Here is a 55,388-nt window from a genome sequence, read left to right as displayed (position 1 = left end):
ACGTGCATGGCTGGGACGACCCGCGCATGTCCACGCTGTCGGGCTTCCGCCGCCGTGGCTACACCCCTGCGTCGATCCGCAACTTCTGCGAGATGGTCGGCACCAACCGTTCCGACGGCGTGGTCGACTACGGCATGCTCGAATTCAGCATCCGCCAGGACCTCGACGCCAACGCCCCGCGCGCCATGTGCGTGCTGCGTCCGTTGAAAGTCGTGATCACCAACTACCCGGAAGGCCAGGTCGACAACCTCGAGTTGCCGCGCCATCCGCAGAAAGAAGAACTCGGCGTGCGCAAGCTGCCGTTTGCCCGCGAAATCTACATCGACCGCGATGACTTCATGGAAGAGCCGCCAAAAGGCTACAAGCGCCTGGAACCGGCCGGCGAAGTGCGCCTGCGTGGCAGCTACGTGATCCGCGCTGACGAAGCGATCAAGGACGCCGACGGCAACATCGTCGAACTGCGTTGCTCGTACGACCCGGACACCCTGGGCAAGAACCCGGAAGGCCGCAAAGTCAAAGGCGTGATCCACTGGGTACCGGCTGCGGCCAGCATCGAGTGCGAAGTGCGTCTGTACGATCGCCTGTTCCGTTCGCCGAACCCTGAGAAGGCCGAAGACAGCGCCAGCTTCCTCGACAACATCAACCCTGACTCCCTGCAAGTACTCACTGGTTGTCGTGCCGAACCCTCGTTGGGCGAAGCACAGCCGGAAGACCGTTTCCAGTTCGAGCGCGAAGGTTACTTCTGCGCAGATATCAAGGACTCGAAACCCGGTCGCCCGGTATTCAACCGTACCGTGACCTTGCGTGATTCGTGGGGCCAGTGATTCTCTAAGGAAGCCGTTGTGCTAACGATCTACAACACACTCAGCAAGACCAAAGAAGTCTTCAAGCCGCTGGATGGCAACAAGGTGCGCATGTACGTGTGCGGCATGACCGTGTACGACTACTGCCACATCGGCCACGGCCGCAGCATGGTTGCCTTCGACCTGGTGACCCGCTGGTTGCGTTTCAGCGGCTATGACTTGACGTACGTGCGCAACATTACCGACATCGACGACAAGATCATCAACCGCGCCAACGAAAACGGCGAGTCGTTCGACGCGCTGACCGAGCGCATGATCGCCGCCATGCACGAGGACGAGGCGCGCCTCAACATCCTCAAGCCGGACATGGAACCGCGTGCCACGGACCACATCCCGGGCATGCACGCCATGATCCAGACCCTGATCGACAAGGGTTACGCCTACGCCCCGGGCAATGGCGACGTGTACTACCGCGTCGCCAAGTTCATGGGCTACGGCAAGCTGTCGCGCAAGAAAATCGAAGACCTGCGCATCGGCGCACGTATCGAAGTGGACGAAGCCAAGCAGGACCCGCTGGACTTCGTGCTGTGGAAAGGCACCAAGCCCGGCGAGCCGAGCTGGGAGTCGCCATGGGGCGCGGGCCGTCCGGGCTGGCATATCGAATGCTCGGTGATGTCCACCTGCTGCCTAGGCGAAACCTTCGACATTCATGGCGGCGGCAGCGACCTGGAGTTCCCGCACCACGAAAACGAAATCGCCCAGAGCGAAGCGGCCACCGGCAAGACCTACGCCAACGCCTGGATGCACTGCGGCATGATCCGCATCAATGGCGAGAAGATGTCCAAGTCCTTGAACAACTTCTTCACCATTCGCGACGTGCTGGAAAAGTACCATCCTGAGGTTGTGCGTTACCTGCTGGTGTCCAGCCACTACCGCAGCGCCATCAACTACTCGGAAGACAACCTCAAGGACGCCAAGGGCGCCCTGGAGCGTTTCTACCACGCGTTGAAAGGCCTGCCGAGCGTAGCGCCGGCCGGCGGCGAAGCCTTCGTGGCCCGCTTCACCGAAGTCATGAACGACGACTTCGGCACCCCGGAAGCCTGCGCGGTGCTGTTCGAGATGGTGCGCGAGATCAACCGCCTGCGCGAGAGCGATCTCGACGCCGCGGCTGGCCTGGCGGCTCGCCTGAAAGAATTGGCCAGCGTGCTCGGGGTTCTGCAAATGAAGCCTGAAGACTTCCTGCAAGCCGGCGCTGAAGGGCGTGTGGATGCGGCTGAAGTGGATGCGCTGATCCAGGCGCGTCTGACTGCACGCGCCAACAAGGACTGGGCGGAATCCGACCGTATCCGCGACCAACTCACCGCCATGGGTGTGGTGTTGGAAGACGGGAAGGGTGGTACCACCTGGCGCTTGGCTGATCAGGCTTGATCGGTAAACGCTGAACAAAAAAACGCCCCGACTGGTTCGGGGCGTTTTTTTTGCACATCATTTTAACGGCTTGCTAGATCCACTGTAGGAGCCGGCTTGCCGGCGATGGCATCTGCTCGGTGTACCTGATCCACAGACCGAGGTGTCTGCATCGCCGGCAAGCCGGCTCCTACAGGGAATGCGGTCGGCAAACTTCACCGGTCGGCTCTAAGGCCGCCGCGTCTGCTTTTGATTTTGATCTGAGGCGCCCCGTTAACCACGCTGGCCGAACGCAGGCTTGAATCCGTGGGTAACCCGGCAGGACGCCGGGTTAGCCGTCTTGGGCCAAGGATGGCCCATGACGGCGGCCCACGGATTCAAGCCTGGGTTCGGGCACACCGAGCCCAGGCGAGGTGCCGAGTGGTGGGGCAAGAGCCTTTTGCTTACTTTTGGGCTGTTCAAAAGTGAGCCGCCGTAAGGGCGGAACCCATAGCAGCCGTTACCGCAGAAATGGATATGTACTCAGCATCTTGGTCGGCCCAGAGTACGCTATCGCCGGCAAGCCAGCTCCTACAGGTGTGTGGTTTCAGGTTTTTGCAAGGGCATAGCGGCTCTGCACAAAGCCGTTTGCCGATACGTCCGTGCCAAGATGGCGAAGCGCGTGCTCGCTGCCGATCACGCCGAACAACGCAATGCCTTGCCCCAGCAACACCGGGATTCGCGTGATGATCAACTCGTCGATCAGGCCCGCCTCAAGAAACGCCTGGACCGTCTGCCCGCCGTCGATATACAGATGCTTCATGCCACGCTCGGCCAACTGCTTGACCAGTGTGCCCACATCCGCCGCCAGCACTTCCACCTTGCCCTGTAGATGCGCGGGAATCTCCAGCACCTGGCGAGATAGCGCGATGACCGGCAAACCCTCGTAGGGCCACTCGGGAAAGGACAGGACTTTCTCCAAAGTCTTGCGACCCATGACCAAGGCATCGACGGTGGCGATGAAGTGTTCATACGTCACGCCATTCAAGGTGGCGATTTCATATTCCGGGCGGTGAAGCCACTCGATGTCGCCGTCAGGTCGTGCAATGAAACCGTCAACGCTGGCTGCGATAAAAACCGAACACTTGATTTCCATGTGGGATATGTCTCCTTTTTCCTATTTGCTTTGACGCGTGCCGAATCGTGGCTTTAGATAAGTCTACGATCAAATCCACGACGAAAAGGGCCGTGACTAAAATGGATTGTATTTTCTGCAGCATCGTTAAAAAAACCGCCCCAGCCCACATCCTGTGGGAAGACGACCAGCACATGGCCTTCCTCTCAATTTTCCCCAACACCCCGGGTTTCAGCGTGGTAATCCCCAAGCAGCATTACGGTAGCTATGCGTTTGCGCAGTCGGATGAAGTGTTGGCCGCGCTGGCAGTCGCGGCGAAGAGGACGGCATTGCAGATCGACCGCGCGTTTCCCGATGTGGCACGCACCGGGATGATGCTTGAAGGCTACGGTGTGGATCACCTGCATGCGAAGTTATTTCCCATGCATGGAACGGGCTCGGACAGTGCGTTCAAGCCGTTGAGTTCGAAGGTGGAGAAGTTCTTTGAGGCGTATGAAGGCTATATCTCATCCCATGATCATGTGCGGGCGGACGATACCGAGTTGGCAGAGTTGGCGGCCAGAATCCGATCCTTCGCCTAGCGCCAAACCCAATGTGAGAGCAAGCCAGCTCCCACGGTTTTTACCGAGCCTATGTCACGCAGGTGCGAAGCCCTTTAAATCCCAATCCTAACTTTTCGGTAAGCCCATTACCTTTCTGTGCGTTCTTGTGGCGTGTCTGGCGCGCTCCTATCCTGCGGTCTTTATCTACCCAGGAGTACACCCCATGAGTTTTGATCTCGGCTTGAAAGGCCTTCGTGCCTTGGTTACCGGTGGAACGAAAGGCATCGGTGCGGCAGTAGTCGCGGCATTGCGCGAGCAAGGCGTCGAGGTCATTTCGATTGCACGCTCGGCCAACGATTCACCGCCTGAAGGCGTGCATTTCATTGCAGCCGACCTCGGCACGGCTGCCGGGTGTGCCCGCGCTACTGATGCGGTGAAAACGCAGTTTGGTGGCGTCGATATCATCGTCAATGTGCTCGGCGGTTCCAGTGCGCCGGGCGGCGGCTTTGCCGTGTTGGACGATGAGCAGTGGTCGAATGCACTGAACCAGAACCTGATGGCAGCGGTGCGGGTGGATCGGGCCTTGTTGCCGGGGATGGTCGAGCGAGGGGCCGGGGTGATTATTCATGTCACGTCGATTCAGCGGGAATTGCCGTTGCCGGAATCGACCACGGCGTATGCCGCTGCCAAGGCGGCATTGGCGACGTACAGCAAGAGCCTGTCGAAAGAGGTCACGCCCAAGGGGGTGCGGGTGGTGCGTGTGTCGCCGGGTTGGGTGGAGACGGACGCGGCAGTCGCCTTGGCAGAACGCCTGGCGGATCAGGCGGGTACAGATTACGAAGGTGGCAAGCAGATCATTATGCAGGCGCTGGGTGGCATTCCCTTGGGGCGACCGGCCAAACCACAAGAAGTCGCCGACTTGATCGCCTTCCTGGTGTCACCGCGCGCCGCTTCGATCAGTGGCACCGAGTATGTGATTGACGGCGGTACGGTGCCCACCGTTTAAACGATAGGTTTTGCGTCCTGCCACTTGAGCAGGCCATCCAGCACCGGGCATAGGCGCTGGCCCCACTCGGTCATGCGGTATTCGACTTTCGGCGGCACCACCGGGTAGACCGTGCGGTGCACCAGGCCATCGGCTTCGAGCTGGCGCAGTTGTTGGGCGAGCATCTTTTGCGAGATATCCGGGATCAGGCGTTCAAGGTCGGAATAGCGCTGTACCTGGCCGCCGAACAGGTGGAACAAAATGATCAGCTTCCAACGGCCACCGAGCCAGTTGAGGGTGGTCTCGACGTCGGCGGCAGCGGTGGCGGGTGTGTAGATTTTGCTCATCGCAGTACGTCCTCGCTGTATCTCCAATTCAAATGTGGGCGCGGACGTGCTCGCGAAAGCGAAAGCGGAGTGTCAGTCACTGTATGTGTTTCTGATACACCGTATTCGCGAGGAACCCCGCTCCCACATTTTTTACAGTGTTTGCCTGAGGGATTAGCGACGGCTGCTGACCTCAGCCGGCACATCATCACCCGCCATACGCTTACGAAACAACGCTGTACGCGCCAACAACAACGTGGTCACCGGCACCGTGATCGACAACAAGATCGGGATCAACCAGCCGTGCAACACCGGCCCGGACTTGAGCACCGAAAAATAGATGATCGACGCCAACGCCACGCACCAGGCGCCCAGCGTAGAGGCCAGGGCAGGCGGGTGCATGCGCTGAAAAAAGTCTTTCATGCGCAGCAACCCGACCGCGCCAATCAGCGCAAATACGCTGCTGAGCACCAGCAGCACCGCCACGATCACTTCCACCCATAACGGCATCATTCAATCACCTCCCCACGCAGCAGGAATTTCGCCAGGGCAAACGAGCCGACGAAGCCGAACAGCGCAATCAGCAGCGCCGCTTCAAAGTAGGTGTCACTGGCGTACCGAATACCCAGCACCAGCATCATCAGCATTGCCAGGATGTACAGGTAGTCCAGCGCCAGTACCCGGTCCTGGGCCGACGGGCCTTTGAACAGGCGGATCAGCGTCAGCACCATCGCCAGCGAGAACAGGAACAGGCTGAACAGGATCGCATTGGAGAGCAGGGCGCTCATTCGAAGATCTCCATCAGGGGCCGCTCGTAAGTGGACTTGAAGTGCTCGATAAAGGGCGCTTCTTCCTCAAGATCAAACACGTGCAAGAGCAGGATGCTGCGGTCCAGCGCCAGTTCCGACCAGATGGTGCCGGGCACCACGGTGGTGATCATCGACAGTGCAGCCAGGCCGTTGGGGTCGCGCAGGTCCAGGGGAATCTTGATAAAGCGCGAGCGCGGCGGGCGGGAGCCGCACATCAGCACGCCCCAGGCCACTTGCAGGTTGGAGACGATCACATCGCGACCCACCAGGAAGAACAGGCGAATGATCACCCCGGGACGGCGAATGCGGATCGGCAACGGCCGCAACGGCGCCATCATCAGCGGCGCGAGAAAGCCCAGCACCGCGCCCAGCAACAGGTTGCCGGGGCTCACGGACAGGTTGAGCACCAGCCACAACAACCACAACGCCAACGAGAGCCACGGGGCAGGGAACAGGCGCTTCATGGTTGCACCTCCAGCGCGGCGGCCTTGGCTTCAGGGCTCGGCACCGGGCGCGTCGCCATCACTGCCATCACGTAGTGTTCCGGGTTGTTCAGGCTGACGGCGGTGTCCTGGGTGTAGCGCATCAGCGGCTCGGCCTTGAAGGTCAGCAGGATGCTCAGGCCCAGTAGGAAGAAGATCGGCACGCACTCGTAGCGCCGCAGCAGCGGCGAAGGGCGCTCTTCCGGGGTCCAGAAACGCTGGATGCCCAGGCGCGCGAAGGCGATCAGCGAGGCCAGGCCGGAGAGGATCAGCAGCGCCACCAGGCCCCACGCCGCAGGGCGGATCGGTGCATCGATGCTGACGCCCAAGCCCAGCGGGTTGACCAGTGCACTCAGCAGGCTGAGCTTGCCGATGAACCCGGACAGCGGCGGCATGCCGATGATCAGCAGGGCGCAGGCGATAAAACTCAAGCCCAGGAACGCCATGGTCCAGGGAATCACCTGGCCGACTACCGCTTGCTGTTCATCGTCGAGGTTCACCCCTGGACGCGGGTGCAGGGACTCCATGGCCTTGGGCAGCGCATCGATTTCTTCATCCAGCGGCAGGTCGTTGGCCGAGCGCGAACGCTCGATCAACTCGGCCAGCAGGAACAGCGCGCTCAACGCCAGTGTCGAGCTGACCAGATAAAACAGCGCACCAGCGGTCAAGCTTGGCTGAGCAAAGCCGACGGCCGACAACAAGATCCCCGCCGACACCAGAATGCTCAAGCTGGCCATGCGCTCCAGCCGCTGCGCTGCCACCATCGCCAGGCCGGCGCAGATGATGGTCGCCATGCCGCCGTACACCAGCCAGTCGCCGCCAAACAGTGCCGAGGCACCGGCCTGGCCGGAGAACAGCAGGGTCCACAGGCGCAGCACGGTGTACACGCCGACCTTGGTCATGATCGCGAACATCGCCGCCACGGGCGCACTTGCCGAAGAATAGGCGGGTGCCAGCCAGAAGTTCAGCGGCCACATGCCGGCTTTGGCCAGGAAAGCTGTCGCCAGGATCGCAGCGCCCGCGTGCAACAGGCCACGATCCGCCTCTGGCACCAGCGGGATTTTCAGCGCCAGGTCAGCGAAGTTCAGCGTACCGGTCACGCCGTAGATCATCGCCGCGCCAATCAAAAACAACGACGACGCCAGCAAGTTGATCGAAATGTAATGCAGCCCCGCCGACACCCGCGCCCGGCCCGAGCCGTGCAGCATCAAGCCGTAGGACGCCGCCAGCAGCACCTCGAAGAACACGAACAGGTTGAACAGGTCGGCGGTGAGGAAGGCGCCGTACAAGCCCATCATCTGCACCTGGAACAACGCGTGGAAGCTGGTGCCCGCGCGGTCCCAGCGGGCCATGGCGAACAGCAGCGCGCTCACGCCGATGATGCCGGTGAGCACCAGCATCAGCGCCGACAGTTGGTCCACCACCAGCACGATGCCGAACGGCACCTGCCAGTTGCCCGGCAGGTACACGCCAATCGAGCCGGGGCCGCCTTTTTGCGTCCAGTACAGCAGCAGGATCGCGATGCCCAGCCCGATAATGCTGGAGACCAGGTTGATCTGTGCTTTCAGTGGGCGGCGTTTTTCGCCGAGCATCAGCATCAGCGCGGCGGTCATCAGCGGCAGCAGGATCGGCGCGACGATCAGTTGATTCATCCACGTCATTCCTTGGGCTCCCGGCCGTCCACATGGTCCGTGCCGGTCAAGCCCCGGGAGGCAAGTAGCACCACCAGGAACAAGGCGGTCATGGCAAAGCTGATCACGATGGCCGTGAGCACCAGCGCCTGGGGCAGAGGGTCGGTGTAGTTGAGCAGGTCTTGCGGCACGCCGTCCTTGATGATCGGCTCCTTGCCGATGAACAGGCTGCCCATGCTGAAGATGAACAGGTTGACCCCATACGACAACAGGCACAGGCCCATGACCACCTGGAAGGTCCGTGGTCGCAGGATCAACCACACGCCGGAGGCCGCCAGGACCCCAATGGCAATTGCGATGACTTCTTCCATCAGGCGGCTCCTTCTGTGGCGGCCACGGCTTTGGCCTGGTTGCTCGGTTTGTGCGCGCGCACCGACTGGTGGCCGAGGGCGGTGAGCATCAACAGCGTCGAGCCAACCACCATCGCGTACACGCCGACGTCGAAGAACAGCGCGCTGGCGATATGGATATCACCCAGCAGCGGCAGGCTGAAATGCCAGGTGTGGGTAGTGAGGAACGGGTAACCGGCCAACAGCGCGCCGAGCCCGGTGAGGGTTGCAGACAGCAGGCCGAAGCCCATCCAGCGCATCGGCCGCAGGCTCATCTGCGCCTCGACCCACTGCGTGCCGGCGACCATGTATTGCAGGATGAACGCTACCGACATCACCAGGCCTGCGACAAACCCGCCGCCCGGCTGGTTGTGGCCGCGCATGAACAGGTAGAACGACACCACCAGCGCAATCGGCAGCAGCAGGCGCACCAGCACCGCCGGCACCATCATGAAGCCCAGGGCGGTGTCGCTGGCCTGGCGCGGGTTAACCAGGTCGGTGGCCACGTCCGGCGCCAGCTGACGCTGTTGTGGCGGCAACTCCATGCTCTCTTTGGATGGACGGAATCGTCGTAGCAGCGCATAGACCGTCAGTGCCACAGCGCCAAGTACGGTGATTTCGCCGAGGGTGTCGAAGCCCCGGAAGTCCACCAGCATCACGTTCACCACATTGCTGCCGCCGCCTTCGGGCAGCGCGCGGCTGAGGTAGAACGAGGAGATGTCGTTGGGGGTCTGGCGCGTCAGCATCGCGTAGGACAGCAACGCCATGCCGCCACCGACCACGGTGGACAGCAGGAAGTCGCGCAGACGACGGATGCGCGCCTTGCGCAAGGAACTGGGCAGTGGCGACACTTCTTCGATCCGCCGTGGCAGCCAGCGCAGGCCCAGCAGGATCAGCACAGTGGTCACCACTTCCACCACCAACTGGGTCAGCGCCAGGTCCGGCGCCGAGAACCATACGAAGGTCACGCAGGTCATCAGGCCGCACACGCTGACCATGGTCAGGGCTGCCAGCCGGTGGTACTTGGCTTGCCAGGCGGCGCCGAGGGCACAGGCAATTGCCAACAGCCACAAGGTGACGAACACGATGGAACCCGGGATTTTCGGGCGATCGCCCCAGCTGAGGCCGCTGTTAAGCATCGGGATCATGCCGCCGACCACCGCCACCAGCACCAGCAGGAACAGCTGGGTCTGCAGGCGCTTGGTGCTGATGCGTTTCTCGATCTTGCGCACCCCGCGCATCATCACCACCAGGCAACGCTCGAACATGCGCTTGCCGTTGAAGTAGCTGATGATCGGCGGGTATTTGAAGCGGCCGCGCTTGAGTTGCTTGCGCAGCACCAGGTACAGCACCACGCCGCAACTCATGGCCACCAGGCTCATGATCATCGGCGCGTTCCAGCCGTGCCAGATCGCCAGGCTGTACTCCGGCAGCACGCCGCCGACCACCGGCAAGGCGGCCGCCGCGAGGATCGATCCCACCACCTGGGCCGGGAAGATCCCCACCAGCAGGCAGGTGAACACCAGCAGTTCAACCGGCGCACGCATCCAGCGTGGCGGTTCGTGAGGCGTGTGGGGCAGGTTGGTGGCGGTGGGGCCGAAGAACACATCGACGGTAAAGCGCAGGGCGTAGACGACGCTGAACGTGCCCGCGATGGTGGCGATCACCGGCAGGGCGAACTCCACCCAGGCGGTCGAGGAGATAAAGACGGTCTCGGCAAAGAACATCTCCTTGGACAGGAAGCCGTTGAGCAACGGCACCCCGGCCATGGACGCACTGGCAACCATCGCCAGCGTGGCGGTGAACGGGATCAGGCGCACCAGGCCGCTGAGCTTGCGAATGTCGCGGGTGCCGCTTTCATGGTCGATGATCCCCGCCGCCATGAACAACGAGGCCTTGAAGGTGGCATGGTTGAGGATGTGGAACACGGCGGCGACGGCGGCCAGCGGGCTGTTGAGGCCCAGCAGCAAGGTAATCAGGCCGAGGTGGCTGATGGTGGAATAGGCCAGCAGGCCCTTGAGGTCGTTCTGGAAGATGGCGCAGTAAGCGCCGAGGAGCAGGGTGAGCGCGCCGGCACCGCCGACGATGTAGAACCATTCTTCGCTGCCGGACAGCGACGGCCACAGGCGGGCCAGCAGGAACACGCCGGCCTTCACCATCGTCGCCGAATGCAGGTACGCCGATACGGGCGTGGGCGCTGCCATCGCGTGGGGCAGCCAGAAATGGAAGGGGAACTGCGCGCTTTTGCTCAAGGCGCCGATCAACACCAGGGCCAGCATCACCGGGTACAGCGAATGCGCGCGAATCTGATCGCCCGCCGCCAGCACCTGGTCCAGGTCATAGCTGCCGACGATATGCCCCAGCAGCATCACGCCCGCCAACAGGCACAAGCCGCCCGCGCCGGTGACCATCAATGCCATGTAGGCGCCACGCCGTGCATCGGCGCGGTGGTGCCAGTAGCCGATCAGCAGGAACGAGAACAGGCTGGTCAGTTCCCAGAAGAACACGATCTGGATCAGGTTGCCGGAGATCACCAGGCCAAGCATGGCGCCCATGAACGCCAGGAAAAACGCAAAGAAACGCGGCACCGGGTCGTCCGGCGACATGTAGTAGCGCGCATACAGCGACACCAGCGTGCCGATGCCCAGCACCAGCATCGAGAACAGCCAGGCAAACCCGTCCATGCGCAACACGAAGTTCAGCCCGAGGCTGGGCAACCACATGAATTCTTCGCGGATCACGCCACCGTGGGCGATCTGGGGGTAGAGCAGGGCGACTTGAAGGGTGCCGACCAGGGCCACTAGGCCGGCCAACAGGGATTCGGTGTTACGTGCATTGTGCGGCAGCATGGCCGCCAGACAGCTGCCAATGAATGGCAGAAGCAGTAGAACTATCAGGGACATAGGCTTCTAATCTGCGGGAGTTTGGGATGCATCATACGTGCCGCTTTCACGATCACCAAACGGCAACATGTGGCAGGATCCTACAAGGTAGGCCGAAAATGCCTACTTGGCACTGTGCACCGTAGTCAATCATTGGAATCCGATCCCTGTGGGAGCCGGGCTTGCCCGCTATGACGGCCATCCAGCCAACCCGGTTCTATCAGGTATAAATCAGTCAAATGTGGGAGCTGGCTTGCCTGCGATAGCGGTATGTCTGTGTACATATCCGTTCCTGCGGTAACGGCCACTTATGGTTCCGCTCTTACAGCGGGTCACTTTTGGAAGAGCGCCAAAAGTAACCAAAAACGCTTCGCCCCACCCCTCGGCACCTCGCCTAGGCTCGGTGTGCCCTCTCTCCGGCTTGAATCCGTGGGCCGCCGTCATGGGCCATCCCTGGCCCAGGACGGCTAACCCGGCGTCCTGCCGGGTTACCCACGGATTCAAGCCTGCGTTCGGCCAGCGTGGTTGACGGGGCGCCTTGGATCAAGATCAAGGTCAAAAGCAAAGCAGATCAAAAGCCGGGTGTTCGGTGGGCCTTAACCGATGCGTTCCTGCTCCAACGCATCCTCTCGCTCTGCCGCCCTCTGCCCCTTGGTCTTCATCTCGCTCACAATCACCGCCGCCACAATCAACGCCGCACCCAGCATTGCTATCGGCGGGAAGCGCTCACCGGCAATTCGCCCAACCACGCCTGCCCACACGGGCTCACCGGCATAGATCAACGTGGCTCGGGTCGGTGAAACGCTTTGCTGCGCCCAGTTCATCGCGACCTGGATCACCGCACTGGTCAGGCCCAGGCCCACGGCACTGAACAGCAGCAACCACGAGAACCCCGGCAACGCCTCGCCCATCGGCACCACCATCATGAATGACAGCACCGACGCGGTGGCGAGTTGCACCACGGTCACCCGGCGCACGTCAACCTGGCCGGCAAAGGCGCCGATCAGGATGATTTCAGCGGCAATCGCCACCGCGCCGATCAGCGTGGCGATTTCGCCGGGGCTGAAATTCAGCGAAGCGCCCGCAGGCCCGGTCAGCAGCATCAGCCCGGTAAACGCCAGCATGATGCCAATGCTCGGCATCAAGCCCGGGCGACGGCCCAGCACCACCCATTGCAGCAGCGGTACAAACGGGACATATAAAGCGGTGATAAACGCCGACTGGCTGCTGAGGATCGTCTGCAAACCGATGGTTTGCAGCCCGTAGCCAAACATGATCGCCACGCCGATAAACACCCCGGCCTTCAACTCGAACACGGTCAGGTCACGCAACGTGCGTAGGGAAAAGAAGCCCACCACAATCGCCGCCGCCGCAAATCGCAGGCCCACGAAAAACATCGGGCCGCTGACGGTCATTGCATGCTGCACCAGCAAAAACGTGCCGCCCCAGATCATGGTGATCACCACCAGGATGCATTCGGCTTTACTGAAACGGTTGAAACGAGGTGAGGCGTTCGGCGTGGTCATGGCGGCTCGGTCTTGCAAGGGAAAGGCACGGACCGCACAATGCGCCGCACGCTGGGCAGTATACTGCGCACACCCACCCATTGAGCAATATAGTGCACAAAGAAAATCCACAACGGGCCTCGGTCCTACAGCACGTCAGCCAGAACGTTCGTCGCCTGCGCCACGCCGCCGACCTGAGCCAGACCGCGCTTTCGGAAAAGTCCGGGGTCAGCCGGCGCATGCTGGTGGCCATCGAGGCGGGGGAGAAGAACGTCAGCCTGTCCACCCTCGACCGCGTGGCCGAAGCGTTGGACGTGGCGTTCAGCGACCTGATCCAGGCGCCGGACGCCCCCGACCACAGCCGCATCAACGAACTGGCCTGGGCCGGTGAAATCCCCGGGAGCAAGGCGGTGTTGCTGGCCAAAGCCACGGCGCGGCGCGAGGTCGAGTTGTGGGAGATGCAATTGGAACCCGGCGATCGCTACAGCCCCGACCCCGACCCGGAGGGCTGGAGCGTGCAATTGTTTGTGTTCGAAGGTTGCCTCACCTTGTTGGTGGGCGATGAAGACAAATGCGTTGCCGCCGGTGAGTTCTACATGTTCGCCAGCCGTCACGTGCATGGCTATCGCAACGACGGCGACGTGCCCGTGCGTTTCGTGCGCAATGTGGTGATCTAACTGTTCACCCGGCAACAGTGGATGGACACTTTGCTGGTTTGAAACGCCATACAAACACCCGATTAGTCAGCAACTGACTGATTTTATTAGTTTATAAATTCAGGCACGACTCCTGCAATCCTCCAGGTCATCCCATCGGAGCCTGGAGTCGGCCCATGTCAGCCCACCCTCAACACCCTGCCCATATCATCCGCTCGGACGCGGAGGCCATCGAGGTCGCCACCCGCCTGGCCGCGCGTTTCGCCGTCGACGCCAGCGCGCGCGACCGCGAACGCCGCCTGCCGGTGGCCGAGCTTGACGAGTTCTCTGCCAGCGGCTTGTGGGGCATCACCATTCCCAAGGCCTATGGCGGCGCCGAGGTGTCCTATGTGACGGTGGCCGAGGTGATCAAGTTGATCTCCGCTGCCGACCCGTCCTTGGGGCAGATTCCGCAGAACCACCTGGGTGTGGTCGATATCCTGCTGCAAACCGCCACGGAGGAACAAAAGCAGTATTACTTCGGCAAAGTCCTGCAAGGCTATCGCTTCGGCAACGCCTTTTCCGAGGCCAAGAGCAAAAACGCCGGCACCTTCGACACGCAAATTCGCTTCCACGGCGACACCGCGCAAATCAACGGCGAGAAGTTCTACTGCACCGGCGCGCTGTTCGCTCATATCGTGCCCACGGTCGGCAACAACGAAAAGGATCAGGCCTTTATCGCGTTCATCGAGCGTGATGCCCAAGGCTTGAACGTGATCGACAGCTGGGACGGTTTCGGCCAGCGCACCACCGCCAGCGGCGGTGTCACCCTCGACGGCGTGACCGTGCCGCACAGCGCGGTGATCCCGGCTCACCTGGCCTTCGATCAGCCAACGGCCAACGGCCCGATTTCACAGATCATCCAGGCGGCGGTGGATACTGGCATCGCCGTCGGTGCCCTTGAACAGGCGAAGATCTATGCCCGCCAGGCGCGGCCCTGGATCGACAGCCAGCAGGATCACGGCTGGCAAGACCCGTTCACCATCGCCGCCATCGGCGATCTGCAATGGCGCGTACACGGCACCGAAGCCATCCTCGCCAAAGCGGGCCTGGCCGTAGACCGGGCCCTCGCTGAACCCAGTGAAGACAGCGTGGCCCAGGCCTCGTTGGTGGTCGCCCAGGCCAAGGTGCTGTCGGCCGAAACCGCCTTGCTCGCCAGCAGCAAACTCTTCGAACTGGCCGGTACCCGCTCGGTCACCGGCAAGCACAACCTTGACCGTTTCTGGCGCAACGCCCGCACCCACACCCTGCACGACCCGGCGCGCTGGAAATATCACCTGATCGGCAATTTCGTGCTCAACGGCGTGAAGCCTGCGCGCCACGCCTGGAACTGAGGACTCCCTATGACCGCATTGAACCTTGCGCGCCAGTTGCTGGACAGCACCCGCCGCCACGTTGAAAAAAGCGACGACCCCTACGTGATCAGCCGTTTCGGCGACTTGCAGATCCGCGTCGACGTGGCCGCCGCGCTGCTGGACCGCGCCGAAACCCACCCCAGTCCCGTCGCGGCCACCGAAGCGCAGATCGCTGCCGCCGAAGCACTGATTGCCGCCAGCAACGCCGAATTCGAACTGACCGGCCAACGCACCGCGCTGCCGTCGAGCCTTGATGATCCCTTGCGTGCTAAATACCGGATCGTCGGCAACTACCACCTCAACGGAGTGCTTTGATGGCCCGTGAAATCCGCTTGAATGCCTTCGACATGAACTGCGTCGGCCACCAATCCCCCGGCCTGTGGGCGCACCCCCGTGACCGCTCGTGGCAGTACAAGGACCTGGAATACTGGACCGACCTGGCCAAGATCCTCGAGCGTGGCAAGTTCGATGGCCTGTTCATCGCCGACGTGCTCGGCATCTACGACGTGTACAACGGCAATGGCGACGCGGCGATTCGGCAGGCGGCGCAGGTGCCGGTCAATGACCCGCTGTCCCTGATCGCGCCGATGGCGCTGGTCACCGAGCACTTGGGGTTCGGCCTGACCGCTTCGCTGTCGTTCGAACACCCGTACCCGTTTGCACGTCGCCTCTCGACCCTGGATCACCTGACCAAGGGTCGCGTCGGCTGGAACATCGTCACCTCCTACCTGGAAAGCGGCGCCAAGAACCTCGGCCAGAAAGCCCAGACCGAACACGACGCGCGCTACGACTACGCCGAGGAATACCTGGAGGTTTGCTACAAGCTCTGGGAAGGCAGTTGGGAGGAGGGCGCGGTGTTGCGTGACCGCGAACGGCGGATCTTCAGCGACCCGAGCAAGATCCACGAAATCCGCCACGTCGGTAAACACTTCCAGGTGCCCGGCATTCACCTGTGCGAGCCGTCGCCCCAACGCACACCGGTGCTCTACCAGGCGGGCGCGTCCAGCCGTGGCAAGCAGTTCGCCGCCGAGCAGGCCGAATGCGTATTCGTTGCCGCGCCGTCCAAGGTGCTGCTGAAAAAGACCGTCGCCGACATCCGCCGTCGGGCGGCCGAGGCCGGGCGTGATCCGAAGAAAATCCTGATCTTCAACCTGCAGACCGTAATCGTCGGCGAGACCGACGCCAAGGCCAAGGCCAAGTTCGAGGAATACAAATCCTACGTCAGCTATGAAGGTGCCATGGCGCTGATCTCTGGCTGGACCGGCATCGACTTCAGCCAGTTCAAGCCCGACGAGCCGCTCAAGCACGTGCACACCAACGCCATTCAATCGGCGGTGGAAGCCTTCTCCACGGCGGACCCGAACAAGGTCTGGACGCCGAACGAACTGGCCGATTGGGTAGGCATTGGCGGCTTTGGCCCGTTGTTTGTCGGTGGCCCGGAAACCGTGGCGGACCTGTTGCAGGAGTGGGTGGAAGACACCGACGTGGACGGCTTCAACCTGGCCTACGCGCTGACCCACGAAACCTTCATCGACGCTGTGGACCTGCTCGTGCCGGAGCTGCAGAAACGCGGGGTGTACAAGACCGAGTATGCCCAGGGCACCTTGCGCGAAAAGCTGTTTGGCGACGGTGCACGGTTGGGCGCGAACCATCCGGGCGCCAGCTACCGCAACCTATCGAACCTACACAAAACCAATGTGGGAGCGGGCTTGCTCGCGAATGCGGACTGACATTCACCCTTTGTGTCGACTGACCCAACGCTTTCGCGAGTAAGCCCGCTCCCACATTTTGATCTTCATTGTTTGATCGATCCCGGCCAGCGGACCACCGCACGCACATGACCCTAATAGGAGAACCTCCCTATGAGCGTGCACGAACTCAAACGCCCGCTGGCTGTGGAATGGCCCGCTGAACTGCTCGGCCACCTGCCCAAGGCCCTGGAACAACTGCATCACTGGGCGCAGATCACACCGTTGCACACGGCCCTGCGCCACAAGCGCCAGGGCCAGTGGTATGCCTGGCGCTGGATCGACGCTTTGCGCGATGTAGAGCGCCTGGCCGATGGCCTGCGTCAACAGGGCTTCAGCGACCAGTCGCGCCTGGCCTTGAGCGGTGCGTTCGAACCCAATCTGTTGCTGCTGGCCCTGGCCGCGCAATCCATCGGCGGGCAGGTGTTGACCCTGGCCGACAACCTCGACCCTGAGGCGCTGCAACAGCACCTGTGGCGCATCCGTCCCACCCATTCCTTCACCCAGGACCGCCAGCAAGTGCGGCATTGGCAGTCCGCCAACCTGCTGGCGTTCGCCCAGCTGCTCGGCCCGGTGGACCCTGCGCAACACCTCGCACGCTGGTGGCAACCCACCGGTGAAACCGCGTTGTGGAGTGAAGAGGGCACCCATTGGCAGGGCGGCCTGGCGGTGTTGCTGGAGCAATGGCTCAACAGCGGTCACGGCCTGGCGTTTCCGGAAAGCCTGGCCTCGGCGCAGCGCGATCGCCGCGAAGTCGCCCCCACCGGCTTGCTGTTGTCGGCCGAACGCCTGCAACACCTGGCCGATGAAATCGAACACCGCCTGGCCCCCCACGGCACCTGGCGCCGACGGTTGTGCGACTGGGCCATTGCCCACCCTCAGAGCGGCCTGCGCCGGTTGCTGAAAAACCGCGTGCGCAAGCTGCTCGGTTTCCAGCGCCTGGCCTATATCTGGCAACCCCTCAAAACCACCCCCGAGCCCGCTTGGCTGGCCGAATTCAAACGGGACATCGCATGAGCCACGCCATCCTCCAGGTGCGGGATATCTCGCTGTCGTTCAAAGGGGTCAAGGCCATCAATGCCTTGTCCTTCGAGGTCGCACGCGGGGAAATCTGCGCGCTGATCGGGCCCAACGGCGCGGGCAAAAGCTCGCTGCTCAATGTGCTCAACGGCGTGTACCGCTTTGACACCGGCCAGATCGTGTTCGAAGACCAGCACTTCCACCGCATCGACCCACTGGGCGCCGCGCGCCGGGGCATCGGCCGCACGTTCCAGAACAACGCGCTGTTCAAGAAGATGAGCGTGATCGACAACATCCTCACCGGCCTGTCGCGACACATGCGCAGCCGTTTTATCGAACAGGCCCTGGGCCTGCCACGCGCACGTCGTGAGACCGAAGCCTTCCGCCTGCGCGCCCAGGGCATCCTCGAATTCCTTGAGCTGCAAGCCCACCGCGATGTGCTGGTGGGCAACCTCTCTTACGGCCTGCAAAAACGTGTGGAGTTGGGCCGGGCGCTGATCGCCGGGCCCAGCCTGTTGCTGCTGGATGAGCCGATGGCTGGGATGAATGCCGAAGAGAAACAGGAAATGGCGCGCTTCGTCGCCGACGTGAACCGCGACCTCGGCACCACCGTGGTGTTGATCGAACACGACATGGGCGTGGTGATGGGCCTGTCCGACCACGTGGTGGTACTCGACTACGGACGCAAGGTCGGCGACGGTACGCCCGCCGACGTCCAGGCCAACCCCGACGTGATCGCGGCTTATCTGGGGACGGTGCACGCATGACCTTCTTCTTTGAAACCCTGCTCGGCGGCCTGCTCGCCGGCACCATGTACTCCCTGGTCGCCATCGGTTTTGTACTGATCTACAAGGCCAGCGGCGTGTTCAATTTTGCCCAGGGCTCGATGCTGCTGTTTGCGGCCCTGACGTTCGTGAGCCTGCACGATCAGGGTGTGCCGTTTGCCTTGGCATTGCTGCTGACCGTGATCGTGATGATCGTCGGCGCCTTGCTGATCGAGCGCCTGGTGTTGCGGCCGCTGGTGAACCGTTCGCAGATCACCCTGTTCATGGCCACGCTGGGCCTCTCGTTCATCATCGAAGGCCTGGCCCAAGGCTTGATGGGCTCGCAGGTACGCGCCCTGGACCTGGGTATTGACGACGTGCCGCTGTTTGTCGGCCCGCTGATGCTCAGCCAGTTCGACCTGATCGCCGCCGCAGCGGCGGTGATACTGGTGACGGTACTGGCGCTGCTGTTCAACAAGACCCGCATCGGCGTGTCGCTGCGCGCCGTGGCGGATGACACCACGGCGGCGTTGTCCATCGGTATCAACCTCAACCGCATCTGGCAGATCGTCTGGGCGGTGGCTGGCATCGTCGGGCTGGTGGCCGGGCTGCTGTGGGGCGCGCGCCAGGGCGTGCAGTTTTCGTTGTCGCTGGTGGTGCTCAAGGCCTTGCCGGTGCTGATCATTGGCGGCTTCACCTCGATTGGCGGGGCGATTGTCGGCGGGTTGATCGTGGGCGCGGCAGAGAACCTGGCCGAGGTGTACATCGGCCCGTTGATCGGCGGCGGCATCACGCCGTGGTTCGCCTACGTGCTGGCCCTGGCTTTCCTGTACATCCGTCCTGCTGGCCTGTTCGGCGAGCGCGCCATCGAGCGAGTCTGAAACCATGTCGATTCCTGTTGTTCAAGAAACCGCGCCATTGCTGCTGATCCAGCGGCGCGTGCCCTGGAGCCTGCTGGGCCTGTTGGCGCTGGCCTTTGGCGTGGTGCCGCTGTGGGGCAATGACTACTGGCTCAATGCGATCCTGATCCCGTTCCTGGTGTTGTCCCTGGCCGGGTTGGGCCTGAACCTGCTGACCGGCTACACCGGGCAAACCTCGGTGGGCGCTGCCGGTTTCATGGCCGTCGGCGCGTTTGCCACCTATGGGTTCTTGCTGCGCCTGCCGGAACTGGGCTTGCCGGTGGCGCTGCTCGGTGGTGGGGTCATCAGTGCGCTGGTCGGGCTGTTGTTCGGCTTGCCCAGCTCGCGGATCAAGGGCTTCTACCTGATGGTCACCACCCTGGCCGCGCAGTTTTTCCTGGAGTGGCTGTTCGTCAAGTTCCCCTGGTTCTACAACTACGGCTCGTCGGGCACCATTTCTGCGCCGAAACTCTCCTTGTTCGGCCAAGACCTCAACACACCGCTGGGCCGCTACCTGCTGACCCTGGTGACGGTGCTGGTGCTGACCTGGACCGCCCTCAACCTGGTGCGCAGCCAGGTGGGGCGCAACTGGATGGCGATCCGCGACATGGACACCGCCGCTGCCGTGGTCGGCATTCCGGTCGCGCGCTACAAGCGCCTGGCGTTTGCCGTCAGTTCGTTCTACCTCGGCATCGCCGGCGCGCTGTGGGCCTTCGCCTACCTGGGCACGGCCAGCGCCAGCAGCTTCGATATCAACCGGTCGTTCCAGATCCTGTTCATCATCATTATCGGCGGCATGGGCAGCATCGCCGGCAACTTTGTCGGCGCGGCCTTCATCAGCCTGTTGCCGATCTTTCTCAGCCATGCCGGGCAGGCGCTGTTCGGTGGGGCGGTGGACGCAGGGCAATTGCAGAACCTGCAGAAAATCATCTTTGGCGTGTTGATCATCGTGTTCCTCATCAAGGAACCCGAGGGCTTGATTCGCCTGTTGCACAACCTTCGCGACCGGCTACGTCAGTGGCCCCTACGTTTTTGACTCATAAGAGAACTCTCATGCGTGCATCCTTGAAACGATCCCTGGTCGGCGCTGCATTCGCGCTGGCTGCTTTGGCGGGTGCTGTCCCTCAGGCAATCGCCTCGCCGGACCAGCAATTCATTCCCCTGGCCACCTACCGCGTCGGCGCCTACGCCTCCAGCGGCGTGCAGGTGTGGGCCGGCATGATCGACTACCTGCGCTACATCAACGAGGTCGAAGGCGGCATCAACGGCGTGAAACTGGTGTGGCAGGAATGCGAGACCGAGTGGACGGCAGAGAAGGGCATCGAGTGCTATGAGCGCTTCAAGAATGGCCTGGATGGTGCGCCGGTCGCGGTGTACCAGCCCAACGGCGCGCCGGCGGCCTATGCCTTGAGCGAGCGGGCCGAAGTGGACAAGATCCCGCTGATCACCCTCGGCTATGGCCGCACCGAAGCCACCGACGGCACCGTATTCCCCTATAACTTCCCGGTGATGCTGACCTTCTACAGCGAGGCCTCCACCCTGGTGAACTACATCGCCCAGCGCGAGGGCGGTTTCGACAAGCTCAAGGGCAAGAAGATCGCCACGGTCTACCACGACTCGGCCTACGGTCGCGAAACCCTCGGCCCGCTGAAATTGCTGGCCGAGAAATACGGCTTCGAGAACATTCAGATTCCGGTGGCCGACCCGGGCAACGAGCAGTCCGCACAATGGCGCCAGGTACGCCAGGCCAACCCGGACTGGGTGTTCCTGCGTACCTGGGGCGTATCCACCCCGGTGGCGGTGAAGACCGCGGCACGCTTTGGCTTCCCGGTGGACCACATCATCGGCGATATCTGGGCCAGTTCCAGCGAAGACGTGTTGCCCGCCGGCGCCGCCGCCAAAGGCTACCTGGCGCTCACGCCATACCCGGCCGGTGCCGACTTCGAGATCCACAAGCGCCTCAAGCAATACATCCTCGACAAGGGCCACAGCGACCTCAAGGACCTGAAAAACTTCGGCAGCGTCTACTACAACTCCGGCCTGGTGAATGCCGCCGTGGCGGTGGAAGCGATCCGCACCGCCCAAGCCAAGTTCGGCAAGCGCCCGCTCAATGGCGAAGAAGGCCGTTGGGGCCTGGAGCATCTGAACATCGACGACGCACGCCTCAAGGCCATGGGCTACTTCGGCCTGATGCAGAACCTCAAGCTGTCGTGCCGTGACCACGAAGGTGGCGGTTCGGCGCGGGTGCAGCAGTGGGACGGTGCCAACTGGACGCTGATCAGCGACTGGATCGCCGCCGACCGCGCGTTGCTGCGCCCACTGATCGATGAAAAGTCCGCCGCGTTCGCCAAGGAAAAAGGCCTGACGCCGCGCACCTGCACCGGGGATGAATAAACCATGAGCCTGCCCGCCATTGAGCCTGGGAGCCCGTCGCTGCTGACGGTCAACGATATCGAAGTGATCTACGACGGCGCGATCCTCGCCGTGGCCGGGGTGTCGCTGCAGGTGCCCAAGGGTGCGATTGTCGCGTTGCTGGGGGCCAATGGCGCGGGCAAGAGCACCACGCTCAAGGCGATCTCGGGGCTGGTGCGCGCTGAGCGCGCCGAAGTCAGCCGAGGTTCTATCGAATACGCTGGCGCCGACCTGGCCGGCGTCGACCCCAGCCAGCGCGTGCGCCAGGGCATGGTCCACGTGTTGGAAGGCCGTCATGTCTTCGGCCAACTCACCGTGGAAGACAACCTGCGCAGCGGCGGCTTTGTGCGGCGCCTGAGCCGCAAGGCCATGGAACAGGACCTTGAGCGCATTTACGCCTGGTTTCCTCGGCTCAAGACCAAGCGCCACACCCGGGCCGGGCTGACCTCCGGAGGCGAGCAACAGATGGTCGCCATTGGCCGTGCGCTGATGACGCGCCCGACGTTGGTGCTGCTCGACGAGCCGTCCATGGGGTTGGCGCCTATGATCGTGCAGGAGATTTTCGAGATCATCGCGCAGCTCAATCGCGAGCAGCAGGTGAGTTTTTTGATCGCCGAACAGAACATCAACGTCGCGCTCACCTATGCGACCCATGGCTACGTGCTGGATACTGGGCGGGTGGCCTTGAGTGGCAGCGCGGCCGAACTGCTGGCGCGGGGCGATGTGCATGATATTTATCTGGGTAAACAGTAAGGGCGAATTTGCATGACTGAATCCATCCGCAACGCTGATGTCCTGATCATCGGCGGCGGGCTGAGCGGCACGATGCTGGCGGTGCAACTGCTGCGCTTGCCTGGCCAACGCCAGATCCTGGTGATCGAGCCGCGCGCCGAACTTGGCCGTGGCGAGGCCTACAGCGCTGTCGAGCTGGGCCACACCCTCAACGGCAATGCGGCGCGCATGAGTGTCGATCCGGACAATGCCGATGACCTGACCCAATGGCTCACCGACTACATCGGCGCCGGTGGCTGGCCGGAGTCGGACCAGCAGCACGTGCCCATCAGCGAACTGTTCCCGCCACGCGGGATTTTCGGCTTGTACGCGCAGCAACGCCTGAGCGAGGCCAAGGCGCTGTCGGCGTCGACGGTCGAGCATGTGCGCGCAGAAGTGGTCGACCTGCAAGTGGATCAAGCCTCTACGTTGCTGACCCTGGACAACGGCCAGCAATTGCGCGGCAACTATGCCGTGTTGGCCACCGGAATGTTCCCGGCGGCGCGCACGCCACAAACCGAATCCAGCGGCTTGAACGCGGCGTCGGTCGACCCGTGGGACGTCCAGGCCATGCGCCAGATCGACCCACAGGCGCCCGTGTTGATCATCGGTTCGGGGCTGACCATGGTGGATGCCGTGGTCTCGCTGGAACAGGCCGGGCACCGTGGGCCGATCGAGGTGTTCTCGCGTCATGGGCTGTTGCCCCACGTGCGCCGGCAACCGCCGAGCTGGGTGGATTTTCTCGCCGAGGATCACGGCTTGCGCAGCCCGCTGCAATTGTTGCGCGAAGTGCGCCGCCAGTGCCGCATCGCGATCGCCCAGGGCATCGATTGGCAAGCGCCGTTGGACACAGTACGGGCGCATATCGGTCGCTTGTGGAGCCAGGCCAGCGAACGGGAAAAACGCCAGTTCGTGCGCCATGTGCGGCCGTGGTGGGAGAGCCATCACCACCGCTCGCCGCCGCTGAGCGCGCAGCTGGTGGCGCGCTTGCATGGGGAAGGGCGCCTGCGCATTCAGGCAGCGTCTTACAAGGGGCTGGAACCATCGGCCAGCGGCGTGACCATTCGCCTGCGCCGTCGCGGCGAGCAGGCGGTGACCCAGGTGTCGGGCGCGGCGTTGATCAACTCCAGCGGCATCGAATACGACTGGCGCCGCGTGGCCCGGCCGTTGCCGCAGCAGTTGCTCAAGCGCGGGTTGATCAAGCCCGGGCCATTGGCGTTGGGGATCGCGGCGGACCCATCAGGTGCTGTGGTGGATGCGCAGGGGCAGGTCAGCTCGCGCTTGTTCGCCATGGGCCCACCGCTGCGCGGGATGTGGTGGGAAAGCACAGCGGTCACTGATGTGGCGCTGCAAGCCAAAGCCCTGGCCGCCCGGCTGACACACATCTAAATGTGGGAGCGGGCTTGCTCGCGAATACAGTGTGTCAGTGATGGATGTGTTGACTGACACACCGCATTTGCAGGCAAGCCAGCTCCCACAGGGGATCGGCGTTTCAGCTTCCGATCTTCACGAAGCCGGGTTTTAGGCCGAACACTTCGACGCCTTGTGGTGTGGACTGCCCGGTTGTCACCTTCACCCGCTCAACCGGCTTATCCATCGCCTCCCGATACTCCACTTCACCCCCGTTGATCGCTTGCGCCGGCACCACCATCGCCTGCTCATTGTTGTAGGTGACGATGGTCAACCGCGCACTCATCCCCAGCCGTACCCGCTGCAACTGCTGTGGCGTGAGCTTGGGAATCGACAGGGTCACCGGAAATTGCGCGCTGCCCTGGCTGTCGCCGGCAATCGCCAGGCCACTGACCACGCTGACGGAGCCGGTCAGCCGTTCACCGTCGAACCCGTCGCCCATCACCTCCACCGCCTGGCCCTGGTGCAACTGGTTGATGTCCAGCTCCGAGACTTTGGCGACGATCTTGAGCCGTTCGATATTGGCCAGGCCGAACAGCACCTGGCCCTGGCTTACCTTGCTGCCGGCCTGCACGGGTGCATTGTTGTTGCCGCCGCCTTGGGACGAACTGCTATTACCGGGAGCCGGTACCACGATCCCGGAAAACGGCGCCTTGACCTCGCGGCCATCGAGCAGTTTGTGCAGGGCGTCGTATTTCACCGTGGCGTTGGTCAGCTCCATGTCAGCGATCTGACGGTATTCGCCTTTGCCCTGGTCCAGCGCCTGTTGCAGTTCACTGCGTGCCGAGGCCAGGTCCAGTTGCTGCTGTTGGGTTTGTTGCCGCAGGTCATCCAGCTCATTGCGCGGGATGATGCCGCGCTTGAACAGGTTCTCGCTTTCGGTGAGCCTGCGCTGGTTATTGTCGGCTGTCATTTGCGCCGTGCGCAGGGTGCGGCGCGCGCGGCTGACGATTGTGCCGCTGTCCCAATCCTGCATTTCCTGCACGGTACGCCGGGCCTTGAGTTGGGCGGACAAGGCATCGCGCAGTTGCACTTCGAGGGTCGACGGATCCATGCGCAACAACACCTGGCCGGCCTCCACACGCTGGCCCTGTTCCACCAGGTTGACCTGTACATTGCCGTCGAACGGCGCCGTGAGGGTGATGGTCGTGTCGGGTTCGATCTTGCCCACCAGGCCGATCTGATGCACCAACGGATCCGGCTTCACCGCCAGCCATTGCTCGGTCGTGCCGGCCGGGTTGGCGGCAGGGCTGCGCAGGCTCAGCACGGCGATGCCCGCACCCGCCAGCAGCACGATCGACACAGCAGCCAGCAGGCGTTTGTTTTTAGTAGTCATTGAGGGCGATTTCCCAACTTTCCAGCGTCATGCCCAGGGTCAAGTCGAGCTGGGTCTGGGCGTTCAGATAAGCGATCAGCGCATTGAGCTGCGCGTTTTCGGCGTTGCGCAAATCGGTCTCGTAGCTCAGCACCTGGAAGTTGGTGGAGCGCCCGGCGCTGAGTTTTTCCCGTTCGATCTGGATCTTGCGCCGCGACAACTCCACCGCACGCTGGGAGATTTCATATTGGCGCCAGCGGGTGCCAAGGTCGCGCACCACGTCGTTGACGCTGCGTTCCAGTTCCTGGCGTGCGTCGGTGATGCGGATCTCCTGGTCCTCCACATTGACCCGCGCACGCACTTCGGCCTGGCGCGTGCTGATGTCGCCGATGGGGATCTGCACCTGCACCCCGGCGTAGCTGTCCCAGGTGCGGTTGTTGGTGTTGCCGGCGTCGTTATTGTAGGCGTCGCGTACCTGGTTGGCGCCGGCCACCAGGTCCACTTGCCAGCGTCCGGAGTCCTTGGCGATCACCAGGTTGAGGTCGGCCTGCTGGCTGCCGAGCAGGGCGGCGAGGTACTCCGGCTGTTGGGTCTGCGCCAGGTTGAAGGCCTGGCGTTTATCGATGACCATCGGCTTGGCCTCCAGGGCTTCGCTGGCGCGGATCGGTGTCGACAGGTCCAGTGCCAGCAAGCGCAGCAGCGCCAGGCGGCTGGTGTCGAGCTGGTTCTGGGCCTCTTCGACACCCAGTTGCTGGGTGGCGATATCGGCTTCGGTCTGCACGATTTCGAACTCGGCCATGCGCCCGGCACTGATCAGCGCCTTGTTCACCTCCAGCAAGGTGTTGGAGCGCTTGAGGGCGTCCTGCACGATGCTCAGTTGTTCCTGGGCGCGCAGCAGTTCGCGGTAGGTGGCGATGATCTGGCTGATGGTCTGCGCCACGGTGGCCTTGAGGTTCAGGCGGTTGGCCTGTTCCGACAGGCGTGACAGACGCAGCGGCGCGGTGGTGGCGTCCCAGCCGGCGCCGCGCATCAGCGGTTGGATGATCGCCAGGTCCAGGCCATCGCTGCGGTAGCGCCCGGCGCGGTCGGCGTTGTTCAGTTGCTGGGTCCAGGCCATGCTCAGGCGCGTGCCGTACTCGCCGAGCAGAGTGGCGTTCGGCGCCAGGTTGGCGTTGCGTGCTTTGTCCGCCGAGCCGCGGGTGCTGCGGTAATAACTGTTGAGGGTGAGCTTGGGGTTGAACGTGTCTTCGGCCACACGCAGGTCGAACTTCTGCGCCACCCGCTGCAGGTACGCGCTGCGAATCGCCGGGTTATTGCGCAAGCCCAGGTACACCGCATCGCCCAGGGTCAGGGTGGTGACCTGGGCGTTCAGCGAGACGCCCCGGTCATAGCCGCTGCGGGTGCTGCTGGGGGCCGAAGGGTTGATCACCACGTCGGCGGCCACGCAGGGCAGGCTTGCCAGGGCGAGGGCAAGCAATAGGCCTTTATTCATCGCGCAGGGCCTCCACTGGCTGCAACTTGGAGGCCGACACCGCCGGGTAGATGCCGAAGAACAAACCCACCAGCAAGGTACTGCCCACCCCCAGGGGCAGGGCGGCTGCGGCCAAGGCAAAGGCCCAGCCCGACATCCACGCATAGAGCCAGGCCGCGGTCATGCCGATCACTGCGCCACACGCTGCGCCCACGGCGGTCAGGGTCACTGCTTCAAGCAGGAACAGGTTGCGGATGTCGCGCTGGCGTGCGCCCAGCGCCATGCGGATACCGATTTCACGGCGGCGCTCCGAGACGTTCATCAGCATCACGTTCATCACCCCTACGCCGCCGCCCACCAGCGAGATAGCCCCCAGGGCCAGCAACAGATAAGCAAAGGTGCGGCTTTGCCGGGTCATGCCGTCGATCATTTGCTGGGGTACCTGGATGTCGACCGTGTGGTCGGTGAGTTGGCGCTGCAGGGCGGCGCTGGCGTCGCGGGCGATGCGTTCCATGTCCTGGCCGGGCGTGGCGCGGATGATCACGTTGCCGATTTGCGGCGAGGCGTAGATACGGCGCATGCCCTCGGCGGGGATGAACAGCGATTCGTTGGCTTGTACCGGCATCAATATCGCGCGTGGCTGGCTGTGGAGAATGCCGATCACCAGGAACAGATAGTCGTTGATGCGCACCCGGTCACCCAGTTTGACCGGGTCGCCGGGGACGCCCAGGGCCTGGGCGAGCTGGTCACCGATCACGCCATAGGTTTCATTGGCGTCGAAGGCGGACAGGAAACGGCCTTCGCGCACGACGATCCGCATGGCGTCCTTGATGTCCGGTGTTGTCCCGACAAAGTTCGCATTGGCGGTGCGGCCATGGAAAACCATGGGCCCGCTGAACAGGGTGAGCGCGCCGATGTGGGCAATGCCCGGTACGGCCTGGCGCACCGCTTCAAGATCGAGGCTGGCGCGCATCGTGGCGGGGCTGTTGCCCTTGGGGGGGAACTGGGCCACCAGGGTGTCGGTGCCCATGTCCTTGAAAATCATTGCCGCGTCGACTGCGGCGTTGTGGCCGATGTTGATCAGGGCCACCACCGAGGAACTGCCGATGACGATGCCCAGCAGTGCCAGGATCGAACGTTTGCCCAAGGTACGCAGGCTGATGAAGGCTTCATGCAGCAACTGGCTGAGGCTTTGTTCGACCCGCAGGCTCATAGGCACCCGGCCTCTTGCACCACGCCATTGCGCACCAGGATCTTGCGGTCCAGGCGTTCGGCGATGTGGGGGTCGTGGGTGACGATGATCAGCGTCACCTGTTGCTCGCGGTTCAGGGCCAGGAGCAGGTCCATGATCTCCTGGGCGGTGGTGCTGTCGAGGTTGCCGGTGGGTTCGTCGGCGAGGATCACCGAGGGCTTGCCCACCAGTGCCCGGGCAATCGCCACGCGTTGGCGCTGGCCGCCAGAGAGGTCGGCGGGGCGGTGGTGGGCGCGTTCGGCCAGGCCGACCTGTTCGAGCATGCGCAGTGCCTGTTCCACCGACTCATGACGTGACACGCCACGGTAGCTCAGGGGCAGGGCGACGTTGTCGAGGGCACTGAGGCGCGGCAGCAGGTTGAAGCTCTGGAACACGAAACCGATCTGCTGGTTGCGGATCGCGGCCAGTTGGTCGGGGCTGGCGCTGAAAATATCGTGCCCGGCAAAGTGATACCTGCCGCAGTTGGGCAGGTCCAGCAGGCCGAGAATGTTGAGCAGGGTGCTTTTGCCGGAGCCGGAGGCACCGAGGATGCCGCAGCTGTCACCTTTGGCGATGGACAGGCACACATCATTGAGAATGGACAGTTCTTGCCCGGCCAGCTGATAGCGCTTGCCGATGCCTTGCAGGGAGATCAAGCCTGGGTGCGCGGGGGTATCTGTCATCATGACTACGCCTGCAGTCTCGACGGTGCCGCCATGCCCCCGGAAAATCCTTGTAACAAGTTCGGGAGCTGCCTGGTACGCGTCACGGACTGGTTTTATTTCTTGTTTTTAAAATATTGTTTGAATAGTAACCGCGTTCCAGGCGCTCCGCCAGCCATGGATGTAGAGCGGTTTTACCCTTTGAAATGATTTTTCCAGCGGTCGCTCCAGGGGGGCAAAAAAATGCCTCGGCTAGGGGCAATGTGCCCGTTTATACAGGCTTTTAGTAGTATGGCGCAGTGTCACTACTTGCTTTCGAAAGGCCGCCCCGGTATAAAAAATCAAATTATTTTTTAAAACAATATTTCCCACGTGGAACCCCTATGGTCGCGAAGAAACTCAGCGCTCCAAACGTTACCAAGACTCGACTGCTGGATGCGACAGAGGCTCTCTTCATCAAATACGGCTATGACGCCGTGCTGCTCCGGCAGATTACCGAGCGTGCCCAGGTGAACCTGGCCGCCGTGAATTACCACTTCGGGGACAAGGATTCCCTGATGAAAACCCTATTGATGCAACGCCTGGAGCCGCTCAACGAGCAGCGCCTGGAGTTGCTCGCGCGTTGCGAAGCCGAATCCGACGGCCCGCTCGATTGCGACACCTTGCTCGGCGTGCTGTTTGCCCCGGCCATGGGCCTGGAGCGCAGCGACCCGGCCAGCGCCAGTGGGGAAGGGCGCTCGTTCATCCGGTTCTTGGGCCGGGTCTACAGCGACACATCGCCGTTTATCCAGGAATACCTCAAGGTGCATTACCAGCCGGTGTTCCAGCGTTTCTTCGAAGCCTTTGCCCTGGCCTTGCCGGACTTGCCGCGCAATGAGCTGGGCGTGCGCCTGCAATTTGCCCTCAAGGCGATTTCCGGGGTAATGGCGGGCACTGAACTGCGCCTGCTGATGAACTCCATGAGCCTGGGCCGTCCGGCGACGGATGCCGAAGTCATGGCCAAGTTGATCACCCTGGTGTCGGCGGCGATTCGTGTGCCGCAGCAGAGCCCGGAGGCCGAGAATGCCTTGGCCAAGGTGCTGGACACTCAGCGGGCCATTCGTGAACAGGCCAATGAACCAGCGGCCAAGGCCTCGCGCTAGCTCAAATCCCAGGCAAAAAAAAACCCGCTGGGGCGGCGGGTTTGATGTGAAGCATTTGTAACGGATGAGGCTTCACACTACGGCTCGCGATGTGAATAAAACGTGAAAAGTTTGTAAGGCAAAGTGTGAAAACGTCGAGATGTGTAAACGTTTCTGAGTTTTTCCATTGCGCCGGTCGAATTCAGATTTTCCAGCGGCCGGCGCTCTTCGCCAGGCGCTGGCGCATCGCGTCCACGTTCTGTGCCAGTTGCACGGTCAACAAGCGATAACCATCCAAAGCGCTATAAACCGGCGCGTCCAGCGCGGGTTCTGCCCCGATGTGGCTGGGACGCTCCAACCGCTCCGTCACCCCCGACTTCAACGCCCGTGCCATCCCCACCAATTGCACGCGGATCTGCCGGTGCTCGGCCTTCAACATCACTTGCATCCGCGCGCTCGCCTGCTCGTCACGCGGGTCCGGCCGCGTGTTGCCCAGAATCTCCAGGGTGCTGATGCACATGCGCAGGTGCCGCTGGATCGCATCCAGCTCGGTCATGGAAATGCGCACTTCCTTGGACACCGACGGCATCAGCGAGCGCAATTGCAGCATCGCCGCGTTGAGGCGGTTCATCAGCTTGAGGTGCTCGTCATCGGTGACCGACCGCCCGCTGATGATCCGGCTGTAGATCTCGGCGCAGTCACGCAACGCGCTGGCCAGGTTGTAGCGCCACGAGTACACCGCATACAGCGGCAGGGCGAAGGAGAAGGCCAGTGCCAGCACAATACCGATCAGGATGTCCACGGTACGCCACAGGCCATCGGAGATCGGATTGTCCCCGTGGCCTGCGACGATAAACACCGTGATCGCCGACAGCAACGCGATGTACCCGCCCTTGCCGATGGCGTGATAGGAAAAAAAACCGCACACCACCGACATCAACAGGTAGGTCAAGAGCGGCTGGCCGAAGTAAGCCTGTTGCAGCACCAACAACAAACCGACGCTGGCGCCGATCAAGGTACCGTAGGCGCGCTCCACGGCTTTCTTGCCGATGTTGCCGTGGTGCTGCAGGCCGCCGATCACGATCAGCATGGTCACCGACGCCCATTCCCCGTGGGGCAGGTTGATGCCGGTGGTCAGCAGGATCGTCGCCAGCAAGCCAATGGACACGCGCACGGCGTGGATCAACTTGGCGTGGCGGTAGCGGCGGTAGGGGTCGAGCAGGGGGCGCAGCAGGCGCCGGGCAAACAAGGGCAGGTTCATCGCTAATAAAAGGGCCTCGGTTCCAGGGCTGTACACAAACACGTGTGGGAGCGGGCTTGCTCGCGAAAGCGGTGGTTCAGTCACTGATGTATCGAATGACACTCTGCCTTCGCGAGCAAGCCCGCTCCCACATTTTTGATCGGCGTAGTTCTCAGAAAATGTAGTCAGTGGTCAGGAAGCTCGAATCACGGTTGCGCAGGATGTCGCTGACCAGCGCCTTGTTGCTCTCCTGGAACTTGGTCGCCACCAGCGTGCGGATCGAGAACACCCGCAACGCGTCATGCACCGACAACGTCCCCTCGGCCGAATTCTTGCGCCCGTTGAACGGGAAGGTGTCCGGCCCGCGCTGGCACTGGGCATTGATGTTGATGCGGCCGACCTGGTTGGCGAAGGTATCGACCAGGCGCCCGACTTCCACGGCGTTGGTGCCGAAGAGACTCAGCTGTTGGCCGAAGTCCGAGTCCAGCACGTACTCGATCACGGTTTCCAGGTCGCGGTACGGCACGATGGGCACCACCGGGCCGAACTGTTCTTCGTGGTACACGCGCATCTGCGGGTTCACCGGGTACAACACTGCCGGATAGAAGAACGACCCACGGCTCTCGGCGCCATGCTCATTCACCACCTTGGCGCCGTGCTGCGCGGCATCCGCCACCAGCCCGTTGAGGTAATCCACCTTGCCCACTTCGGGCAAGGGCGTCAGCGCCACGCCGTCTTCCCACGGCATGCCGGGTTTGAGCGTGGCCACCTTCTTGTTGAATTTGTCGATAAAGCTGTCGACCACGGCTTCATGCACAAACAGGATTTTCAGCGCGGTGCAACGCTGGCCGTTGAACGACAGTGAACCGGTAACGGCTTCGCTCACCGCGTTGTCCAGGTCCACTTCAGGCAGCACGATGCCAGGGTTTTTCGCGTCCAGGCCAAGGGCAGCACGTAAACGGTGTGGCTTGGGGTGCAGCTTTTTCAAATCACTGGCGGCCTTGTTGGTGCCAATGAACGCAAAGATATCGATCTTGCCGCTGGCCATCAGTGCGCTGACGGTTTCGCGGCCGCTGCCGTAGATCACGTTGATCACCCCGGCCGGGAAGCTGTCTCGGAACGCCTCCAGCAACGGGCGGATCAGCAGCACGCCGAGCTTGGCCGGCTTGAACACCACGGTGTTGCCCATGATCAGCGCCGGGATCAACGTGGTGAAGGTTTCGTTGAGCGGGTAGTTGTAAGGGCCCATGCACAACGCCACGCCCAGCGGCACGCGGCGGATCTGGCCGAGGGTGTCCTGCTCCAGCTCGAAACGGCTGCTGCGGCGGTCGAGTTCCTTGAGGGCATTGATGGTGTCGGTGATGTAGTCGCAGGTGCGGTCGAATTCTTTCTGCGAGTCCTTGAGGTTCTTGCCGATCTCCCACATCAGCAGCTTGACCACCGCTTCGCGCTGTTCACGCATGCGCCGCAGGAAGGCTTCGACATGCTGGATCCGGTCAGCCACGCGCATCGTCGGCCATTCACCCTGGCCCCGGTCGTAGGCGCGCACGGCGGCGTCCAGGGCGGTGAGGGCGGTGTCGGCGTCCAGCAGCGGTGTGCTGCCAATGTGTACGCGCTCTTCACCGAATTGCACCGGGCTTTGTACCCGGGCCAAGGGGCCGTTCCACACGTGCAACTGGCCATCGACCAGGTAATCCCGTTGTTCAATGGGCGCTCCGAGCTGGAATTGCGCGGGAATCTCGTCGGCGGTGGCGGGAAACAGCTGGGCGAGCAGGTTGCTGGTGGTCATGTCGCTACCCCTGGAATAGTTGCAAAACATGACTAGAGAGTCACCCAACAACAGGCTCTATGGCAAGGCTTGCGCGCTTTCTTCTACGCCTGCGGGTAAACTGCGCGGCTTTTCAGAAGGAGTTCACATGAGTCAGTACCAGCCGGGCATTCTTGCCGCACCGGTGCCGTTGCAGGCACGCCATCTGTTTTTTTCCGTGGAAAGCCTGGCCGCTGTGCCCGCAGCGCTGGACGCCCTGGTGCAGTTGGCCGATTCGGCGGCGGTGGTCGGTTTCGGTGAGCCGCTGGTAAACGCTTTGGGTGTTCACATTGATGGCCTGCGCCCATTCCCGGCCGTCAGCGGCCCGGGCGCGCACAACCCGTCGACGCAGCAGGCGTTGTGGGTGTGGTTGCACGGTGTGGATCGCGGTGAACTGCTGTTGCGCAGCCGCGCGTTTGAAAAAGCACTGGCCCCGGCGTTTCGCCTGGTACAGATGACTGAAGGCTTCCGCTACAAGACCGGCTTTGACCTGACCGACTACGAAGACGGCACCGAAAACCCCCACGACGACGCCGCCGTCGAAGCCGCCCTGACCGACAGCGGCGCCAGCTTCGCCGCGATCCAGCAGTGGCAGCACGACCTCGACGGTTTTGCTGCGCTGCCGGCTCAGGAGCGCGACCACATCATCGGCCGTCGCCATGGCGACAACGAAGAGCTGGACGACGCCCCGGCGTCCGCCCACACCAAACGCACCGCCCAGGAAAGCTTCACCCCGGAAGCCTTCGTGGTACGCCGTTCGATGCCCTGGGCCGAGAACGGCCAGGCCGGGTTGATGTTCCTCGCGTTCGGCCACTCCTTCGACGCCTTCGAAGCACAACTGCGCCGCATGAGCGGCCTGGAAGACGGGATTGTCGATGGCCTGTACCGCATCAGCACACCGTTGACCGGTGGCTACTACTGGTGCCCGCCGATCAAGGACGGGCACCTGGACCTGAGCGCACTCGCCCTCGCGTCGCACCGATAAACCCGTAGGAGCCGGCTTGCCAGCGATGGCGGTGCGTCAGCTTGCATCGCTGCAACGGATAGACCGCAATCGCCGGCAAGCCGGCTCCTACAGTGGGCGCGTCGTGCCCCCCCATCCTCTTGATCAGCTGTTCTGCCTATCCCCATGCGCCGCCTGGCGCTGCGCGAACAGCGGCATCATCCCGGCGCCCCGGCAGTGGCGGCAGCCATACACCCCCAGCACCACCGGCTCCTTGACCACAGGTTTGGGCGCAGGCGCCTGTTCGAACCAGGTGGGCGCGACGAAGCGATAACCCTGGCCCGGCGCCGTGGCGATGTAGAACGAATCGTCGTCGTTCAGGGCGCGGCGCAGGGTCTTGATCTGGGTGCGCAGGTTGCATTCTTCCACCACCAGCTTGGGCCAGGCGATGTCCAGCAGTTCGGTTTTCTCCAGCAGTTGGCCGGGCCGCGAGGCGAGGGCGATGAGCAAGGTCAGGGCGCGGTTGCCCAGGGCCACGGGATGCCCGTGCTTGAGCAGCAGATGACGTTGGGGCAGCAGGCGGAACGGGCCGAAGTGGATCTCGAAGGAAGCGTCATCGGTGAGGTAGCTGCGGGTCGGGTACGTCATGTCATTTAACCTTTAGGCGTTGGAATCACAGCCCGGTGCGGCTCCCTTTTGCGCCGGGTTGCAGGGGAGGGTCAGGTCTTGATTGCAGGGATCGGATAGGCACTCATGGATCACCTGGAAGTTCTTTCATATAGCAATGCCTGCGAACTAAGGGGTTTGGCTATTAGTGCAACTGTACTAATTCGTTTGGGGAAATTAGTTGCCAACGCGGTTTAAGGTCACTCGCGCCGAGCTATCAAACGCGATCATTAAGTCGCTTTTGTTACAAATGGAAATATCTGGAAAGTTGGGCAAAGGGCTATTAGCGAAAAATGTGAAGTTGTCCCGAAAAAAGTTGTGAAGGTGTGACCTGTCAGTCACTTCGGTGCGGGGTGGGTGGGCAGCAAGGCTCGATGAGTCGGGGTGAGAGCCCCGTAAACAGGGGGCTCTGTCGTGTCTTGAATTTTTTATAAAAGTTCCATGACCTGAAGGCGGTGAATTTTTCTCAACGCCAGGTTGAGCCAAACCTTTCACACGGCGTATCTGAAACGTTTCACAAGCTTTCACAGCGAAGGCGTTTTGATCCTGAGTAGTATGGATCCCATGCAAACCAACGGCGGTTCGAAAGCTCACTGTCTGACGTTTTGGGCATTCACCGGTTTGCATACTTTCAGCTTGCTGTTGCGCAACTGAATAACTTCCCTATCGATGCAAGGAGATGAACATGGCTGATGTCCCACCAGTAAAAGCAGGCGGCGCCGACGACGCTATCGCGAAGATGGAAGCGACCTTCAACATGGCTATCGAGAAGTCGGCCAAGATCACCGAAATCAGCACCGCGAAAAAAGCGGAGCTCGACGCCACTAAACAGCGTCCGCAGAACTGATTCGCCAAAACGGGCGGCGCCGGCGCTGCCCGTTTACCTCCTGATTGTTGACCCCGTTGCACCGTTGTTGATCGGCACAGGCGTGCCTGCGGCCTGTGATTCTCAAGGGGGCAAACCCGAACATGACAGCCTTGATTTCTTTGGGCCCGGTCGCCGGTATTGGCGCGCCGACCCTGACAGTGACCGGCGGTTTGCACCAGGGCAGTTCCCTGGTGCTCGACCAGCCGGTCTATACCATCGGCGCCGACCTGGCGGCCGATCTCGTACTCAGCGATCCCGGCATTGCCGGCCTGCACCTGCGCCTGCGTTTCGAAGGCGGGCAAGTGGCGGTCGAAGCCCTGGGTGGCGAGGTGCTGATCGCCGGTCTGGTGCGTATCCCCCAGGGCAGCGGCCATCGCGCGCGACTGCCCTTGCAGCTGCGCATTGGTGCGGCAGGCGTGAGCCTGGCATTGCCGGCGGGCGCAGAACAACCTGTGGCCGCACCGCGCAAGTGGACGCCGTGGATCGTCGCCACGGCGTTGCTGTTCATTTGCGCGGGCGCGTTGGCGTTTCGCAGCGAAGCGCCGGTGATCCCCGCAGCCGCCGTGGCCGAAACGCCGCTGGTGAAAAAACCTTCCCGCGAGCAGGCCAAAACCTGGCTTGAACAGCAACTGCTGGCGGCCCATCTGGACGGCATCAAGGTCAGCAACGGCAACGGCCAGCTCAGCGCCGTGGGCACCTTCGAGCAATCCCAGAAGCCGCAGTGGCTGGCCTTGCAACAAGCCTTTGACCAGCGTTACGGCCAGCAAGTGGTGCTCAACCCCCGGGTGACCGCGCGCGCGGATGCCGCGCGGCCGCGTGTGCGGTTCCAGGCCGTGTGGTTCGGCACCAATCCCTATGTGATCAACGACAGCGGCAAGCGCCTGTACCCCGGCGCGGCACTGGCGGACAACTGGGTGCTGGAGCGCATCGAGAACAACCAAGTGATTCTCGCCCGAGGCGAGGAGCGCTTTACCTTCACGTTATGAGCCTGCCCATGGAATGCACACGATCCAACCGTAGGAGCGCCCTACGCCCAATACGAGCCCATGCATGAAAGTCGAACCCCGCCCGCTCATCCAAAGTGACGTACGCAGCGCCCCCGTCGAAGCCATTCGCCCGGTCAGTTCGCGCCAGGCGACCGCGTTCGAAGCGGTCCTCAAGACCCGCAAGACCCAGACCCGCCGCTCCCTGCGCAGTGACCTTGAAGCACTCACCAGCGCTGCCGGCGTCGACTCGCTGCTGTTCGGCAGCGCACGTTCCCTGGAGCTGCTGGAGCATGTGATGGAACACATCCTGCCCACCCTGGACGCCGAGCCGCACATCAAGGAACTGGCCACCGAGTTGATCGGCGAAGAGATCGAGATGCGCCGCAACCTCGAACAGCAACGCTCGGAGGTGCATGCCTGATGGCCCGCGATAACGACGACGCCGTGCAACTGCTCAAGGGCATTGGCGAGCTGTACCGCCGCAATGGCCAGTCCCAGCGTGCCCTGGTGATGTTGCTGATCGCCGTCAGTGTCGCGCCCCACGACGGCGTGCTGCTGCGTTCGTTGGTACTGGCGTTCACCGACAGCGGCGACGCCACCCGTGCGTTGGGCGCCCTGGACCGTCTGGTCGCCCTGGAAGGCGAATCCGCCAGCCTGTTGCTGCTGCGCGCCCGCGCGCTGTGGTACGGCGAGCGCAAGGACGAAGCGCGCCAATGCTTCAAACGCTACCTGGCCGCACGCAGGGCTGGCGCATGAGTGCACTCAACCGCCTGAACAACCTGGCCCGCCTCGCGGCCCAGCGTACTGACGTGATCATTGTCGCCTTTATGCTGATGGCGATTGTGATGATGATCATCCCGCTGCCCACTTACCTGGTGGATGCGTTGATCGGCCTCAACATTGCCCTGAGCATCCTGATCCTCATCGTCGCGTTCTACATCGGCCATTCCGTGGAGTTCTCCGCGCTGCCGCCGCTGATCCTGCTCAGCACGCTGTTCCGCTTGTCGCTGTCGATCACCACCACGCGCTTGATCCTGCTGCACGGCGACGCCGGCCACATCGTCAAGGCCTTCGGCGACTTCGTGATCGCAGGCCAAGTGGTGGTGGGCATGGTGGTGTTCCTGATCATCACCGTGGCGCAGTTCGTGGTGATCACCAAGGGCGCCGAGCGCGTGGCGGAAGTGGCCGCGCGCTTCACCCTGGACGCGATGCCCGGCAAACAGATGAGCATCGACAACGACCTGCGCAACGGCGATATCGACCAGGCCGAAGCCCGTCGTCGTCGCTCACGCCTGGAGCGTGAAAGCCAGATGTTCGGCGCGATGGACGGCGCCATGAAATTCGTCAAAGGCGATGCCATCGCCGGCCTGGTGATCCTTGCGGTCAACCTGCTGGGCGGCATGCTGATCGGCATGATCGAGCGCGACATGCCCTTTGGCGTGGCGGTGCACACCTACTCGCTGTTGACCGTGGGTGATGGCCTGATCGCACAGATCCCGGCGCTGCTGATTTCGGTGGCGGCGGGCACGGTGGTGACCCGTGTGAACAGCGACGGCGAAGCCGGCGACCTGGGTAGCGAGATCATCAAACAACTCGGTGCCAGCTACCGTGCGCTGGGGTTGACCGCGCTGATCATGATCGGCGTGAGCCTGTTGCCGGGCTTCCCGACGTGGGTGTTCATTGGTTTATCGGCGGTGTTTGGTGGCGCAGCGTTCGTGATGTATCGCCGTCACAATCGCCAGCCCGAGGACGAGGTGCAGGTGCTGGCCGAGGCGCCGGAACCGGTGGCCGACGTGCAAGCCGAACTGGACGACAACCTGCTGCCCGACACCCGCGTGCTGCTCACTCTTGGCAGCGGCTTGTCCCAGAGTGCGCCGCGCCAGTTGCTGCGCCAGCGGGTCGAGGCGTTGTGTCACGACATTCGCACCGACCTGGGCGTGGATGTGCCGGTGCCGGGCATCTACATGGAAGCCAAGGCCACGCCCGGCAGCTTCCGCGTGTCCCTGGAAGGCGTGCCGGTGAGCGAAGGCGAGTTGCCGATCAACTGCCTGCTGCTGCAGGACGACCCGGTGCATGTACAGTTGCTGGACATCGCCACCGAGCAGGCCGACTCGCCGCTCAACGGCCGCAGCGCGCACTGGATGGAACGCCAGCACGAAGACACCTTGCGCAACGCCGGTATCGGTTTCCTGTTGCCCGATGAAGTGCTGCGCGGTGTGCTTGAACGCAGCCTGCGCCGCTACGCCGCAGACTTCCTCGGTATCCAGGAAACCCGCTTGCTGCTGGAGCGCACCGAAGCCACCTACGGCGAACTGGTCAAGGAAGCCTTGCGCCTTGTGCCTCTGCAACGGGTGGCCGAAACCCTGCGCTTGCTGGTGGGCGAAGGCGTGTCGATCCGTAACCAGCGCGCGTTGCTCGAAGCCATGGTGGAGTGGGGCGCCCGCGAAACCGACGCCGGGCGCCTGACCGAACACCTGCGTGCCGCACTGGCGCGGCAGATCAGCCATCAGTACGCCGACCGCAACCGCGTCATCGGGGCATTGGTCTTGGCGCCGGGCCTGGAAGACCAGTTGCGCGCGTCCCTGCGCCGCCAGGAGCCCCAGCGTGAATTGATCCCCGAAGACATCAGCCGCGCGTTGCTCGCCCAGTTGCGCCAGGCCTGCGAGAACACCCGTGAGGTCAACAGCGCGGTGTTGCTGGTGCACCCGGAACTGCGCCGCAGCCTGCGTCGTCTGGTGCTGCGCGGCGAGCTGGACCTGGCGGTGCTGTCGTTCCGCGAGTTGGCCACCGAGTACAACCTGCAAGCGCTGGTGACCATCAGCCTCACCGATATTTCCAACCGTCGCGCGCCTGCCGCGGCTTCCGTCACTTCCCTGGCGTCTGCCTCATGATGCGTTTTTGTGTGCTGTTGTTCGCGTTGATTTGCACTGCCAGCCAGGCTCAGGAAATTGCCGCCGGCGCCGGGGGCACCCTTAACCTGGCGTCCGGTGAAGGGCGCATCCTGCACTTTGTGGCACCGGTGGATTCGGTGCTGGTGGCCGAGCCGAACGTGGCCGACCTGCAAGTGGTGTCCCCGGGTACGCTCTACATCTTCGGCAAGGCACCGGGCAATACCAGCCTGATCGCCTTGGGCAACGACGGCAAACAACTGGCCAGCCTGACCTTGTCGGTCAGCAGCGGCACCCAGGCGGTGACGGCGCCGATGCAGGAACTGCACCCCGGCAATGGCGCGCAGATCACCGGTGCTGGTAACCGCCTGATCGCCAAGGGCACCGTAGGTTCGGTGGCCGAAGCCACTGACCTCAACGCGCTGCTCAACCCCCAGGGCCAGGGCTTTCAAAGCGCGATCAACACCACCGAATACACCGGCGCAGCCCAGGTGAACCTGCGCGTGCGGTTTGCCGAAGTGTCGCGCTCGGAACTGCTGCACTACGGCGTGAACTGGAACGCAATGTTCAACAACGGCACGTTCTCGTTTGGCCTGATCACCGGTGGCCCGTTGGCGGCCGCGACAGCGGGTGGCCTGGCGACGGCGGGCACCGGCTCCGGCAATGTGAACATCGACGGCATGCTCGACGCGCTGCAGGCCAACGGCATTCTGCAGATCCTCGCCGAACCGAATATCACCGCCATGACCGGCCAGACCGCCAGCTTCCTCGCGGGTGGCGAAGTGGCGATCCCGGTGCCGGTCAACCGTGACCTGGTGGGCATCGAATACAAGTCGTTCGGGGTGTCGCTGCTGTTCAACCCGACCTTGCTGCCCAACGGCCGCATCGCCCTGCAAGTGCGCCCTGAGGTCAGCAGCGTGGTCAGCGGCGGCACCGTGGACTTCGGCAACTTCCACGTGCCGTCCTTCAGCGTGCGCCGTGCCGATACGCGGGTAGAAGTCGGCAGCGGGCAGACCTTTGCCATCGCCGGCCTGTTCCAGCGTGAAAGCAGCCAGGATATCGAGAAACTGCCGTTGCTGGGCGACCTGCCGATCCTGGGCAACCTGTTCCGCTCCAAGCGCTTCCAGCGCAATGAAACCGAACTGGTGATTTTGATCACGCCTTACCTCGTGGAGCCGGTGCGCGGTCGCACCCTCGCCACGCCCCTGGACGCCCAACCGGCTACCGCAGCGGCCACCGGACCGCGCAGCGGCGGGGCGTTCGGTTTCTACATGAATTGATGAGGGGGCCTGCGATGACTGCTTTGCGTGTGTTGATGCTGTTGCCCCTGGCGCTGATGGGCTGCCAGACCCACTTGGCGCCGGCGTATTACTCCTCCGAATACCGGGCGGATGGTTTGCCGACGCAATGTCAGCAGCCGCCGGCGACGGACACCGTTGGCCTGGGCGAGGATTTCAAGCCGAAGCTGGCGTTGGGGTGTGCGAATAATTTGAATCTGATGCAGATGGTTGAGCGCAAGCAGGACCTGACCCAGGGCCGTGCGACGGGCCCGGCCATGGCGGCGCCGGTTGGGCGGGCGGCGCAGGTGTATATCGAGGGGTTTGATCGTGAGCAGTTGCAGCGGCGCAAGGATCAGCAAGAGGCCAAGGCTGGTGCAGCGGGGGGGCAACAATGACCTCCTTTTCTGGCACCCGGTATCTTTCTGATTCCCCACATCCCAACTGTGGGAGCTGGCTTGCCTGCGATGGCGCCCATCCAGCCACCCCAACGCTACCTGACACCCTGCATACCAACTGTGGGAGCGGGCTTGCTCGCGAAAGCTGTGTGTCAGGCGCTAGAGGTTTTGGAGTGGAGTACATATCCATTGCTGCGGTAACGGCCACTTATGGTTCCGCTCGTACAGCGGGTCACTTTTGGAAAGGCCGGAAGCCGGCCCAGCCAAAAGTAACCAAAAGGCCTTCGCCCCACCACTCGGCACCTCGCCTAGGCTCGGTGTTCCCTCACTCCGGCTTGAATCCGTGGGCCGCCGTCATGGGCCATCCCTGGCCCAGGACGGCTAACCCGGCGTCCTGCCGGGTTACCCACGGATTCAAGCCTGCGTTCGGCCAGCGTGGTTTTATGGGGCGACTGAGATCAAAAGCAGATCAAGAGCCAGATCAAAAGCAATTTTGTGTTGTGTCAGTTGGGGGCTACCAACCCCAGTTCTTTCGCCTGCGCCACCGGGTCGCTGATGGCCTTGATGCGTTTCGCTTCCGTCACCAATCGCTCACGCTCGGCAGCGGGGATATCGTCCAGCGGCAGTGTGGCAATGCGCTGTTCGTACCCGGCCAGTACCATCACCAGCAGCACATTGCGCTGGTGCCGGGGCAGGGCGCGGGGGGATTGGGTGACGGGGGCGATGGCGTCCAGTGCTTGTTGCGATTGCCCACCGAGGGCGTAGGCCAGGGCCAGGTTGCAGCGGTTGTCGAGGTCGTCGGGCTTGAGGCTCAGGCTCTTGGCGAAAGCGGTTCGCGCGGCAGCGGCCTGGCCATTGAGGACGTGCGCGACGCCCAGGCGGGTGTAGGCCACCGGCAGGCCGCCGAGGTCTGCGGCTTGGCTCAGGGCCGTGACGGCGCGCTGGGTCTTGCCCAGTTGCAATTGCGCAGTGCCCAGGCCGAGCAGGGCGTCGGCGTTGCGGGCGTCGAAACCCAGGGCTTGCTGGAAGGCGCGTTCGGCGCCGAGGGCGTCCTTGGCGTCGAGTTTGGCCTGGCCAAGTTTGAGCCACAGCTCGATGCCGGCCCCCGGTTGCTGGGTCGCACGCTCGTACAATGCGGCTGCGCTGGCGTAGTCGCCACGCTTGCTCAGGTCGCCCGCCAGTTGCAGCGACTTGTCGGCATCGGTCGCAGGTTTGCTGGAGCAGGCAGCCAAAAGCAGGGTACTGGCGAGCAAAAAGTTCTTGGACATCGTCACGACTCGTTGGGCGAAGGCGGACGCCATGTAAGCATATTTTTGATGGCCGTCCTATGCCTGTTCGGCAGCAGTTTGGCCCGTGCTGCCGAAGAGCCGGCGTGGTTCTCCCAACCCTATGCCTACGTACTGGTGGACCAGGATGTGCGCAGCGCCCTGGAAGAATTCGGCCACAACCTCGACGTGCCGCTGGTGCTCTCCGACAAGGTGCGCGGCAAGGCCCGCAGCACCATTCGCGCGGCCACCGCCGGTGAGTTCCTGCAGACCCTGTGCAGCACCAACGGCCTGACCTGGTACTTCGACGGCAACCTGCTGTACCTCAACACCAGCGATGAGATCACCACCAAGCTGTTCAAGGCCAGTGCCCTGAACCTGGACCAGTTGCAGGCCTACCTCAACAGCCTGGACGTGTTCGGCCAGCAGCTGTCGATGCGCAACGGCCCCGAGGGCGATGAAGTGTTCGTGTCCGGCCCACCGCCCTACCTGGCGTTGGTGCAGCAGCATGTGGATCACCTGCAACCCACGGTCGTGGCCGCCCCGGTGGCGCGCGAGCGCGGTGTGCGGGTGTTCCGTGGCGCGCAAGTCAGTACCGAAACCCCAACCCAGTAAAGGAGCAGCACCATGTCCGTTACCCCGATCGACAGTACGCCCGGCACCGGTGGCCCAAGCCCCGAAGCCAAGTTCAATGCCGCGGTGAACAACGCCAAGGCTGCCGATAAACCGGCCGACACCTCGGACACCAGCGATGCCGAATTCAACGATGCGCTGATCACGCAGGCGGTCACCATCGGCGGTCAGTTCATCATCATGCCGAAGATGCAGGAACTGCTGAACGACGCCATGTCCGATGACGACGAAGAGTAGGTAACCCTTATGACTATCAGTCTCGCCGCTGGCGCTTCGGCCTTGCCGCCGTCCGCTGGCGCGGGGCCCGCAGGGGCCTCGCAGAATCTGTTCGAGCACATGGCCAATACCGCCAAGGGCATGCCCGAAGGCGCGAGCCCGCACCAGATCGGCTCGGGCTTGATGGAGCGCATGAACAGTTTCATCGACCGCACGCGGGCGTTTTCCGAGCGTGCCGACGTGCTCACCAATAACCCGTCGGCGCCGCCACCGGCCTCGGCGGAAATTCGCACGGCCAGTGCTTCGCCCCAGGGCGAGCCGGGCAAGAAAGTCGGCGAGCAACAGGTCGACCAGATCGTCCACTCCCTGGGCAAGATGTTCGACTACTCCATCGAAACCCAGATGGTGGTGCGCGGTGCGACGCAGATTTCCGGTTCCGCCAACACGCTGCTCAAGGGTCAATAACGCCATGCCAAGCCCAAACCGCGCCCTGCGCCTGTTGCTGATCGGCCTGCTGGCCAGCCTGTTGCAGGCGTGCAACACCGACCTCTATACCAACCTCAGCGAGCGCGACGCCAACGCGATGGTCGCGGTGCTGCTGCGCGGTGGCATCCCGGCGGAGCGCAAGACCCAGGACAACGGCCAACTCAAGGTGGTGGTCGACGAAGAACGCTTCGCCGAAGCCATGACCCTGCTCGACAACGCCGGCCTGCCGCAGCAGAGCTTTTCCAACATGGGCGAGGTGTTCAAGGGCAACGGCCTGGTGTCGTCGCCGGTGCAGGAGCGGGCGCAGATGATCTATGCGCTGAGTGAAGAACTGTCGCACTCGGTGTCGCAGATCGACGGCATCGTGGCGGCGCGGGTGCACGTGGTGCTGCCGGACAACGACTTGCTCAAACGCGTGATTTCGCCGTCGTCGGCCTCGGTGCTGGTGCGCTATGACCCGGGCACCGACATCAACACCCTGATCCCGCAGATCAAGACCCTGGTGGCCAACGGCATCTCCGGCCTGAGCTACGACGGCGTGTCGGTCACGGCGATCAAGGCGGCCGTGGCCATCAGCCAGAACCCCGCGCAGCCACGTTTGGCGCGTTTCATGGGCCTGTGGCTGCTGGAAGACAACCTGCCCCAGGCGCGCCTGATGTTCGGCGGCCTGTTGCTGATCGCCCTCGGCGCCCTCGGTGTGTTGGCCCGTCAGCAATGGGCACGCCGTCAGGCCCAGGCGTTGTATGTACTCAAGGAGGGTGAATGAGCGTGTTTGAACGTTGGCAAGGGCTGATCGCCGAGCCGTTGCAGTTTGTGCGCGGGCCCAGCCTGGGTGCGTGTTTTGCCGCTGAGCTGCCGGACGAGGTGCTGCACGCCATGCACCGCCAGCCGCGGTTTCGCCAGCGCCTGGAACAGTTGCTGGTCAGCCATTATCAATTGGCCCCGCTGGACCAACTGGTGACGCCCCTGGCCGCTGATTTGCCGGTGTTGCTGTTGTCGCCGGCGCAGTTCGCGCGCTTGCCGAGGTTGTGCGGCGCGATCTGGCATGCCTCGACCTTGAGCCGCGAGATTCGCCGCGACGTGGTCAACGAACTGCGCGAAGGCCTCGGCGCCGATGTGTTCAGTCAGGCCCTGGCATTGCGTCAACTGGGCGGGGCAGCGGATTTGCTGCGTGACCCCGGCGAGCTGATCGAGGCCATCGACCGCGACGGCCAGGGCTGCGTAGCCGCCTGGTTGCACGCCCAGCAGGCTGACCTGCAAGGCTGGCTGCGTTTGCGCTTTGTCTTCCCCCAAGGTCAGAGCGCCCGGTTGCCCCGCGACCTGGAAATCGTGCAGGCCGCCGCCGCGTGCCTGGCCGCCGAGGACACCACCCCATGAGTGAATTACCGAGCCGGCCCACGGCGCGCATCCTGCGGGCCGAAGAAGCAGCGCTGTGGACCGAAGGCTTTGCGTTTCTGCAAGCCGCCAAGGAGCAGGCGCAACAGGTCAAGGCCGACAGCGACCAATGGCTGCAGGCCGCCCGCGCCGAAGGCTTTGAAAGCGCACGCCTGGAGGGCGCCGAGCAGGTCGCGCAACTGCTGGTAGACACTCAATCCCAGGTGCAGCACTACTTGAGTGGCCTGGAGGCGTCGCTGGCCGACCTGGCCTTGGGCATCGTGCGCGAAGTGCTGGGCGAGCTGGACAACGCCGAGCGTATCGCGCGCTGCACCCGCCAGGCACTGAGCGCGTTCCGCCAGGACCAGGCCCTGACCCTGTGGGTGCCGCCCGCCGACGTCGATGCCCTGCGCCAGCGCCTCAAGGCTGAAGGCCTGGCGATTGCCGTGGACGCCGATGAGCAACTGGGCGCCGGCCAGGCCCGTCTCAACAGCCCCGCAGGCTCCGTCGAGCTGGGCCTGGAAGCCCAATTGCAGAACCTGCGCCGCAGCCTGCTGCCGTTCGCCGAAGAAGGTGTGGCATGAACCTGCAGCACCTGTTGCCACGCCTGCATGAGCGCTTGGCCCAGGCCCGCTTGCGGCCGATGCACGGCACCGTGTTGAGCATTCGGGGTGTGCTGTTGCGTGCCAGTGTGGCCGGCGCGAGCATCGGTGAGCTGTGCCAGCTGCGCGACCCGGGCAGCGGCCGCAGCCTGAGTGCCGAGGTGATCGGCTTTGATGGCGACGAGGCGATCCTGTCGCCCATCGGCTCCATGGAAGGGCTGTCGACCCGCACGCAAATCACCGCCACCGGCGAAACCCTGGGCGTCGCCGTGGGCGATGCACAGCTGGGTCGCGTGATCAGCCCCATGGGCGATTTTCTCGACGGTGACGGGCTGGCGCCAACCCTGGCCCTGCAGCATTACCCGCTGCACGCCGAACCCCCTGCGCCGTTTTCCCGGCAACTGATCGTACGTTCGATGGCGCTGGGGATCCGCTCCATCGACGGCTTGCTGACCCTGGCCCAGGGCCAACGCATGGGCATCTTTGGCGAGCCGGGCGTGGGCAAGTCGTCGTTGCTGGCCAGCATCATTCGCAACAGCGAGGCCGACGTGATCGTGATCGGCCTGATCGGCGAGCGGGGCAGGGAAGTGCGTGAACTGCTCGACGTGCAACTGGATGCCAAGGCGCGGGCGCGCACGGTGGCGGTGGTGGCCACTTCGGACCGCCCGGCCGCCGAGCGCGTGCGGGCGGCGTTTGTCGCCACCACCCTGGCTGAATACCACCGCGATCAGGGCCGCAACGTGCTGTTGCTGATGGACAGCCTGACCCGCTTCGCCCGCGCCCAGCGCGAAATCGGCCTGGCAGTGGGTGAACCGCCGACCCGTCGCGGTTACCCGCCGTCCTTCTTCTCGGCCTTGCCGCGCCTGCTGGAGCGCGCCGGCCCCGGGCCGACCGGCAGCATCACCGCGTTGTACACCGTGCTCACCGAAGGCGATGCCGCCAGCGACCCGGTGGCCGAAGAGGCGCGTTCGATCCTCGACGGGCACATCGCCCTCAGCGCCGAACTGGCCCAGCGCAACTACTTCCCGGCGGTGGACGTGCTGCGCAGCCGCAGCCGCTTGATGGAACAGGTCGCCGGTGCCGAGCACAAGCGCCTGGCCATGCGCATCCGCGAATTGATGGCGCGCTATGGCGAAATCGAAATGCTCATCCGCGTGGGCGAGTACTCCGCCGGCAGCGACCCCCTGGCTGACGAAGCCATCACCCGCCACGCCGCGATTGAAGCCTTCCTGCGCCAGAACGCGGATGAGCCGAGCAACCTGGAACAGACCCTGACCCGTATGCGCCAGGTGTTGGCATGAGATTGACGATGAACAGCACTCTGCAAGTTTACGCAGAACCCTGTGGGAGCTGGCTTGCCTGCGATGGCGGTGTATCAATCACAGATGGGCTGGCTGATCCACCGCGATCGCAGGCAAGCCAGCTCCCACATTTGATCTTCATGGATTTTAAGATTGTTGCGTTGGCAGCAGTAAAGGAGAACGCCTCATGAAAACCGATCAACTGCGCACCCTGCAAACCCTGCGGGTACTGCGTGAACAACGGGCCGCCAGCCAACTGGCTGCCCAGCAGCAGCGCTGCGAACAGACCCACGGCGTGCTGACCGACGCCAAGGAGCAATTGCGCCTGCACCGTGAAGCCATCGCCGAAGAGGCGCGCCAGGTGTATGCATCCCTCACCGAGGGCTTGTCGGTGGCCAGCTGGCAGGCAGCCCAGGACCGTCTGCGCGGCCTGTCCGATGACCAGCAGCAACTGGAAAACGACGTGACCCACGTGTCCACCACCCTGCAAAGCCAGGAGCGTGAGCGTGATCTGTTTCGCCAGGAGCGCCTCAGCCGCCAGCGTCAGTCCGACGCCTGGCAAAGCCTGCTGGAGGGCCGCGAAAGCGATGAGCGCCGGGTAGGCGAGCTGCGCGACGAAGGCGTTGGCACATGATTGCAGCCCTTGCCGATCCGCTGTCGCCGTGGCTGACCCACTACGACCCGGCGCTGCTGGCGTTGCATAACCAACTGCACCGGCGCCGTCGTGCGTGGCAGGGGCGCTGCGCCGGGCAAGACCTGCGTGTGAGCTGGGCCGCCGAGCCGCAGCCCCTCAACGCGCCGCGCGATGTGCTGCTGTTGCTGGGGCGAGCGCCGGTGCGCCTGCGTTTGCCCACCGCCGCCCTGGAGCAGGCCTTGGCGCCGCTGGCGCTGCAGTTCGACGCGCAGACGCTGCCGTCGCTGCCGCGCTCGTTGCTGCTGGAGCTGGCGGTGCTCGACCTGATCGAGACCCTCGAACCGCTGCTCGGCCACCCGGTGCAATTGCTCGAAGCCACCGAAGGATTGGGCCAACGGCCGTTTGCCGTGCAGCTGGCGCTGGAACTGAGCTTCGGCAATGGGCCCGCCTTCAGCGCGCAGCTGGAGTTGAGTGAGGGCGCCGCCGAGCGGGTGGCGCAGTTGTTGACGCAATGGGGTGAGGTCGACCCCGACCCGCTGCCCGGCCTGCGCCAGACCCTGGCGGTCGTCGCCGGCAAACAGTGGCTGAGCCTGGGCGAACTGCGCAGCCTGCGCCCCGGCGACGTGCTGATGCTCGAACCTGGCAGCGGTTTGCTGCTCGACCTGGACGGCCGCTTGCAGGCGCGCTGCCAACACCAGGGTGATGCCTTGCGCCTGCAGGAAGCCTTAAAAGCCCCCCTTTTGGATGCGGAGAACACGATGAGTGACGTTGATGCGGCTGCGGCCCTGGATGACCTGCCGCTGAAATTGGTGTGCCAGGTCGGCAGCCTGGAACTGACCCTGGCGCAATTGCGCGAACTGGGCGCCGGCAGCCTGTTGCAGCTCAACACCCCCGGCGTGGACAGCGTCGACCTGATGGTCAACGGACGGCGTGTCGGCCAGGGCCAACTGGTGAAAATCGGTGACGGCCTGGGCGTGCGCCTGTTGAGTTTTGCCACCCCATGACCGGTTATCAGCCGAACCTGATCGAGATCATCCTGGTCGTTGCGACGATCGGGCTGATCCCGTTGGCGGTGGTGACACTCACCGGTTTCATGAAGATCTCGGTGGTGCTGTTCCTGATCCGCAACGCCTTGGGTGTGCAACAGACGCCGCCGAACCTGGTGCTGTACGGCATCGCGTTGATCCTGTCGGTGTACGTGACCACGCCGCTGATTGGCGACATGTATCGCCAGGTGGAGGGGCGCGACCTCAACATCGAGCATGTGGAGCAACTCAAGGATCTGGGCGATGCCCTGCGCCCGCCGTTGCAGGCGCACCTCAAGCGCTTTGCCAACGAATCCGAGCGGGGCTTTTTTGTGCAGGCCACCGAGACCATCTGGTCGCCGGAGGCCCGCGCCGACTTGCGCGATGACGACCTGGTGGTGCTGATCCCGGCGTTCGTCAGCTCGGAACTGACCCGTGCCTTCGAAATCGGCTTCCTGCTGTACATCCCGTTTCTGGTGGTGGACTTGCTGGTGTCCAACGTGTTGATGGCGATGGGCATGTCGATGGTCTCGCCGAACCTGATCTCGATCCCGCTGAAGATCTTTTTATTCGTGTCCCTGAGCGGCTGGTCGCGCCTGATGCACGGTTTGATTCTGAGTTACGGCTAACCCGTGTAGGCGCCGGCAAGCCGGGCTCCTACAGGGTGGTGTGTGTTGAGGGGGGAAGATGGGCCAGGACGTATTTTTGTCGTTGATGAAACAGGCGCTGATGACGGTGCTGATGCTCTCTGCGCCGGCGCTGGGGGTGGCGATTATCGTGGGCTTGAGCGTGGGTCTGTTCCAGGCGCTGACGCAGATCCAGGACCAGACGCTGCCCCAGGTGGTGAAGCTGGTGGCGGTGCTGTTGACCATCGTGTTCCTGGGCCCGGTGCTGGCCGGGCAGGTGGCGGAACTGGGCGGCCAGGTGCTGGACAATTTCCCGATGTGGACGCGCTGACCGCCCATGGATGCCAGCCTGACCGCGCAGTTCCTGGAGGTCGCCTACCCGGTGATCAGCTCCGCCTCGCTCGCCGCCTGTCGCGCCATGGGCGTGGTGGTGATCACCCCGGCGTTCAACCGTCTGGGCCTTACCGGCATGATCCGTGGCTGTGTGGCCGTGGCGATTTCCATCCCGATGTTTTTCCCGGTGTTCGAGTCGCTGACCTCAATGCCCGAACACGGCAGCGTGTTTATCGCCGGCTTGCTGATCAAGGAGTTCCTGATCGGCATCCTCATCGGCCTGTTGTTCGGCATTCCATTCTGGGCCGCCGAGGTGGCGGGGGAGTTGATCGACCTGCAACGCGGCTCGACCATGGCGCAACTGGTGGACCCCTTGTCGTCGGGGGAGTCCAGCGTGATGGCGACGTTGCTCACGGTGATGCTGATCACGCTGTTCTTCATGTCCGGCGGTTTTATCCTGATGGTCGACGGCTATTACCACAGCTATCAGTTATGGCCGGTGACCTCGTTCACCCCGGTGTTTGCCAGCTCGGCATTGCTGGCGGTGCTGTCGATCCTCGACCAGATCATGCGCGTGGGGGTGCTGATGGTGTCGCCGTTGCTGATCTCGCTGCTGATCACCGACCTGATGCTCGCCTACCTGTCGCGCATGGCGCCCAACCTGCATATCTTCGATTTGTCGCTGCCGGTGAAGAACCTGTTTTTCACGATTTTGATGGTGATCTACATCGGTTTCCTGATTCCGCTGATGCTTGACCAGCTCTCCGAGTTCCGCGGCACGGTCGAGCTGCTCAAGACCCTGGCAGGCATGGAGTAGCCATGGCCGATACCAGCGAAGAGAAATCCCAGCCGGCCACGGACAAAAAGCTCAAGGACGCGCGCAAGAAAGGCCAGGTCGCCAAGAGCCAGGACCTGGTGTCGGGCATGGTCATCCTGTTCTGCACCTTGTGCATTTCGATCCTCGCGCCCCGGGCCAAGGCCCAGGTCACCGCGTTGATCGACCTCACCGCGCAGATCTACATTGAACCCTTTGCCACCGTGTGGCCACGGGTGCTCGACCATGCCGAGCAACTGGTGATCAGCATCACCCTGCCGGTGATGGCGGTGACCACGGGCGTGGTGATCCTGACCAACATCATCACCATGCGCGGCTTCGTGTTCTCGGTGGACCCGATCAAGCCCGAGTTCAAGCGCATCAACCCGGCCGAGGGCATGAAGAAGATCTTTGCCTTGCGCAACCTGGTGGAGTTCATCAAGGGCTTGATCAAGGTGCACGTGCTGGCGATTGCTTTCTACGTGGTGGGCAAGCACGCGTTGCAGGCGCTGATGGAGTCGTCGCGGTGTGGCGCGGAGTGCATGGAGTCGACGTTCTTCCTGGTGCTCAAGCCACTGGTGTTCACCGTGTTGTGCGCGTTCATCCTGGTAGGCGGCGTGGACGTGATGATGCAGCGCTGGCTGTTTGGCCGCGACATGAAGATGACCCGCAGCGAGACCAAGCGCGAGCGCAAGGACATCGACGGCGACCCGCTGATCAAGAGCGAACGGCGGCGCCAGCGCAACGAGATGCAGGCCTTGGCCACCAAGCTGGGCTTGAGCCGGGCGTCGATGATGATCGGCACCACCGACGGCTGCGTGATCGGCGTGCGTTATGTGCGCGGGGAAACCCCAGTGCCGGTGGTGGTGTGCCGTGCGTCACCGGAAGAGGCGTTGCTGATGCTGCAGGAAGCGTATGACCTGGGCATTCCCCACGCGCCGGACAAGGCGCTGGCCGGGGAGATCTACCGCAAGACGGTGCCGGGCGATCCCGTACCGGATGCCTCGTTCCAGGCCGTTGCGGACTGGCTGGTGGCTGCGCGCCTTATCTGATCCAACACAGATCAAAAATGTGGGAGCGGGCTTGCTCGCGAATGCGGTTTACCAGTCAGCCTATCTGTAACTGATGTACCGCATTCGCGAGCAAGCCCGCTCCCACATTAGTTTTGTGGTGGGTCAGTGCTTTATGAGTTATCGACGTCGTGGTACGGCCCGCCGTAGCCGTCGCCCACGCGCCAGATGATGTCGTGGTTGTCGTTGGTCCATTCCGAGGGCTTGAGCGAGTACTTGTAGTCCTCGGAATTGCGGTTGTTGCCGTCGCCGATGTAGTCCGGGTGGTCGCGCCGATGGTCTCCGCCGCGAATGCTGGAGCGCGCATCCCATTCTTCCTTGCGGAAGTCGAAGATGCTCTGGTCTTGCGGCGCATCGCGCTGGCCCCAGTCGGACAGGTAAGTCTGCAGCCACACGTAGGCTTCATCGCCATTGGGCTTGAGCAGGCCGTCCTGCTTGAAGTCCTGGATCTGGTTCCAGTTCTGCATCGAGATCTTGTGCAGTTTGTGGGACTGCACGGTACTGAGGATCGCGCCGACAAACGACAGCGCGCCGGAGATCAGGAAGCCCACCGGGCCGAGGAACGGGATGATGCGGCCGGTGACGCCGAGGGTGGTGAGCACGCCGCCGCCGGCGGCCACCAGGCTGCTGACGCCACCGGCCATGGACAGCGAGCCGGAGGCGATTTTCACCGGGTCTTTTTCCCGCACGCCGTCGCGCAGGGTGAACGCGGCCTGCACCACACTGATCACACCACCGGCCACGTCGGTGGCCATGCCAATCACCTTGATCGCGCTGCTGGCGAACTTGGCACCAAAACCGGCACCGGCCACGCCGCCACGGCTGGCGATGCCTTTCTCGATGCCTTCCTGCACTTTCTTCGCGCCTTCGTCGCTCCAGCCTCCGCTGTTGAGCACCTTGCCCACGTCCTTGCCGTCGTCCATGGCCTGGTCGACGATCTCGAAGTACTTCTTCTGCACCGCCTCGGCGTCCTTGGGCAGGGCGTGGTAACCCTCGCCGGGCTTGGCCCAGAGGTCGGGCAGCGAGCGGTCGAAACCCATCAGCTTGTAGGCGTTGGTGCCGCGCAACTTGTCATAGACCTTCAGGCCCAGGGTGGCGAAGTGCGAGCCGGTGCCAAGGAAACCGAGGAAGTCGTTGGCGATCCCCAGGCGCTTCATCGGCGTGTCGGCCAGCTTGCCGCCCTGGCCGGCCAGTTGGTAGACAATACGGCCCATGCCGATGGCGCCGCCGACCGAGCCGAGCACGCCGTTGTCCTTGAGGAAGGTCAGGTTCTTCACGAACGAGCTGCGGTTTTCTTCGCTGAGATTCGGCATGATCTCCTTGCTCACCGCGTGTTCGATATCGCTGAAGCTGATCACGCCGTTCTTCTGCCAGGTATCGCCCAGGGAGATCATCGCCTTGCCGAAGTCGGCGGCGGCGCCCTTGTCCTTGAGCAACTGGTCGACGAACTTGGAATACACCCCCAGCGCCTGGCGCGGCAGGCCGTCGGCGCCGCCCTTGAACATCGAGAGGATGGCCAGGGTGTTGTCCTGGGTGGCCAAGGCGGTGTTGTCATCGCTGATCTTGCTCGGGTCATCCATCAGCTTTTCAACGGCATCGGTGTAGCCGTCGATCTGCAGGTTCTGCAGGAAGTTGTCGGCCTTGGCCGGGTCCACATCCGCCAGGGCGGTGTAGGCGGTCTGGATCTCCTGGGTGGCCAGTTCGGTCTTGCCGTCGTCCTGCAGCGCCTTGATGTACTTGGTGAAGTTCTCCGAGGACGTGCTGTCGATGAGCTTCTGGTGCACTTCATCGACCTTGGCCTGGCCGCCGTCAACTTTGGCCAACGCCGCGTCGTGGTTGGCCTTGATGTCGGCCTGGATGGTCGAGTCACCGAGCAGCTCGCCGATGGTCTTGTCGATGGACTTGGTGTCGAAGATGTTGTCGCGTACATCCCGCGAGGTCACATCGATGGGCGTGGTGGCGATGCCCTGGTTGCCGAAGCCGTGCTCGGGGATGATCGACATGCCGTTGTCGGCCATGCTCTTGGCTTCCACCGCACGCAGGAACTTGGCGCGTGGGTCGTCCTTGCCGATGCTGCCGTCCTTGACCCCGGCGCGGTAGCTGTCCACCAGGGTTTTCATCGACAGGTCCTGCACCGACAGCGGGTTGCCGCTTTCATCTTTTTCGGTGGTGGCGAGGTTGTCCACCGACACGTCCTTGAGCGGCGGCAGGCCGTTGTCGGCGCGCAGTTTGTCGACGTCGGTGGTCTGCTGGGCGATGTCGGTGCGGTAGCCGGAGATCTGCTCGAACATCTGCGGGTTGCTGTCTTCGCTGACCACAATCTTTTCTTCGGCGCCGCCCGGCTTGTGCTGGGTGAAGGCGATCAGGCCGGGGCCATAATCGCCCACGCCGCCGACGCTCATGATGTCTTCGGTGGACGACAAATACGCATCCGGCCCGGCCAGGCTGTAGCCGTCGCCCTTGGCCTTCTCGATCCCAGCCAGGGTCTGGCCCTTGGTGCTGTAGGCGGCGAAGGCTTCGGGGGTGATGTCCTTGGACACCACCAGCAGTTTGCCGTCGGTGCCGTTGACCACCAGGATGCCGTCCATGGGCGCATCGACTTTGCTGATATCGCCCAGCTTGAGGCTGGCCTCGTCCTTGCGCAGCAGTTCCTGGCCGGGCAGGGACTGGGCGTTCTTGATGTAGTCGAACGCCTGGGTGCCTTCGCTTTTGTGCACCGCGCTCAGGAAGTTGTAGAAGCTGCTACCGGCGTTGGGGTTGGGGTTGCTCAGGTCGGCGCCGGGCTGCGGCAGGGCGGCCTCGGACTGGCTGATCATGTACTTCTTGCCCTGGTGCTCGAACAGGATCACGCCGGATTTGGGGTCTTCGGAGACCACCTTGAGCTGGCTGAAATCCAGGTCGCCGGGCAGGCTGGTGACCTCTTCATAGCCTTTGGCCTTGCCCTCGGCGAGGGCCGCCTTGGTCACGCCGGCACTGTTGAAACTGGCGAAGGCCTCGGGCGTGAGCGCTTCGGAGATTACCAGGGTCTGGCCGCTTTCCATCTCGACCTTGACCACCCCGTCCTTGGCTTCACCCACGGACTTCACATTGGCCAGGCGCACGGTGGGGTCGTCTTCGCGCAGCAGTTGCTGGTCAGGGTTGCCCAGGGCTTCACGAATCTCTTTGCCGGCCGGAGTGCCCTGGGTTTCGGCGAGGGTGTGCAGCAGGTCATAGAGCGGCGTGCCTTCATCCGGCCCGCCCTGATTGACCGGCGCCACCGCGTGGCCGAAGTGCAGGCCCTTGAGGGTGTCGAAGCCTTCCTGGACCTTCTCGGCGCCTTCGCGGGTGATCTTGAACTTGCTGCCGTCCTGCTCGAAGTAGATGACCCCGGCGTCTTTGTCTTCGGACACGACTTTGAGTTTGTCGATGTCGAGCTTGGCGGGGAGGGCGGTGACTTCCTTGTAATCGTCGGGCTTGATCTCGCTGGGCTTTTTCAGGCTCTCGCCGGAGTGGGCGGCCAGTACTTTGGGCTTGAAGTTTTTGTCGCCCGACCCGGCGGCTGCCAAGGTCTTGGCCTTGTTGAGCAGGGCGTCGAACACACGTTCCGGTGCCTTGGTTTCGGGGATGCGCGGCGAGGCGGCTTTTTCGGGTCGGTTGATCATTGTTCAGTCCATGTGAGTGGGGGCGCACGAGGACTTGATACTAGGGGGTGGCGGGGGGTGAAAGCGGGATTGTTGGCAAGATCTCACAAGCTTTCACAGGTGTGAAATGTGGGGGGCATTTGGGTGTGCTAGGGGGTGGGTACATATCCGTTATTTGCGTAACGGCTGCTTACGGTTCCGCCCTTACGGCGGGTCACTTTGGAAAAGCCCCAAAGTAACCAAAGGGCTCTTGCCCCAACACTCGGTGCCTCGCCTAGGCTCGGCATGCCCTCACTCCGGCTTGAATCCGTGGGCCGCCGTCATGGGCCATCCTTGGCCCAGGACGGCTAACCCGGCGTCCTGCCGGGTTACCCACGGATTCAAGCCTGCGTTCGGCCAGCGTGTTTGACGGGGCGCCTAAGATCAAAATCAAGAGCAAACGCAAACGCGGCGGCCTGGTAGCCGACCAGTATCTAACTGTCGGCCCGGGTCAACTGTGGGAGCTGGCTTGCCTGCGATGCAAACACCTCGGTACATCAGGCACACCCAATCGATGCCATCGCAGGC

55 protein-coding genes (1 of these 55 running past the window's edge) are annotated in these 55,388 nt (G+C 63.1%); 37 read left to right on the top strand and 18 right to left on the bottom strand.

The features are described from left to right. Together M2394_RS27400 and cysS are read left to right on the top strand one after the other, a co-directional pair. Positions 1-824, top strand: partial view of a glutamine--tRNA ligase/YqeY domain fusion protein gene (locus M2394_RS27400; protein WP_178918899.1) — the end only. 877 nt of this gene lie to the left of the window's left edge; 824 of the gene's 1,701 nt are visible here — the last part of the coding sequence; the start codon falls outside the window, past its left edge; it ends in the stop codon at positions 822-824. 18 nt (positions 825-842) lie between these two features. Then, entirely contained in the window at positions 843-2,231 is a 1,389-nt protein-coding gene (gene cysS / locus M2394_RS27395; RefSeq protein WP_176998841.1) for a cysteine--tRNA ligase, read from the top strand. 565 nt (positions 2,232-2,796) lie between these two features. Here the strand turns inward: cysS and M2394_RS27390 are convergent. Then, positions 2,797-3,345 (bottom strand): dihydrofolate reductase family protein, encoded by a 549-nt coding sequence (locus M2394_RS27390; protein WP_259175270.1) that lies wholly within the window; start codon positions 3,343-3,345, stop codon positions 2,797-2,799. A gap of 101 nt (positions 3,346-3,446) precedes the next feature. Between M2394_RS27390 and M2394_RS27385 the strand changes: the two genes are divergently transcribed. Together M2394_RS27385 and M2394_RS27380 are read left to right on the top strand one after the other, a co-directional pair. Further along, positions 3,447-3,905 (top strand): HIT family protein, encoded by a 459-nt coding sequence (locus M2394_RS27385; RefSeq protein WP_259175483.1) that lies wholly within the window; start codon positions 3,447-3,449, stop codon positions 3,903-3,905. 184 nt (positions 3,906-4,089) lie between these two features. Next, on the top strand, positions 4,090-4,872 hold the full coding sequence (locus M2394_RS27380; RefSeq protein WP_259175269.1) for an SDR family oxidoreductase: 783 nt from the start codon (positions 4,090-4,092) through the stop codon (positions 4,870-4,872). Here the strand turns inward: M2394_RS27380 and M2394_RS27375 are convergent. From M2394_RS27375 to M2394_RS27340, 8 genes are all read right to left on the bottom strand, one after another. Further along, the gene (locus M2394_RS27375) at positions 4,869-5,198 is read right to left on the bottom strand and encodes a helix-turn-helix domain-containing protein (RefSeq protein ID WP_259175268.1); all 330 of its coding nucleotides are present in this window, start codon (positions 5,196-5,198) and stop codon (positions 4,869-4,871) included. The genes M2394_RS27380 and M2394_RS27375 overlap by 4 nt on opposite strands. A gap of 153 nt (positions 5,199-5,351) precedes the next feature. Further along, positions 5,352-5,690 carry a Na+/H+ antiporter subunit G gene (locus tag M2394_RS27370; RefSeq protein WP_016969635.1) on the bottom strand — a complete coding sequence of 113 codons (339 nt, stop codon included), beginning with the start codon at positions 5,688-5,690 and terminating at the stop codon, positions 5,352-5,354. Further along, positions 5,687-5,965: a K+/H+ antiporter subunit F gene (locus M2394_RS27365; protein ID WP_005789171.1), complete on the bottom strand. Its 279-nt coding sequence runs from the start codon at positions 5,963-5,965 to the stop codon at positions 5,687-5,689. The genes M2394_RS27370 and M2394_RS27365 overlap by 4 nt, the downstream gene beginning before the upstream one ends. Then, positions 5,962-6,450: a Na+/H+ antiporter subunit E gene (locus tag M2394_RS27360; protein WP_176998838.1), complete on the bottom strand. Its 489-nt coding sequence runs from the start codon at positions 6,448-6,450 to the stop codon at positions 5,962-5,964. Before M2394_RS27360 ends, M2394_RS27365 begins: the two co-directional genes overlap by 4 nt. Next, complete coding sequence (locus M2394_RS27355) at positions 6,447-8,129, bottom strand: monovalent cation/H+ antiporter subunit D (RefSeq protein ID WP_259175266.1); 1,683 nt, start codon at positions 8,127-8,129, stop codon at positions 6,447-6,449. The genes M2394_RS27360 and M2394_RS27355 overlap by 4 nt, the downstream gene beginning before the upstream one ends. Next, positions 8,126-8,470 carry a Na+/H+ antiporter subunit C gene (locus M2394_RS27350; protein WP_003192163.1) on the bottom strand — a complete coding sequence of 115 codons (345 nt, stop codon included), beginning with the start codon at positions 8,468-8,470 and terminating at the stop codon, positions 8,126-8,128. The genes M2394_RS27355 and M2394_RS27350 overlap by 4 nt, the downstream gene beginning before the upstream one ends. Then, complete coding sequence (locus M2394_RS27345; protein ID WP_178921246.1) at positions 8,470-11,391, bottom strand: monovalent cation/H+ antiporter subunit A; 2,922 nt, start codon at positions 11,389-11,391, stop codon at positions 8,470-8,472. Before M2394_RS27345 ends, M2394_RS27350 begins: the two co-directional genes overlap by 1 nt. 575 nt (positions 11,392-11,966) lie before the next feature. Then, positions 11,967-12,896, bottom strand: a complete 930-nt coding sequence (locus M2394_RS27340; protein WP_178921248.1) for a DMT family transporter — start codon at positions 12,894-12,896, stop codon at positions 11,967-11,969. A gap of 92 nt (positions 12,897-12,988) precedes the next feature. Between M2394_RS27340 and M2394_RS27335 the strand changes: the two genes are divergently transcribed. The 11 genes from M2394_RS27335 (at position 12,989) to M2394_RS27285 (ending at position 23,928) form a co-directional block, all read left to right on the top strand. Continuing rightward, positions 12,989-13,552, top strand: a complete 564-nt coding sequence (locus M2394_RS27335) for a helix-turn-helix domain-containing protein (RefSeq protein WP_259175245.1) — start codon at positions 12,989-12,991, stop codon at positions 13,550-13,552. A gap of 155 nt (positions 13,553-13,707) precedes the next feature. Next, positions 13,708-14,904, top strand: a complete 1,197-nt coding sequence (locus tag M2394_RS27330) for an SfnB family sulfur acquisition oxidoreductase (RefSeq protein WP_259175243.1) — start codon at positions 13,708-13,710, stop codon at positions 14,902-14,904. A 9-nt stretch (positions 14,905-14,913) separates the two neighbouring features. Next, positions 14,914-15,240, top strand: a complete 327-nt coding sequence (locus tag M2394_RS27325) for an acyl-CoA dehydrogenase (RefSeq protein WP_259175242.1) — start codon at positions 14,914-14,916, stop codon at positions 15,238-15,240. Beyond that, the gene (locus tag M2394_RS27320) at positions 15,240-16,655 is read left to right on the top strand and encodes an LLM class flavin-dependent oxidoreductase (RefSeq protein ID WP_259175241.1); all 1,416 of its coding nucleotides are present in this window, start codon (positions 15,240-15,242) and stop codon (positions 16,653-16,655) included. Before M2394_RS27325 ends, M2394_RS27320 begins: the two co-directional genes overlap by 1 nt. A 132-nt stretch (positions 16,656-16,787) precedes the next feature. Then, a complete protein-coding gene (locus M2394_RS27315) occupies positions 16,788-17,690 on the top strand; it encodes an AMP-binding protein (protein WP_178921257.1) in 903 nt (300 codons plus the stop codon). After that, complete coding sequence (locus tag M2394_RS27310; protein ID WP_259175239.1) at positions 17,687-18,460, top strand: ABC transporter ATP-binding protein; 774 nt, start codon at positions 17,687-17,689, stop codon at positions 18,458-18,460. The genes M2394_RS27315 and M2394_RS27310 overlap by 4 nt, the downstream gene beginning before the upstream one ends. After that, complete coding sequence (locus M2394_RS27305; RefSeq protein ID WP_259175237.1) at positions 18,457-19,338, top strand: branched-chain amino acid ABC transporter permease; 882 nt, start codon at positions 18,457-18,459, stop codon at positions 19,336-19,338. Before M2394_RS27310 ends, M2394_RS27305 begins: the two co-directional genes overlap by 4 nt. A gap of 4 nt (positions 19,339-19,342) precedes the next feature. Beyond that, positions 19,343-20,392 carry a branched-chain amino acid ABC transporter permease gene (locus M2394_RS27300; RefSeq protein ID WP_259175236.1) on the top strand — a complete coding sequence of 350 codons (1,050 nt, stop codon included), beginning with the start codon at positions 19,343-19,345 and terminating at the stop codon, positions 20,390-20,392. A 17-nt stretch (positions 20,393-20,409) separates the two neighbouring features. Then, positions 20,410-21,750: an ABC transporter substrate-binding protein gene (locus M2394_RS27295; RefSeq protein ID WP_259175234.1), complete on the top strand. Its 1,341-nt coding sequence runs from the start codon at positions 20,410-20,412 to the stop codon at positions 21,748-21,750. A gap of 3 nt (positions 21,751-21,753) precedes the next feature. Further along, the gene (locus M2394_RS27290) at positions 21,754-22,521 is read left to right on the top strand and encodes an ABC transporter ATP-binding protein (protein ID WP_259175233.1); all 768 of its coding nucleotides are present in this window, start codon (positions 21,754-21,756) and stop codon (positions 22,519-22,521) included. 12 nt (positions 22,522-22,533) lie between these two features. Beyond that, positions 22,534-23,928, top strand: coding sequence for an FAD/NAD(P)-binding protein (locus M2394_RS27285; protein WP_259175232.1), 1,395 nt, complete (start codon positions 22,534-22,536; stop codon positions 23,926-23,928). Between the two features lie 103 nt (positions 23,929-24,031). Here M2394_RS27285 and M2394_RS27280 read toward each other — a convergent pair whose 3' ends face one another. Genes M2394_RS27280 through M2394_RS27265 form a run of 4 tightly spaced genes read right to left on the bottom strand, consistent with a single transcriptional unit; the run spans position 24,032 to position 28,652 of the window. Further along, entirely contained in the window at positions 24,032-25,285 is a 1,254-nt protein-coding gene (locus M2394_RS27280; RefSeq protein WP_178921271.1) for an efflux RND transporter periplasmic adaptor subunit, read from the bottom strand. Then, positions 25,275-26,756 carry a TolC family protein gene (locus M2394_RS27275; protein WP_259175230.1) on the bottom strand — a complete coding sequence of 494 codons (1,482 nt, stop codon included), beginning with the start codon at positions 26,754-26,756 and terminating at the stop codon, positions 25,275-25,277. The genes M2394_RS27280 and M2394_RS27275 overlap by 11 nt, the downstream gene beginning before the upstream one ends. After that, positions 26,749-27,948 (bottom strand): ABC transporter permease, encoded by a 1,200-nt coding sequence (locus tag M2394_RS27270; protein ID WP_178921275.1) that lies wholly within the window; start codon positions 27,946-27,948, stop codon positions 26,749-26,751. The genes M2394_RS27275 and M2394_RS27270 overlap by 8 nt, the downstream gene beginning before the upstream one ends. Then, positions 27,945-28,652, bottom strand: coding sequence for an ABC transporter ATP-binding protein (locus M2394_RS27265; protein ID WP_178921277.1), 708 nt, complete (start codon positions 28,650-28,652; stop codon positions 27,945-27,947). Before M2394_RS27265 ends, M2394_RS27270 begins: the two co-directional genes overlap by 4 nt. A gap of 359 nt (positions 28,653-29,011) precedes the next feature. Between M2394_RS27265 and M2394_RS27260 the strand changes: the two genes are divergently transcribed. After that, on the top strand, positions 29,012-29,770 hold the full coding sequence (locus M2394_RS27260) for a TetR/AcrR family transcriptional regulator (protein ID WP_176998819.1): 759 nt from the start codon (positions 29,012-29,014) through the stop codon (positions 29,768-29,770). Positions 29,771-29,951: 181 nt separating this feature from the next. On the opposite strand, the gene M2394_RS27255 is transcribed toward M2394_RS27260, so the two are convergent. Beyond that, entirely contained in the window at positions 29,952-31,010 is a 1,059-nt protein-coding gene (locus M2394_RS27255; protein WP_259175228.1) for an FUSC family protein, read from the bottom strand. Between the two features lie 151 nt (positions 31,011-31,161). Continuing rightward, entirely contained in the window at positions 31,162-32,778 is a 1,617-nt protein-coding gene (locus tag M2394_RS27250) for an NADP-dependent glyceraldehyde-3-phosphate dehydrogenase (protein WP_259175227.1), read from the bottom strand. A gap of 127 nt (positions 32,779-32,905) precedes the next feature. Here M2394_RS27250 and M2394_RS27245 point away from each other — a divergent pair, with 127 nt between their 5' ends. Next, entirely contained in the window at positions 32,906-33,781 is an 876-nt protein-coding gene (locus M2394_RS27245; RefSeq protein WP_178925815.1) for a Dyp-type peroxidase, read from the top strand. A gap of 123 nt (positions 33,782-33,904) precedes the next feature. Here M2394_RS27245 and M2394_RS27240 read toward each other — a convergent pair whose 3' ends face one another. Continuing rightward, a complete protein-coding gene (locus M2394_RS27240; protein WP_259175226.1) occupies positions 33,905-34,387 on the bottom strand; it encodes a winged helix-turn-helix domain-containing protein in 483 nt (160 codons plus the stop codon). 703 nt (positions 34,388-35,090) lie between these two features. Here M2394_RS27240 and M2394_RS27235 point away from each other — a divergent pair. The 7 genes from M2394_RS27235 to M2394_RS27205 all read left to right on the top strand — a co-directional run bounded on the left by M2394_RS27235 (position 35,091) and on the right by M2394_RS27205 (position 40,822). Further along, positions 35,091-35,252, top strand: coding sequence for a hypothetical protein (locus M2394_RS27235; RefSeq protein ID WP_016969018.1), 162 nt, complete (start codon positions 35,091-35,093; stop codon positions 35,250-35,252). 122 nt (positions 35,253-35,374) lie between these two features. Continuing rightward, positions 35,375-36,259, top strand: coding sequence for an FHA domain-containing protein (locus tag M2394_RS27230; RefSeq protein WP_259175225.1), 885 nt, complete (start codon positions 35,375-35,377; stop codon positions 36,257-36,259). Between the two features lie 64 nt (positions 36,260-36,323). Next, positions 36,324-36,680 carry a hypothetical protein gene (locus tag M2394_RS27225; protein ID WP_178925818.1) on the top strand — a complete coding sequence of 119 codons (357 nt, stop codon included), beginning with the start codon at positions 36,324-36,326 and terminating at the stop codon, positions 36,678-36,680. After that, entirely contained in the window at positions 36,680-37,015 is a 336-nt protein-coding gene (locus tag M2394_RS27220) for a tetratricopeptide repeat protein (RefSeq protein WP_370589118.1), read from the top strand. The genes M2394_RS27225 and M2394_RS27220 overlap by 1 nt, the downstream gene beginning before the upstream one ends. Further along, on the top strand, positions 37,012-39,150 hold the full coding sequence (sctV, locus tag M2394_RS27215) for a type III secretion system export apparatus subunit SctV (protein WP_259175223.1): 2,139 nt from the start codon (positions 37,012-37,014) through the stop codon (positions 39,148-39,150). Before M2394_RS27220 ends, sctV begins: the two co-directional genes overlap by 4 nt. Next, the gene (locus M2394_RS27210; RefSeq protein WP_259175222.1) at positions 39,147-40,427 is read left to right on the top strand and encodes a type II and III secretion system protein family protein; all 1,281 of its coding nucleotides are present in this window, start codon (positions 39,147-39,149) and stop codon (positions 40,425-40,427) included. The genes sctV and M2394_RS27210 overlap by 4 nt, the downstream gene beginning before the upstream one ends. A gap of 14 nt (positions 40,428-40,441) precedes the next feature. Then, the gene (locus M2394_RS27205) at positions 40,442-40,822 is read left to right on the top strand and encodes a hypothetical protein (RefSeq protein WP_259175221.1); all 381 of its coding nucleotides are present in this window, start codon (positions 40,442-40,444) and stop codon (positions 40,820-40,822) included. 503 nt (positions 40,823-41,325) lie between these two features. Here the strand turns inward: M2394_RS27205 and M2394_RS27200 are convergent. After that, on the bottom strand, positions 41,326-42,090 hold the full coding sequence (locus tag M2394_RS27200; RefSeq protein WP_259175219.1) for a tetratricopeptide repeat protein: 765 nt from the start codon (positions 42,088-42,090) through the stop codon (positions 41,326-41,328). 48 nt (positions 42,091-42,138) lie between these two features. On the opposite strand from M2394_RS27200, the gene M2394_RS27195 reads away from it, so the two are divergent. From M2394_RS27195 to M2394_RS27135, 13 genes are all read left to right on the top strand, one after another. Further along, entirely contained in the window at positions 42,139-42,702 is a 564-nt protein-coding gene (locus tag M2394_RS27195; RefSeq protein ID WP_178925769.1) for a type III secretion protein, read from the top strand. Between the two features lie 12 nt (positions 42,703-42,714). Beyond that, positions 42,715-42,957: a hypothetical protein gene (locus tag M2394_RS27190; protein WP_178925768.1), complete on the top strand. Its 243-nt coding sequence runs from the start codon at positions 42,715-42,717 to the stop codon at positions 42,955-42,957. 9 nt (positions 42,958-42,966) lie between these two features. Then, a complete protein-coding gene (locus M2394_RS27185) occupies positions 42,967-43,401 on the top strand; it encodes a hypothetical protein (protein ID WP_016969163.1) in 435 nt (144 codons plus the stop codon). A gap of 4 nt (positions 43,402-43,405) precedes the next feature. Beyond that, positions 43,406-44,188, top strand: a complete 783-nt coding sequence (gene sctJ / locus M2394_RS27180; protein WP_176998803.1) for a type III secretion system inner membrane ring lipoprotein SctJ — start codon at positions 43,406-43,408, stop codon at positions 44,186-44,188. Continuing rightward, positions 44,185-44,799 (top strand): type III secretion protein, encoded by a 615-nt coding sequence (locus M2394_RS27175; RefSeq protein WP_178925767.1) that lies wholly within the window; start codon positions 44,185-44,187, stop codon positions 44,797-44,799. Before sctJ ends, M2394_RS27175 begins: the two co-directional genes overlap by 4 nt. After that, positions 44,796-45,380, top strand: a complete 585-nt coding sequence (locus M2394_RS27170; RefSeq protein WP_178925766.1) for a FliH/SctL family protein — start codon at positions 44,796-44,798, stop codon at positions 45,378-45,380. Before M2394_RS27175 ends, M2394_RS27170 begins: the two co-directional genes overlap by 4 nt. Further along, positions 45,377-46,699: a FliI/YscN family ATPase gene (locus M2394_RS27165; RefSeq protein WP_178925765.1), complete on the top strand. Its 1,323-nt coding sequence runs from the start codon at positions 45,377-45,379 to the stop codon at positions 46,697-46,699. Before M2394_RS27170 ends, M2394_RS27165 begins: the two co-directional genes overlap by 4 nt. A 187-nt stretch (positions 46,700-46,886) precedes the next feature. Further along, a complete protein-coding gene (locus M2394_RS27160; RefSeq protein WP_259175218.1) occupies positions 46,887-47,333 on the top strand; it encodes a hypothetical protein in 447 nt (148 codons plus the stop codon). Next, the gene (gene sctQ / locus M2394_RS27155) at positions 47,330-48,337 is read left to right on the top strand and encodes a type III secretion system cytoplasmic ring protein SctQ (RefSeq protein WP_178925764.1); all 1,008 of its coding nucleotides are present in this window, start codon (positions 47,330-47,332) and stop codon (positions 48,335-48,337) included. Before M2394_RS27160 ends, sctQ begins: the two co-directional genes overlap by 4 nt. After that, a complete protein-coding gene (gene sctR, locus M2394_RS27150) occupies positions 48,334-48,987 on the top strand; it encodes a type III secretion system export apparatus subunit SctR (protein WP_017137580.1) in 654 nt (217 codons plus the stop codon). The genes sctQ and sctR overlap by 4 nt, the downstream gene beginning before the upstream one ends. A 58-nt stretch (positions 48,988-49,045) precedes the next feature. Further along, positions 49,046-49,315 carry an EscS/YscS/HrcS family type III secretion system export apparatus protein gene (locus M2394_RS27145; RefSeq protein ID WP_016969171.1) on the top strand — a complete coding sequence of 90 codons (270 nt, stop codon included), beginning with the start codon at positions 49,046-49,048 and terminating at the stop codon, positions 49,313-49,315. Between the two features lie 6 nt (positions 49,316-49,321). Continuing rightward, positions 49,322-50,134 carry a type III secretion system export apparatus subunit SctT gene (gene sctT / locus M2394_RS27140; RefSeq protein ID WP_176998797.1) on the top strand — a complete coding sequence of 271 codons (813 nt, stop codon included), beginning with the start codon at positions 49,322-49,324 and terminating at the stop codon, positions 50,132-50,134. Positions 50,135-50,136: 2 nt separating this feature from the next. Then, positions 50,137-51,183, top strand: coding sequence for an EscU/YscU/HrcU family type III secretion system export apparatus switch protein (locus M2394_RS27135; protein WP_176998796.1), 1,047 nt, complete (start codon positions 50,137-50,139; stop codon positions 51,181-51,183). A gap of 131 nt (positions 51,184-51,314) precedes the next feature. Here M2394_RS27135 and M2394_RS27130 read toward each other — a convergent pair whose 3' ends face one another. Then, positions 51,315-54,842, bottom strand: a complete 3,528-nt coding sequence (locus M2394_RS27130) for a hypothetical protein (protein WP_259175207.1) — start codon at positions 54,840-54,842, stop codon at positions 51,315-51,317. Positions 54,843-55,388 lie beyond the last annotated feature (546 nt).

It is taken from the genome of Pseudomonas sp. BIGb0164, assembly GCF_024810135.1.
In the GTDB taxonomy this organism is placed as follows: Bacteria; Pseudomonadota; Gammaproteobacteria; order Pseudomonadales; family Pseudomonadaceae; genus Aquipseudomonas.
The sequence above is the reverse complement of the archived record's forward strand: the minus strand, read 5'-3'. Positions and strand labels throughout refer to the sequence as shown.

What these genes read in the sequence shown, in the direction of transcription:
- M2394_RS27280 (WP_178921271.1), bottom strand. Translation starts at nt 25,285, where the DNA reads ATGACTACTAAAAACAAACGCCTGCTGGCTGCTGTGTCGATCGTGCTG.
- M2394_RS27250 (WP_259175227.1), bottom strand. Translation starts at nt 32,778, where the DNA reads ATGACCACCAGCAACCTGCTCGCCCAGCTGTTTCCCGCCACCGCCGAC.
- M2394_RS27310 (WP_259175239.1), top strand. Translation starts at nt 17,687, where the DNA reads ATGAGCCACGCCATCCTCCAGGTGCGGGATATCTCGCTGTCGTTCAAA.
- M2394_RS27145 (WP_016969171.1), top strand. Translation starts at nt 49,046, where the DNA reads ATGGGCCAGGACGTATTTTTGTCGTTGATGAAACAGGCGCTGATGACG.
- M2394_RS27320 (WP_259175241.1), top strand. Translation starts at nt 15,240, where the DNA reads ATGGCCCGTGAAATCCGCTTGAATGCCTTCGACATGAACTGCGTCGGC.
- M2394_RS27315 (WP_178921257.1), top strand. Translation starts at nt 16,788, where the DNA reads ATGAGCGTGCACGAACTCAAACGCCCGCTGGCTGTGGAATGGCCCGCT.
- sctJ (WP_176998803.1), top strand. Translation starts at nt 43,406, where the DNA reads ATGCCAAGCCCAAACCGCGCCCTGCGCCTGTTGCTGATCGGCCTGCTG.
- M2394_RS27240 (WP_259175226.1), bottom strand. Translation starts at nt 34,387, where the DNA reads ATGACGTACCCGACCCGCAGCTACCTCACCGATGACGCTTCCTTCGAG.
- M2394_RS27300 (WP_259175236.1), top strand. Translation starts at nt 19,343, where the DNA reads ATGTCGATTCCTGTTGTTCAAGAAACCGCGCCATTGCTGCTGATCCAG.
- M2394_RS27245 (WP_178925815.1), top strand. Translation starts at nt 32,906, where the DNA reads ATGAGTCAGTACCAGCCGGGCATTCTTGCCGCACCGGTGCCGTTGCAG.
- M2394_RS27295 (WP_259175234.1), top strand. Translation starts at nt 20,410, where the DNA reads ATGCGTGCATCCTTGAAACGATCCCTGGTCGGCGCTGCATTCGCGCTG.
- M2394_RS27200 (WP_259175219.1), bottom strand. Translation starts at nt 42,090, where the DNA reads ATGTCCAAGAACTTTTTGCTCGCCAGTACCCTGCTTTTGGCTGCCTGC.
- M2394_RS27355 (WP_259175266.1), bottom strand. Translation starts at nt 8,129, where the DNA reads ATGACGTGGATGAATCAACTGATCGTCGCGCCGATCCTGCTGCCGCTG.
- sctR (WP_017137580.1), top strand. Translation starts at nt 48,334, where the DNA reads ATGACCGGTTATCAGCCGAACCTGATCGAGATCATCCTGGTCGTTGCG.
- M2394_RS27185 (WP_016969163.1), top strand. Translation starts at nt 42,967, where the DNA reads ATGACTATCAGTCTCGCCGCTGGCGCTTCGGCCTTGCCGCCGTCCGCT.
- M2394_RS27365 (WP_005789171.1), bottom strand. Translation starts at nt 5,965, where the DNA reads ATGAGCGCCCTGCTCTCCAATGCGATCCTGTTCAGCCTGTTCCTGTTC.
- M2394_RS27175 (WP_178925767.1), top strand. Translation starts at nt 44,185, where the DNA reads ATGAGCGTGTTTGAACGTTGGCAAGGGCTGATCGCCGAGCCGTTGCAG.
- M2394_RS27380 (WP_259175269.1), top strand. Translation starts at nt 4,090, where the DNA reads ATGAGTTTTGATCTCGGCTTGAAAGGCCTTCGTGCCTTGGTTACCGGT.
- M2394_RS27285 (WP_259175232.1), top strand. Translation starts at nt 22,534, where the DNA reads ATGACTGAATCCATCCGCAACGCTGATGTCCTGATCATCGGCGGCGGG.
- M2394_RS27360 (WP_176998838.1), bottom strand. Translation starts at nt 6,450, where the DNA reads ATGAAGCGCCTGTTCCCTGCCCCGTGGCTCTCGTTGGCGTTGTGGTTG.
- M2394_RS27165 (WP_178925765.1), top strand. Translation starts at nt 45,377, where the DNA reads ATGAACCTGCAGCACCTGTTGCCACGCCTGCATGAGCGCTTGGCCCAG.
- M2394_RS27235 (WP_016969018.1), top strand. Translation starts at nt 35,091, where the DNA reads ATGGCTGATGTCCCACCAGTAAAAGCAGGCGGCGCCGACGACGCTATC.
- M2394_RS27350 (WP_003192163.1), bottom strand. Translation starts at nt 8,470, where the DNA reads ATGGAAGAAGTCATCGCAATTGCCATTGGGGTCCTGGCGGCCTCCGGC.
- M2394_RS27385 (WP_259175483.1), top strand. Translation starts at nt 3,447, where the DNA reads ATGGATTGTATTTTCTGCAGCATCGTTAAAAAAACCGCCCCAGCCCAC.
- M2394_RS27255 (WP_259175228.1), bottom strand. Translation starts at nt 31,010, where the DNA reads ATGAACCTGCCCTTGTTTGCCCGGCGCCTGCTGCGCCCCCTGCTCGAC.
- M2394_RS27330 (WP_259175243.1), top strand. Translation starts at nt 13,708, where the DNA reads ATGTCAGCCCACCCTCAACACCCTGCCCATATCATCCGCTCGGACGCG.
- M2394_RS27375 (WP_259175268.1), bottom strand. Translation starts at nt 5,198, where the DNA reads ATGAGCAAAATCTACACACCCGCCACCGCTGCCGCCGACGTCGAGACC.
- M2394_RS27135 (WP_176998796.1), top strand. Translation starts at nt 50,137, where the DNA reads ATGGCCGATACCAGCGAAGAGAAATCCCAGCCGGCCACGGACAAAAAG.
- M2394_RS27260 (WP_176998819.1), top strand. Translation starts at nt 29,012, where the DNA reads ATGGTCGCGAAGAAACTCAGCGCTCCAAACGTTACCAAGACTCGACTG.
- sctV (WP_259175223.1), top strand. Translation starts at nt 37,012, where the DNA reads ATGAGTGCACTCAACCGCCTGAACAACCTGGCCCGCCTCGCGGCCCAG.
- M2394_RS27220 (WP_370589118.1), top strand. Translation starts at nt 36,680, where the DNA reads ATGGCCCGCGATAACGACGACGCCGTGCAACTGCTCAAGGGCATTGGC.
- M2394_RS27290 (WP_259175233.1), top strand. Translation starts at nt 21,754, where the DNA reads ATGAGCCTGCCCGCCATTGAGCCTGGGAGCCCGTCGCTGCTGACGGTC.
- M2394_RS27130 (WP_259175207.1), bottom strand. Translation starts at nt 54,842, where the DNA reads ATGATCAACCGACCCGAAAAAGCCGCCTCGCCGCGCATCCCCGAAACC.
- M2394_RS27275 (WP_259175230.1), bottom strand. Translation starts at nt 26,756, where the DNA reads ATGAATAAAGGCCTATTGCTTGCCCTCGCCCTGGCAAGCCTGCCCTGC.
- M2394_RS27325 (WP_259175242.1), top strand. Translation starts at nt 14,914, where the DNA reads ATGACCGCATTGAACCTTGCGCGCCAGTTGCTGGACAGCACCCGCCGC.
- M2394_RS27190 (WP_178925768.1), top strand. Translation starts at nt 42,715, where the DNA reads ATGTCCGTTACCCCGATCGACAGTACGCCCGGCACCGGTGGCCCAAGC.
- M2394_RS27370 (WP_016969635.1), bottom strand. Translation starts at nt 5,690, where the DNA reads ATGATGCCGTTATGGGTGGAAGTGATCGTGGCGGTGCTGCTGGTGCTC.
- M2394_RS27210 (WP_259175222.1), top strand. Translation starts at nt 39,147, where the DNA reads ATGATGCGTTTTTGTGTGCTGTTGTTCGCGTTGATTTGCACTGCCAGC.
- M2394_RS27230 (WP_259175225.1), top strand. Translation starts at nt 35,375, where the DNA reads ATGACAGCCTTGATTTCTTTGGGCCCGGTCGCCGGTATTGGCGCGCCG.
- M2394_RS27160 (WP_259175218.1), top strand. Translation starts at nt 46,887, where the DNA reads ATGAAAACCGATCAACTGCGCACCCTGCAAACCCTGCGGGTACTGCGT.
- M2394_RS27390 (WP_259175270.1), bottom strand. Translation starts at nt 3,345, where the DNA reads ATGGAAATCAAGTGTTCGGTTTTTATCGCAGCCAGCGTTGACGGTTTC.
- M2394_RS27170 (WP_178925766.1), top strand. Translation starts at nt 44,796, where the DNA reads ATGAGTGAATTACCGAGCCGGCCCACGGCGCGCATCCTGCGGGCCGAA.
- M2394_RS27225 (WP_178925818.1), top strand. Translation starts at nt 36,324, where the DNA reads ATGAAAGTCGAACCCCGCCCGCTCATCCAAAGTGACGTACGCAGCGCC.
- M2394_RS27270 (WP_178921275.1), bottom strand. Translation starts at nt 27,948, where the DNA reads ATGAGCCTGCGGGTCGAACAAAGCCTCAGCCAGTTGCTGCATGAAGCC.
- M2394_RS27205 (WP_259175221.1), top strand. Translation starts at nt 40,442, where the DNA reads ATGACTGCTTTGCGTGTGTTGATGCTGTTGCCCCTGGCGCTGATGGGC.
- M2394_RS27195 (WP_178925769.1), top strand. Translation starts at nt 42,139, where the DNA reads ATGGCCGTCCTATGCCTGTTCGGCAGCAGTTTGGCCCGTGCTGCCGAA.
- M2394_RS27305 (WP_259175237.1), top strand. Translation starts at nt 18,457, where the DNA reads ATGACCTTCTTCTTTGAAACCCTGCTCGGCGGCCTGCTCGCCGGCACC.
- sctQ (WP_178925764.1), top strand. Translation starts at nt 47,330, where the DNA reads ATGATTGCAGCCCTTGCCGATCCGCTGTCGCCGTGGCTGACCCACTAC.
- M2394_RS27340 (WP_178921248.1), bottom strand. Translation starts at nt 12,896, where the DNA reads ATGACCACGCCGAACGCCTCACCTCGTTTCAACCGTTTCAGTAAAGCC.
- sctT (WP_176998797.1), top strand. Translation starts at nt 49,322, where the DNA reads ATGGATGCCAGCCTGACCGCGCAGTTCCTGGAGGTCGCCTACCCGGTG.
- M2394_RS27345 (WP_178921246.1), bottom strand. Translation starts at nt 11,391, where the DNA reads ATGTCCCTGATAGTTCTACTGCTTCTGCCATTCATTGGCAGCTGTCTG.
- M2394_RS27265 (WP_178921277.1), bottom strand. Translation starts at nt 28,652, where the DNA reads ATGATGACAGATACCCCCGCGCACCCAGGCTTGATCTCCCTGCAAGGC.